We start from the raw sequence: 56714 nt of genomic DNA, 5'->3' as shown, positions 1-56714 counted from the left end.
TCCGGGCCTGCACCGCCCCCCGCTGCGTCCGGTACTTCGTGAAGGGACACGGCCGCCAGGAGTACTGCAAACCGTCCTGCAGCAACCGGGCCCGCGTGGCCCGGCACTACGAGCGGACCAGGTCGGCCGCCGGGGCTGTCGGGGCTGTCGGTGCCGACTGGAATGATGAACAGGTCGCCACAGACCCCACGAGGAGCTGACGCCTGTGCCCGAGGGCCACATCATCCACCGCCTCGCCGGCGAGAACCACCGTGCCTTCGGCGGGCGCCCCGTCCGGGTCGCGAGCCCGCAGGGCCGGTTCGCAGACGGCGCCGAGCGGCTCGACGGACGGACCCTCGACGAGGCCGAGGCCCATGGCAAACACCTCTTTCTGGGATTCGGCGAGGACTGGCTGCACATCCACCTCGGCCTCTACGGCGGCTTCACCTTCGGCGACGGCCGGGCTCCCGCGCCCATCGGCCTGGTCCGCCTGCGGATGGCCAACGACGACGGATACGCCGACCTGCGCGGCCCCAACACCTGCGAACTCCTCGGACCGGGCGAGAAGAAGGCCGTGCACGACCGCCTCGGCCCGGATCCGCTGCGCCCCGACGCGGACCCCGATGCCGCCTGGCGCCGGATCTCGCGGAGCTCCACCACCGTCGCGGCCCTGCTGATGGACCAGAAGGTGCTCGCAGGCGTGGGCAACGTCTACCGCGCCGAGGTGCTCTTCCGCCTCGGCATCAACCCCCATCGGGCCGGCCGTGACGTCACCCGCAGGGAGTGGGACGCCATATGGTCTGACCTGGTGTCGCTCATGGCGGACGGCGTCGGGGCCGGCCGCATCGACACCGTCCGCCCCGAGCACACTCCGCAGGCCATGGGCCGCCCGCCACGTGTCGACGACCACGGCGGCGAGGTGTACGTCTACCGGCGCACCGCGATGCCGTGCCTGGTCTGCAGGACCCCGGTGCGTACCGAGTCGCACGCTGCGCGGAACCTCTTCTGGTGCCCGTCCTGCCAGCAGCGGTGACTACTCCTTCACCAGCCACCACGCGGCGCCGGCACAGGCGGCGCAGAGCGGTGTGTACAGCAGCAGGTTGAGCAACCGGAACGCCGAGCCGTCGACCGTGCCGGCGCCGGTTGCCCAGATCAGCCCGGTCGCGGCACGTATCGCCGTTCCGGCCGCGACGACTGCGGTCGCCAGCCTGGGGACCGTCGGTGGGAGCGGCAGCCGGACCACTCCTCCGCGAGCCAGGAGCAGCAGAGCGGTGCCTGCCAGCGCCGCGGCGAGGGGGAGTACGACGATCGGGGTGAACGGCACCTTGGCGTTGAGCACGGCCATCGACAGGGAGTAGGCATCCCGGGCGGGCCACGTGGTGCCGGTGGCCCAGTAGAGGTGCCATCCTGCGTCGACGCCGAGGACGCCGGCCAGGGCGACGGCGACGGTGCGCCGCCGCGCGCTGCGGCTCGCGAGCGGGGTCGCCCGGGTGCTGCTGCCTGCCGCCGCGGGGGCCTCCAGCCGGGTCGTGGAGTGGCTCGTTCGATCGCTCATGGGACTCTCCTCCTGCGGTGTGCATCGGACCGACGGCTTGAAGAGTCGCCGTTTCGGCCATTCGTTCCCGTGGCCGGTGTCACACGATCGAGTGGGGAACGTTCCGGCCTTTCGGGCCCTCTCCTCCCATGACCGGAAGGAGACCGCCGTGGAAGCATCGCCCGCCTGCACCGCCCAGCTGGTGCTCGCCGCCCAGCGCGGCGACCGGCTGGCGCTCGGCCGGCTGCTGGAACTGATCACCCCTTATGTCCGAAGGCTGTGCGGCCCGATCGCGCTCGACGACGGCGCCGACGCGACCCAGGAGGCCTTGATCGCGGTGTTCCGCAAACTGCCGCAACTCCAGGAGCCTGCTGCGCTGTTCGGCTGGGTCAGAGCGATCGCCGTACGTGAGGCCGTGCGACACGTCCGCCGCCATGCGCGGTGCGAGCCCGCGGAACTGGCGGAACTGCCCGCCCCGGGCGATCCGCACCTGGCGGCTGACATCCAGGACGTCCTCGGTCGGCTCACCCCGGAGCACCGCGCCGTCCTGGTCCTGCGGGACGTGGAGGGCCTCGACGAGCGGCAGACCGCCGAACTGCTCGGTGTGGCCGCAGGCACCGTGAAGTCCCGGCTCTCCCGGGCCAGGCTCGGCTTCCGAAAGGCATGGCAGTCATGAACGCAGAACCGCGTCCGCACCACGACGGCTGGCCGGTGGCCGACTTCGACTCCGTCCGGGCCCTGCGCGTACTCGGCACCACCGTGCCGGGCGCGGCCGTGCACGAGACGCTGCTGCCCACATCACTGGAGGACGTGTGGGCGGTGGCGGCCGACCTGGCCGGCGCCATGCCCCAGTGGTTGCCCGACATCCGTACCGTCAGCGTCTCGCCCGACGGCGGTGAGGCGGTGGTCGTGGGCCATTCGCGGCTCCGGGCCCGCTTCGACATCGACCTGCGGCCCGGATGGTGCCTGATGCAGAGCCGCTACCTGCTGGGCGGCATGGCTGCAGTGGAGGAGGCGGACGGCACCCGGTTCGCCTTCCTCGGTGCATTCCGGGTTCCGGCCGCGGGCGCCCTTGGCGCTGCGCTGCGGCCACTGACCAGGCGGACGGCCAAGCGGTCGCTGCGCAGGTTCGAGGCGCTGGTCCAGGGTGGGCAGCCGTCCGAGGGTGGTGCACCATGACGCGCACGATCCTGGCCCGGCTGCCGAAGCGCGGGTGGCGCGTGCCCTCTTGCCGCTCCGCGGCCCGGCCCGGTGCGCCGCGACCACGGCCGGTCATCTTCCGACACCTGATCACGATGGCCCCCGGGTGCACGAGCGGGGCGCGGGCCGGGCCCTCGTGGGCCGTGCGCCCTGCCCGTGCACCGGGAGGCCGTCGGGCCGCCGCGGTGTCAGCCCCGGGGCAGCACGAGCGCCTGGACCTCGGGCAGGCTCCGCCAGTCGCTGGAGACGATGCTGGCGTGTGCGGCGGCGAGCTGGGTGACCCGATTGCGGGCCTGCTCTGCGGTCGGGTCGGTGGCGCTGATGGCTGGCGCGACGTTGTGGGCGTCGGTCATGACCAGCAGGTAGTGGCGGCTGTCGTACCAGGACGTGTCTATGCCACCGACGTAGGCGGACGCGTCGCCGTCGAACACCACGAACCACGGCCGGATGCTGGTCTCGCTGTACGCGGTGCGGGGGTCACCGGAGGAGGCTCCGTGCACGACGGGGAACACCTGGGCCTGACCCACCTTGCCGGCAGCGGCAAGGTCGCGCAGGTAGCGCGCGTACTCGACGTCGGTGTGCAGGGTGTCGAAGGGGTTGCCCTCCTCGACGGTGCCCGGGATGACGTCCACGAGCACGCGACCGGACAGCGCGCTGCGCGTCGGCCAGTTGCCCGCCTTGGCGGCGTCGTCGAGGGTGGTGTAGGTGCCGCCGCCGGGCTTGGTGAGAAGGTCGGCCGGGCGGAAGACGGCACTGCCGAGGTGGGCGGCTATGAGGCTGTCGAGCTGGGCGGCACCCATGCCGCGGTTGCCCGCGAACCCGCCCTTGAGCTCCAGCTTGACGACCAGCGGGCCGCTGGAGGGGTGGGCGCCCAGCCAGATGCGGATGTCGTCGAGGCAGTACTCGAGGTTCTTGTTGGTGCCGCCGCTGTAGAGCTGCGCAGCGCTGGTCGCCGCCACGCAGTTGTTGGTGTTGCCGAGCGGGTTGGAGTGGCTGACCTTCCACTCGGTGGTGACGGTGTCCGTCCAGACGTCCAGCTCGATCATGCCCGTGCCGGTGTCCAGGCCCTGGGCGAGGAAGGGGAAGGAAGCCGTCTCGTAGGTGTTGTGGATGCCGACTGCGGTGGCCGAGCCGAACGGCAGTTGGCCGCCGGTGGAGGCGCCGGACTGCTGGGCCGGGAGCAGGGAGGTGGCGGCGGCCAGCAGCGAGACGGCGAGGGTACGGCGAAGCTTCACGGTGTCTCCTCGTCAGGAGCATGAGGGCGGCGGCTCGGACGAGCCGCTTCCGGAAGCATGGAGTACCAGGACTGCTTCAAGGTGACATGACAAGAAAACTTGGCTGAAGGGCTCCGCTCAATGACCATCCGTCAGGACATGCCGGGTATATGCACGTTCAGTCCGTACGGCCGAGCACCCCGTGTTCGAGGAGCTCCGCGACCGCCGCGTCGGTGAGTCGATAGCGCACGATGCGCCCGTCCCGTTCGCCGGCCACCGTGCCTGCGGCCCGCAGGAGTCGCAGCGCCTGCGACACGGCAGGGTCGCGCATGCCGGAGGCGACGGCCAGATCGCTGACGGCCATCGGCCCGGTCTGGTGCAGGGCGAGCAGGAGGGCGAGGCGACCGGGATCGGAGAGCAGTGCGAAGCGGTCGGCCCAGGCCCGGACGTGCTCGGCGTCGCCGATCGCGGCGATGGCCTCGCAGACCTGGTGTCCGTCGATGGTGCGGTGGTGTGCGCGGTCCGCGGGGACGAGGTGCATGACGGGCATTCTCGCAGTCCGCCCTGCCGTGATCTTCGACACCTGCGCAGGTGTGCAGGCTTGCAGCTGTCGTGTCGTCACCCCTACGGTGGAGCCGCCGTGGTGCTCGGGAAGACCGGTGTCGGACCTCTGAGGTCCCAGTCCGGAGCGGCCCTCGCCACTGTGAACGGGGAGTCAATCCGTACCCCACGTGTGTCACTGGGCGCCTTGGCGCGCCCGGGAAGGCCGGGTACGGGCACCGTCGGATCCTCCCCGTGAGCCAGGAGACCGGCCACGGCATCTCACGACGACTTTCCACGAGGTGCTGGAGCGTGATCCGCAGATGACCCTGCCCGAAACCGGTACGGCCCCCAGGCCGACCGTCCCCGCTGCGCCGGCATTCCGCTGGCGGCGGGAGGACACCGTCCGTACCGCCGCCCTGATGGCGGTGATCCTGGCGATGCACGTGGTGGCGTTCGGCACGTTGTTCCTCCTCGTGGTGCCCGAGAAGTACGAGGTCGGCACGCAGGTGTTCGGTGCGGGCCTCGGCATCACCGCGTACACCCTCGGCATGCGGCACGCCTTCGACGCCGACCACATCGCCGTGATCGACAACACCACCCGCAAGCTCATGGCCGACGGTCGTCGGCCTGTCTCGGTGGGCTTCTGGTTCGCGCTGGGGCATTCGTCGATGGTCGTGCTGATGGCGGCTCTGGTCGCCGGCGGTGCTCAGCTCGCGGGCACGCTGATGGACGACGACTCCACCACGCACCAGGTGCTCGGCACCATCGGCACCACCGCGTCGGGCGCCTTCCTCTATCTCATCGCCGCGTTGAACCTCGTCGCCCTGCTCGGCATCCTGCGGGTCTTCCGCGCGATGCGGGCGGGTACGTTCGACGAGGCCGAGCTGGAGCGCCGACTCGCGTCGCGCGGCCTGATGAACCGGGTGCTCGGCCGTGCCACGCGTTCGATCACCCGGCCCGGGCAGATGTTCCCGGTCGGTCTGGTGCTCGGGCTCGGCTTCGACACCGCCACCGAGGTCGCGCTGATGGTGATGGCGGGATCCGGGGCGGCCGCCGGGCTCCCCTGGTACGCGATCGTCTGCCTGCCGTTGCTCTTCGCCGCCGGCATGAGCCTGTTCGACACGCTGGACGGCACGTTCATGAACTTCGCGTACCAGTGGGCCTTCTCCAACCCGGTGCGGAAGGTCTTCTACAACCTGACCATCACGGGCCTGTCGATCGCGGTGGCGTTCGTCATCGGCACGATCGAGCTGGTGGCGGTCCTGCACGAGAAGTTGGATCTCGGCGACCCGCTGACCGGGTGGGTCGCAGGGCTGAGCCTCGACAACGTCGGCTTCGTGATCGTCGGGCTGTTCGTGGTGGTCTGGGCCGCGGCGATCGGCTACTGGCGGTTCGCCAGGGTCGAGCAGCGCTGGGCTGCCGGGCCGACGGTCTGATCGTGGAGTGCGGGGGAGCGTGCGGTGCGCCGACCGGCTCCGGGGCTCCAGGGCTCCAGGGCTCCGGGCCTCGCGGCCCGTCCCGTTCCTTCGGGGTACCGGCCTGCTGAGGCCGGGTCAGCCGGCGGCCAGCAGCAGTGTGCCAGCCACGGCAAGGCCCGCGCCGACCACCTGCACCGGCCGCAGCCGCTCCTTCAGAACGCCACGCGCCATGAGCGCGGTGACGACGGGGTACAGCGAGGCGAGCACGGAGGCCACCGCCACGGATCCGCCGTGGGCGGCGGCCGCGTAGCTCGCGTTCGCTGCCACGTCCGCGATGCCGACGGCGGTGAGCGTGGGCAGGCTCCGTCGCAGTGCGCCGGCTTCGCCGGGTCCGGACGTTCGGGGGAGGGTCAGGAGTGCGGCGCCGCCCACCGCGACGTTGCACAGCCGCTGCACGCAGAGCGAGAGGAGCAGTCCGCCGTCGACGGTGGCCTGGGCGACGAGGGCCATGACGGCGCCGAAGCCGAAGGCCGCGCCGAGGGTGAGCAGCAGGACGCGCGCGCCGACGGCGCCGCCCTGCCGCCGAGGTCCGCCGGCGAGCGCGATACCCAGGACGGCGACGGCGATCCCGGCCAGTTGGCCCGTCCCGGGACGGTCGCCGAGCAGCAGCCCGAGACTGACGGGGACCGCCACCCCGACGGTGGCGAGGGGCGAGACCACCCCCATCGGCCCGAGTGCGAGGGCACGGTAGAACGCCAGCATCGCGAACGGGCCGATGACGCCCGCGACGGCTGCGTACCAGAGCCCGGAGGAGGCCTCGGTCCAGCCTGCGGTGACCACCACGCCGATCACCAGCAGGGCTGCCGCGAGCGCCTGGGAGGCGACGACGACCCGCAGGGCGGACATGCGCTTGGTCAGCGCGCCGCCGCCGAAGTCGGCCATCCCCCAGAGGGCGCTGGCGGAGAGGGCGAGCAGGTGGGACACCACGGTGGACTCCGGAGTACAGTCGGGCGGATTTTGTTGGCCCGCGCAGCATAGATCAGTAAAATGAACTGAACGAATCAATTTATTGGACTGGCATGCCTGATCCCGAGCTCGTCACCCAGGCCCTCGCGCGCAACCTGAAGAGGCTGCGGACCGACCGGGGCCACACGCTCGACGCCCTCGCCGCCAGGTCGGGGGTGAGCCGCGGCATGATCGTCCAGATCGAGCAGGGGCGGACCAACCCGAGCGTGGGCACGGTCGTCCGGCTGGCCGACGCGCTGGGCGTGTCCATCGCACGCCTCCTCGACTACGACGAGGTCTCGACGGTGCGGATCGTCTCCGACGACGAGGCCGTCCGGTTGTGGGCCGGGGCCAAGGGCGGCAGCGGTGTGCTGCTGAACGGCATCGAGGCGCCCGGCCCGCTGGAACTGTGGGAGTGGGTCATCATGCCGGGCGAGGCGCACGGTTCCGATCCCCACCCAGCGGGCACCGTGGAGATCGCGCGGGTCGACGAGGGTGAACTCACCCTCACTCTTGACGGCCGCGACCACCTCGTCCGCGCCGGCTCGACGGCTTCCTACGAGGCGGGCTGTGCCCACGGCTACCGCAACGCGGGCGACGTCCCGGTCCGCCTCACCCTCGTGGTCTCCGTACCGCCACCCGCACGCTGACGCGGCACCGGCGGGCGTCCGCTGACGCCACACCCGCACGCTGACGCCACACCGGCGTGCGTCCGCGCGCCCCGGTGTCCGCGCGCCCGATGTCCGTACGCCCCCGGTGCCGGCACTGCCACGGCGTCCGCACGAACGGGTGCCGACGCCGCGCGGGCCGCCGCACCGCCGACGCCGCCGCGCTCCCGGCCACCGACTTCCCTCGACGGGCGGCGACCGGCCGCCCTCCGTACGCTCGGAGCATGTCCGATGCGTATGCGGTCCGGCGTGAGCGCCTCAGGGAGCACTGCAGTGCGTCGGGGGTCGACGCGGTGCTGATCACCCGTGCAGCCAATGTCCGCTACCTCACCGGCTGCCCGCCCTGCGGTGCCAGTCTGTTGCTGACCCGGGAGCGCGCGATGCTCGCGCTGCCGGAGGGGCTGCCGCCGGACGACACCGGCGAGCACTTCCTCGGGCCCGACGTCGCGCAGTTGCTCGTGCCCTCCGAGACCGACACCGCCCTGGCGGCTGCCGAGGCGGCCGGCCGGCTGAAGGTCATGGACCTCGCGGTCGAGGAGCACGATCTCACCGTGCGCCGCTACCACGAACTCGGCGCGGTCGCCGGGGGCGTGCGGCTGGCTGATCTCGGTTCGGCGGTCGAACGCATGAGGGTCGTCAAGGACGAGCACGAGATCGCGGATCTGCGGATCGCCGCGGAGATCGCCGATCAGGCGCTCAGCGAGCTGCTGGAGTCGATCCTCGTGGGCCGGACCGAGCGTCACCTGGCGATGGAGCTGGAGCGTCGGATGATCGACCACGGCGCCGACCGTGCCGCGTTCCCCGTGTCCGTCGGCACCGGCAGCCACTCCGGCCTGGAGTCGCACCAGCCGACCGACCGCCGGGTGGAGGAGGGCGATTTCCTCACCGTCGTCCTCGGTGCCCGCTACCGCGGCTACGGCGTCTCGACCGCGCGCACGTTCGTCATCGGGGCCGCCCCGGCGTCCTGGCAGGTCGACCTGCACCGCCTGGTCTTCCGGGCGCAGCGGGCGGGCCGGGAGGCGCTCGGTCCGGGGGTGTCCGAGTCCGCGCCCGACCTGGCGGCGCGGGAGGTGCTGCAGTCGGCGGGGCACACCGAGCACCCGGTGCACCCGCTCGGACACGGAATCGGTCTGGAGATCCGGGAGGCGCCGCGCCTGGGCCCCGCCGACATGGGTAAACTGGACAGTCGCGTGCCGGTCACCGTCGGCCCGGGGGTACACCTTCCGGGGCGGGGCGGGGTCCGGATCGAGGACACGCTCGTGGTGCGCCCCCTCGAAGAGGGCGGGCCGGAGCTGCTCACCATCACCACCAAGGAGCTCCTCGCCCTGTAGCCGCCTCCGGCGGGTGCAGCATGCGGTCCTTGGTTCCTTGACAGCTATATCAGGAGTTAGTGCGCCCGTGGCTTCCACGAACGATCTCAAGAACGGCATGGTCCTCAAGCTGGACGGCGGCAAGCTGTGGTCCGTCGTCGAGTTCCAGCACGTGAAGCCCGGCAAGGGCCCGGCCTTCGTGCGCACCAAGCTCAAGGAGGTCCTGACCGGCAAGGTCGTCGACAAGACCTTCAACGCCGGCGTCAAGGTCGAGACGGCCAACGTCGACAAGCGGACCATGCAGTACTCGTACCGTGACGGCGACGCGTTCGTCTTCATGGACATGGACACCTACGACCAGATCCCGGTCAGCTCGGCGGTCGTCGGCGACTCCGCCAAGTACCTGCTGGAGGGCTTCGAGGCCCTGGTGGCGCAGAACGACGGCGCCCCGCTGTACGTCGAGCTCCCGGCTGCGGTCGAGCTGGTCATCGCCGAGACCGAGCCGGGCCTGCAGGGCGACCGCTCGACCGGCGGCACCAAGCCGGCCACCCTGGAGACCGGTGCCGAGATCCAGGTGCCGCTCTTCGTCACCACCGGCGAGAAGGTCAAGGTCGACACCCGCGACGGCAGCTACCTCGGCCGGGTCAAGTAATCGTGTCCAACGCGCGCACCAAGGCCCGCACGCGGGCCTTCCAGATCCTGTTCGAGGCCGACCACCGTGGCGTTCCCCCGCAGCGGGTGCTCGCCGAGTGGGTGGGCCGTGCTCGGGAGGCCAAGCCGGGTGACACCACCCCGCAGGTCGCCGAGTACACGATGGAGCTGGTCGAGGGCTACAGCGAGTACGCCCGACGCATCGACGAGCTGATCTCCACCTACGCCGTGGGCTGGACGATCGACCGCATGCCGATCGCGGACCGCAACGTGCTGCGGATCGGTGCCTACGAGCTGATCTGGGAGGACAGCGTCCCGGACGCGGTCGTCCTGGACGAGGCCGTGGAGATCGCCAAGGAGTACTCGACCGACGACTCCCCGGCGTTCGTCAACGGTCTGCTGGCTCGTTTCATGGAGCTCAAGCCGTCGATCCGTCGCGGCTGAGCGGCCCCCCGCATGACGCCGTGAAAGGCCGTCGGACCACTTGGTCCGGCGGCCTTCGCGCTGTCCGGCGGGGGCGTAGGCTACCGATGAGTAGTGTCTGAGGCGAAGGGCGTACCACCCATGACCACCGCGATACGCAGCGAGTTCGACCGGGGCATCGCACTGACCCCGCATCCCGACGAGCCCGGCCGGTACGAGGCCGAGCTCGGCGCCGGCTGGCAGATCGGCGGCGGGGTCAACGGCGGCCTGCTGCTCGCCGTCGCCGGGCACGCGATCTCCCTCGCGAACAGCGCGGACAGCGAGAACAGAGCGGACAGCGAGAACAGAGCGGACAGCGAGAACGGCGCGAACAGCCCGGACAGTGCGACCGGTGCGACCGGCGCGGGCGCCCACCGCCACCCGCTCTCGATCACCGGCCACTACCTCTCCGCCTCCCGCCCCGGCCCCGCCTCCGTGCTCACCGGGACGGTCCGCCGAGGCCGCACGCTCACCACGGGCACCGCCTCGCTCGTGCAGGACGGTGAGGAGCGGTTGCGCGTCCTCGCCACCTACGGCGACCTGACCACCCTGGACGGCGAGGTCGCCACCAGCGCCGAGCCGCCGGTGATGCCGGTGCCCGACGCGTGCATCGGTGTCGAGCACGCCCCGCCGCAACTCATCGAACAGGCCGCCCTGCTGGAGCGCTTCGACCTCCGCCTCGACCCGGCCACCGTGGGCTGGGCCCTCGGGCAGCCTTCGATGAACGGTCGCATCCAGGGCTGGTTCCGGCTCGCCGACGGCCGACAGCCCGATCCGCTGCTCCTCCTGCTCGTGGCCGACGCCCTGCCGCCGGTCACCTTCGACCTCGGCATGCCCGGCTGGGCGCCCACCATCGAACTGACCGTGCATCTGCGGGCGGTGCCCGCGCCGGGCTGGCTGCGCGTCAGCCAGGCCACCCGCAACCTGGCCGGCGGGTACTTCGAGGAGGACTGCGAGATCTGGGACGAGACCGGTCGCCTGGTCGCCCAGTCGCGCCAGCTCGCCCGGGCCCCGCGCCCCGCGTAGGACGGCCCTCCGTCCCGCCTCCGTCCCGCCTCCGCCTCCGCCTCCGCCCCCGTCCTCGGGGGAGGCGCCCGCCCGGCGACCCTGACGCACCGTCACGCTGCGGCACCACCGGCCCCGGTGGTGCCGTCCGCGCGTGACTGCTGACGCTCGGTTACAAGGCTGTGACACCGGGTGCGTGTGCGCCCCGGGGAGGCGGGGATGAACCCCGGCAGCGGCAGAACCGCCGCCCACCGCACCACCCGCAGGAGCTCACGATGTCCCGCAACAGCCGCTCCCCCCGCCCTTCCCGCTGCACCGCCCACACCCCGGCAGGGCGGCCGCGTAGCGAGGAGACGTTCGTGACGGGCATCCTGACCAGCTCCGAGGACTTCGAGCTGGCCCGCCCGTGGCGCCTGACCGATGCCGCGGACTGGGACAGCTACCTGCTCGACACGGCGGTCCTGCTGGCCGACGCGCGCCGCACCTACGACGCCGTGCAGGCCCGGATGTTCCACCCCGAGGACTTCGTCGACTTCTGCCTCCTGCACCGCCTCGACCCGGCCGAGCCCGCCGCCCGGGACCGCTACCTCGTCAACCCGCCGCTGCAGACCCAGCTGCTTCGCTACCAGGGGGAGGACCTCTCCGGCGATTTCGTTCCCCGCCTCGTGCGGGCCCGGGAGAGCGGCCTGACGCTGCGCCACATCGAGCTGCTGCTCGACGACGGCGACCCTGCGGAGGACGTCGCGCCGCGGGTGCGGCGCGCCCACCAGCGAGGGGCCGAACTGTTCCGGCGGATGCTGGTGGGCGCGGGGTTCGGCGCGTACCGCTTCCTGTGCGCGGTGGAGGCGCCGGGCGGCCGGCTGGAGGCGGAGGCGCGGATCCTGCACTGGGAGGACGGCGTGGTGCGCGTCAACGACGAGGATCTCGACCTGGTCTGCGCGGTGCTCTGCGCGGGCCTCTACCGCGAGCTCCCCGGTGCGGCGCTGATGCACGGGTCGCAGGGGTCGGCGGGTGCCTGCGGAGAGTACCGGCAGGTGGCCTGGGCCTGGCAGAGCGACGGCCTGGGCTACACCCCGGCGGCCGTCCGGCTGGACGACGTGGCGGCCGAGCCCGGCTTCAGCCTGGGCTCGGTGTGCTGACCGGACGGTGGTCCGGACACGCCGCGGCGGGGCCCGCAGCACCCGCTGTGCGCCCCGCCGTGACGTTTCTGCTGGGACCGGCTCAGCCGGCGTCCTCCTCGCGGACGGCGCGGCGCGCGTCCGGGTTCAGCACGCCCCAGCTGATGAGCTGCTCGGTGAGGATCGACGGCGACTGGTCGTAGATCACGGCCAGGGTGCGCAGGTCGTCCTGGCGGATCGAGAGCACCTTGCCGTTGTAGTCGCCGCGCTGGCTCTGGATGGTCGCCGCGTACCGCTGGAGCGGACCGGCCTTCTCGGACGGCACCTGGGTCAGTCTCTCCAGGTCGAGGACCAGGCGCGGCGGCGGCTCGGCCGCGCCGCCCGGGGTGCCGCCGGGCAGCAGCTCCTGCACCGGCACGCCGTAGAACTCGGCGAGCTCGGCGAGGCGCTGCACCGTCACCGCGCGGTCGCCGCGCTCGTACGAGCCGACGACGACGGCCTTCCAGCGACCCTGGGACTTCTCTTCGACGCCGTGCAGGGAGAGACCCTGCTGAGTGCGGATGGCCCGGAGCTTGGCCCCGAGCTGCTTCGCGTAGTCGCTGGACATTGATCTCCCCGGACAATATTGCTTCGCGTGCAGTGAAGAGCCACGAGAGCGCGGGTGGTGACCGCGGGCCGTTCGCCCGAACCGGTGGGTGAGGCGTCGGCCCCGTAACTCACTGTGAGGTTACGTAGAGTGAGGTAGTCGCGTCAAGCCGAATGGGGCAGTCGTGCGAATAGCGCGGGGCCGCGGCGTGCCCCGGCCGACGGCGCGCAGGCTGACCTGCGGCGACGTCAAGCGGAGCGGCTGCTTCCCGGGGGGCGGTGGGCGCACTGCTAGCATGGGTGCGGCCCCGGTGCGCCGGACGCCAATCCCAGACATCCTTTAAGACCCGTCCCGTGAGGCGGGGAAGGAGGTCCGCTTCGGCATGACCACAGACACGCATTCGACGCCGCGTCCCCCGCACCAGGTGCTGGACGCCACCGACATCGCCCGGGTCGTCACCCGGATCGCCCACGAGATCGTGGAACGCGCCAAGGGCGCGGAGGACGTCGTCCTGCTCGGCATCCACACCCGCGGTGTCCACCTGGCCCGCCGGCTGCACACCAAACTCACCCAGATCACCGGGCGCGACATCCCGCTCGGCACCCTGGACATCACCATGTACCGGGACGACCTGCGGCTGAAGCCCGCCCGCGCCCTGGAGCACACCGAGATCCCCGCCGCCGGCATCGACGGCAAGCTGGTGATCCTGGTCGACGACGTGCTGTTCTCCGGCCGCACCATCCGCGCCGCGCTCGACGCGCTCAGCGACATCGGCCGCCCGCGCGCCGTGCAGCTGGCCGTCCTCGTCGACCGGGGCCACCGGGAGCTGCCCATCCGCGCCGACTACGTGGGCAAGAACCTGCCCACCTCGCTGCGCGAGGCCGTGCAGGTGCAGCTCGCCGACGCCGACGGCCGGGACGCCGTCCTGGTCGGCGACCGCGACTACGCGGCCCGTTCGTCCCAGGCCCTCGCCGCCGACCCGCACCTCCCGGAGTGACCGCGTGAAGCGCCATCTCGTCTCCACCGCCGGCCTGAGCCGCGACGACGCCCTGCTGATCCTGGACACCGCCGAGGAGCTCGCCCAGCTCTCCGGCCGTGCCGTCAAGAAGCTCCCCACCCTGCGCGGCCGCACCGTCGTCAACCTCTTCTTCGAGGACTCGACCCGCACCAAGACCTCCTTCGAGGTCGCGGAGAAGCGGCTCTCCGCCGACGTCATCAACTTCTCGGCCAAGGGCTCCTCGGTCTCCAAGGGCGAGAGCCTCAAGGACACCGCGCTGACCCTGCAGGCCATGGGCGCCGACGCCGTCGTCATCCGCCACCACGCCTCCGGCGCGCCCGCCCGGCTCGCCGACTCCGAGTGGCTGCACGGCAGCGTCATCAACGCGGGCGACGGCACCCACGAGCACCCCACCCAGGCCCTGCTCGACGCCTTCACGATGCGCCGCCACCTCAACCCCGGCCTCGGCCGCGACCTCGCGGGCCGCCGGATCACCATCGTCGGCGACATCCTGCACAGCCGGGTGGCCCGCTCCAACGTGCACCTGCTCACCACGCTGGGGGCCGAGGTCACGTTCGTCGCACCGCCCACGCTCGTCCCGATCGGCATCGAGAACTGGCCCTGCCAGGTGTCGTACGACCTCGACACCGTGCTGCCGAAGACGGACGCGCTGATGATGCTGCGGGTGCAGCGCGAGCGGATGAACGCCGCGTTCTTCCCGACCGAGCGGGAGTACTCGCGCCGGTACGGCATGGACGGCATCCGGATGGCGCAGCTGCCCGAGCACGCGATCGTCATGCACCCCGGCCCGATGGTCCGCGGGATGGAGATCACGGCCGAGGTCGCCGACTCGCCGCGCTGCACCGTGGTCGAGCAGGTCGCCAACGGCGTCTCCGTCCGGATGGCCGTGCTCTACCTCCTCCTCGGCGGAGCCACCCTCGCCGACGCACCTCGTACCGACTCCTCGGAGGCCGCCCTGTGACCAGCTACCTGATCCGCAACGCCCAGATCCTGGGCGGCGCCGCCAAGGACATCCACATCGCCGACGGCGTCATCGCGGCGATCGGCGACCACCTGGACGTCGAGGCGGACGTCGACCTCGACGCGCACGGCCTCATCGCCCTGCCCGGCCTGGTCGACCTGCACACCCACCTGCGCGAGCCCGGCCGGGAGGACGCCGAGACCGTCCTCACCGGCACCCAGGCCGCGGCCAAGGGCGGCTACACCACCGTCCACGCGATGGCGAACACCTTCCCGGTGGCCGACACCGCGGGCGTCGTCGAGCAGGTCTGGCGGCTCGGCCAGGAGTCCGGCTACTGCGACGTGCAGCCGGTCGGTGCCGTCACCGTGGGGCTGGAGGGCAAGAAGCTCGCCGAGCTCGGCGCCATGCACGACTCCGCCGCCGGCGTCCGGGTCTTCTCCGACGACGGCAAGTGCGTCGACGACGCGGTGATCATGCGCCGCGCGCTGGAGTACGTGAAGGCCTTCGACGGCGTCGTCGCCCAGCACGCCCAGGAGCCGCGCCTCACCGAGGGCGCCCAGATGAACGAGGGCCAGGTCTCCGGCGAGCTCGGGCTCGGCGGCTGGCCGGCCGTCGCCGAGGAGTCGATCATCGCCCGCGACGTGCTGCTCGCCGCGCACGTCGGCTCCCGCCTGCACGTCTGCCACGTCTCCACGGCCGGCTCGGTCGAGATCATCCGGTGGGCCAAGGCCAAGGGCTGGAACGTCACCGCCGAGGTCACCCCGCACCACCTGCTGCTCACCGACGAGCTCGTCCGCAGCTACGACCCGGTCTACAAGGTCAACCCGCCGCTGCGCACCGCCGCCGACGTGGAGGCGCTGCGCGCCGCGCTCGCCGACGGCACCATCGACGCCGTCGCCACCGACCACGCCCCGCATCCGGCGGAGGACAAGGACTGCGAGTGGGCCGTCGCCGCGATGGGCATGGTGGGCCTGGAGACCGCGCTGTCGGTCGTGCAGCAGACGATGGTCGACACGGGCCTGCTGAACTGGGAGGGCGTCGCCGACCGCATGTCGCACCGCCCGGCGCGGATCGGCCGTCTCACCGGGCAGGGCCGGCCCGTCTCGGTCGGTGAGCCGGCGAACCTGGTGCTCTTCGATCCCGCGTACCGTGGTGCCGTGGATCCCGACACCTTCGCCACCCGCAGCCGCAACACCCCCTACCGCGGTCTCGACCTGCCCGGACGCGTCCACGCGACGTTCCTGCGCGGCCGGGCCACGGTGCTCGCCGGAGAGCTCGCCGACCGGGACGGGCTCGCGTGACGCCGCTCGCCACCGGGTACGCCGCGGGGCAGCTCGCCACCGAGAAGGCCAAGGTCACCGACTGGCCCGGGTACATCGGGTGGACGGTCGGCCTGCTGATCCTGATCGCGCTGGTGTACTGGCTGATGCGGCAGGGCTGGAACTGGCGCCGCACGCTGCAGTCCGACCTGCCGCCGCTGCCCGCCGTGCCGGACGACCCGGGCACGGCGCTCCTGGAGAGCAGCGGCCGCTACCACGGCTCCACCACCGCCGGGAACTGGCTGGACCGCGTCGTGGCCCACGGCCTCGGCACGCGCAGCCTCGCCGGGCTGACGCTCACCGAGCGGGGCCTGCTGGTCCGCCGCCCCGGCGACGCCGACCTGTGGATCCCCGCCGAGGCGCTCACCGCCGCGCGCCGCGACTCGGGGATCGCCGGCAAGGTCGTCCCCTCCGGGCTGCTGGTCGTCACCTGGGACCTCCGGGGCACCGCCCTGGACTCCGGGTTCCGGGCCGACCACCCCGACGAGCACACCGCCTGGGTCGAGGCGGTCGAGGCTCTTGTGACACGCACGAAGACGAAGAAGACGGAAGAGGCCGCCCCATGACCGCACCTGCCCCCACCACGCCTCGCACCAGGCGGGAGCGAGTGCCCGCCGTGCTCATCCTGGAGGACGGCCGGACGTTCCGCGGCCAGGCGTACGGCGCCGTCGGCGAGACGTTCGGCGAGGCGGTCTTCAACACCGGCATGTCCGGCTACCAGGAGACGCTGACCGACCCCTCGTACCACCGCCAGGTGGTCGTGATGACCGCCCCGCAGATCGGCAACACCGGCTGGAACGACGAGGACGACGAGTCCAGGCAGATCTGGGTCGCCGGGTACGTCGTCCGCGACCCCGCCCGGGTGCCGTCCAACTGGCGCTCGCGCCGCTCGCTCGACGACGAGCTCACCGCGCAGGGCGTCGTCGGCATCAGCGGCATCGACACCCGCGCGCTCACCCGCCACCTGCGCGAGCGCGGCGCGATGCGCGTCGGCATCTTCTCCGGCCCGGCGCTCGCCGACGAGCCGGCGCTGCTCGCCCGGGTGCTGGAGGCGCCGGAGATGAAGGGCGCCGACCTGTGCGCGGAGGCGGCCACCACCGAGACCTACGTCGTGCCGGCCGTCGGCGAGAAGCGCTTCACCGTCGCCGCCCTCGACCTCGGCATCAAGGCGATGACCCCGCAGCGGATGGCCGAGCGCGGGATCGAGGTGCACGTGCTGCCCGCGAACTCCACCCTGGAGGACGTCTACGCCGTGAACCCGGACGGCGTGTTCTTCTCCAACGGCCCCGGCGACCCGGCCACCGCCGACCACCAGGTGGCGGTCGCCCGCGGCGTGCTGGAGCGGAAGACCCCGTTCTTCGGCATCTGCTTCGGCAACCAGATCCTCGGCCGCGCCCTGGGCTTCGGCACCTACAAGCTCAAGTACGGCCACCGCGGCATCAACCAGCCGGTGCAGGACCGCACCACCGGCAAGGTCGAGGTGACCGCGCACAACCACGGCTTCGCCGTGAACGCGCCGCTGGACACGGTCAGCGAGACCCCGTTCGGCCGCGTCGAGGTCTCCCACGTCTGCCTCAACGACGACGTGGTCGAGGGCCTGCAGGCGCTGGACGTGCCCGCCTTCTCGGTGCAGTACCACCCGGAGGCGGCCGCCGGCCCGCACGACGCCGCGTACCTCTTCGACCGCTTTGTCGACCTGATGGCCGGTGCCCCGGCCCGCACCGCCACCGCAGGGAGCTGACCCGTGCCGAAGCGCACCGACATCAAGTCCGTCCTGGTCATCGGGTCCGGCCCGATCGTGATCGGCCAGGCGGCGGAGTTCGACTACTCGGGCACCCAGGCCTGCCGCGTGCTGAAGGCCGAGGGCCTGCGCGTGATCCTGGTCAACTCCAACCCGGCCACGATCATGACCGACCCGGAGATCGCCGACGCCACGTACGTCGAGCCGATCACCCCGGCCTTCGTCGAGAAGATCATCGCCAAGGAGCGCCCCGACGCGCTGCTGCCCACCCTCGGCGGCCAGACCGCGCTCAACACCGCGATCTCCCTGCACGCCGACGGCACGCTGGAGAAGTACGGCGTCGAGCTCATCGGCGCCGACGTCGAGGCGATCAACAAGGGCGAGGACCGCCAGCTCTTCAAGGGCGTCGTCGAGGCCGTGCACGCCAGGATCGGCCACGGCGAGTCCGCCCGCTCGGTGATCTGCCACTCGATGGACGACGTCATCAAGGGCGTCGACACCCTCGGCGGCTACCCGGTCGTCGTGCGCCCGTCCTTCACCATGGGCGGCGCCGGCTCCGGCTTCGCGCACGACGAGGAGGACCTGCGCCGCATCGCCGGCCAGGGCCTGGCCCTCTCGCCGACCACCGAGGTGCTCCTGGAGGAGTCCATCCTCGGCTGGAAGGAGTACGAGCTGGAGCTGATGCGCGACAAGCACGACAACGTCGTGGTCGTCTGCTCCATCGAGAACTTCGACCCGATGGGCGTGCACACCGGCGACTCGATCACCGTCGCCCCGGCGATGACGCTGACCGACCGCGAGTACCAGATCCTGCGCGACATCGGCATCGCCGTCATCCGCGAGGTCGGCGTCGACACCGGCGGCTGCAACATCCAGTTCGCCGTCAACCCCGACGACGGCCGGATCATCGTCATCGAGATGAACCCGCGCGTCTCCCGCTCCTCGGCGCTCGCGTCGAAGGCCACCGGCTTCCCGATCGCCAAGATCGCCGCCAAGCTGGCCGTGGGCTACACGCTGGACGAGATCCCCAACGACATCACCGAGCAGACCCCGGCGTCCTTCGAGCCGACGCTCGACTACGTCGTCGTGAAGGTGCCGCGGTTCGCGTTCGAGAAGTTCCCGTCCGCCGACGCCACGCTCACCACGACCATGAAGTCGGTCGGCGAGGCCATGGCGATGGGCCGCAACTTCCCCGAGGCGCTCAACAAGGCGCTGCGCTCGCTGGAGAAGAAGGGCAGCCAGTTCACCTGGGCCGGCCCGGTCGGCGACAAGGCCGCGCTGCTGGCGAAGGCCGTCGTGCCGACCGACGGCCGGATCAACACCGTCATGGAGGCCATCCGCGCGGGCGCCACCCCCGAGGAGGTGTTCGACGCCACCAGGATCGACCCGTGGTTCGTCGACCAGCTCTTCCTGCTCGACGAGATCGCCGCCGAGCTGGCCGGGGCCGAGAAGCTCACCCCCGAGCTGCTCCGCCACGCCAAGCGGCACGGCTTCTCCGACCAGCAGGTCGGCGAGATCCGCGGCCTCAAGGCGGACGTCGTCCGCGAGGTCCGGCACGCACTCGGCATCCGTCCGGTCTTCAAGACCGTCGACACCTGCGCCGCCGAGTTCGCCGCCAGGACCCCGTACTTCTACTCGTCCTACGACGAGGAAAGCGAGGTCGCGCCGCGGACCAAGCCCGCCGTGATCATCCTCGGCTCGGGCCCGAACCGCATCGGCCAGGGCATCGAGTTCGACTACTCCTGCGTGCACGCCTCCTTCGCGCTCGCCGACGCCGGGTACGAGACCGTCATGGTCAACTGCAACCCGGAGACCGTCTCCACCGACTACGACACCTCCGACCGGCTCTACTTCGAGCCGCTCACCCTGGAGGACGTCCTGGAGATCGTGCACGCCGAGCGGCAGGCGGGCCCGCTCGCCGGCGTCATCGTGCAGCTCGGCGGCCAGACCCCGCTCGGCCTCGCGCAGGCGCTCAAGGACAACGGCGTGCCGATCGTCGGCACCCAGCCCGAGGCGATCGACCTCGCCGAGGAGCGCGGCGCCTTCGGCCGCGTCCTGCGCGACGCCGGTCTGCCCGCGCCCAAGCACGGTACCGCCTTCTCCTTCGACGAGGCCAAGGCCATCGCCGACGAGATCGGCTACCCCGTGCTCGCCCGCCCGTCCTACGTGCTCGGCGGCCGCGGCATGGAGATCGTCTACGACGAGCCCTCGCTCGCCTCCTACCTGGAGCGGCACGCCGGCCTGATCTCCGAGCACCCCGTGCTCATCGACCGCTTCCTCGACGACGCGGTGGAGATCGACGTCGACGCGCTGTACGACGGCACCGAGCTCTACCTCGGCGGAGTCATGGAGCACATCGAGGAGGCCGGCATCCACTCCGGCGACTCGGCCTGCGCCCTGCCGCCGATCACCCTCGGCAACTCCGACGTCAAGCGGCTGCGCGCCTCCACCGAGGCGATCGCCAAGGGCGTCGGCGTGCGCGGCCTGATCAACATCCAGTTCGCGATGGCCGGCGACATCCTCTACGTGCTGGAGGCCAACCCGCGCGCCTCCCGCACGGTGCCGTTCACCTCCAAGGCGACGGCCGTGCCGCTGGCCAAGGCCGCCGCCCGGATCTCGCTCGGCACGACCATCGCCGAGCTGCGCCGCGAGGGCATGCTCCCGGCGGAGGGCGACGGCGGCACCCTGCCCGCCGACGCGCCGATCTCCGTCAAGGAGGCCGTCATGCCGTGGTCGCGCTTCCGCGACGTGCACGGCCGCGGCGTCGACACCGTGCTGGGCCCGGAGATGCGTTCCACCGGCGAGGTCATGGGCATCGACAGGGTCTTCGGCACGGCGTACGCCAAGTCGCAGGCCGGTGCCTACGGCGCCCTGCCCACCAAGGGCAAGGTCTTCGTCTCGGTCGCCAACCGCGACAAGCGCAACCTGGTCTTCCCGGCCCGCGCGCTCGCCGAGCTCGGCTTCGAGCTGCTCGCCACCGCAGGCACCGCCGAGGTGCTGCAGCGCGGCGGCATCCCCGCCACCGTCGTGCGCAAGCACAGCGAGGGCGAGGGCCCGAACGGCGAGCAGACGATCGTCCAGCTGATCCACGAGGGCGCCGTCGACCTGATCATCAACACCCCGTACGGCACCGGCGGCCGCCTCGACGGCTACGAGATCCGCACCGCCGCGGTCTCGCGCGGGGTGCCGTGCCTGACCACCGTCCAGGCGATGGGTGCGGCCGTGCAGGGCATCGACGCGCTGCTGCGCGGCGAGGTCGGCGTGCGGTCGCTGCAGGAGCACGCGGCCCAGATCAACGCCGGCCGCAAGTAGTCCGATCCCGTGGGGGGCACCGTACGACGGGTGCCCCCCACGGCCATGCTCAGGAAAGGGCGCACCCCGCCGTGTACAAGCTCCTGTTCGACCTGGTCTTCAAGAAGATGGACCCGGAGAAGGCCCACCACCTGGGCTTCTTCTGGATCCGGCTGGCCGCCTCCGTGCCCGGTCTGCGCCGGCTCGTGCGGCGTGTCCTCGCCCCGCGCGACCCGGCGCTGCGGACGACCGCGCTCGGGCTCGACCTGCCGGGGCCGTTCGGGCTCGGCGCGGGCTTCGACAAGAACGGCATCGGCATCGACGGCCTGGCGATGATCGGCTTCGACTTCGTCGAGATCGGCACGATCACCGGTGAGCCGCAGCCGGGCAACCCGCAGCCGCGGCTGTTCCGGCTCGTCGAGGACCGCGCCCTGATCAACCGGATGGGCTTCAACAACCAGGGCTCCGCCCGGGTCGCGGCCCGTCTCGCCGGCCGGGTGCGCACCGGCTCCACCCCGGTCGTCGGCATCAACATCGGCAAGACCAAGGTCGTGGAGGAGGCCGACGCCACCGAGGACTACCTCAAGTCGACCCGCCGGCTCGCCCCGCACGCCGACTACCTCGTCGTCAACGTCTCCTCGCCGAACACCCCCGGCCTGCGCAACCTCCAGGCGGTGCAGATCCTCGGCCCGCTGCTGTGGGACGTCCGCAAGGCCGCCGACGAGGTCACCTCGCACCACGTGCCGCTGCTGGTGAAGATCGCACCCGACCTCGCCGACGAGGACATCGACGAGATCGCCGACATGGCCCTCACCCTGGGCCTGGACGGCATCATCGCCACCAACACCACCATCGGCCGCGAGGGCCTGGCCACCGACGCCGCCCGGGTCGAGGAGATCGGCATGGGCGGCCTCTCCGGCGCCCCGCTCAAGGCCCGTTCGCTGGCGGTCCTGCAGCGGCTGCGCGCCCGGACCGAGGGACGGCTGACGATCGTGTCGGTCGGCGGCATCGAGACCGCCGAGGACGCCTGGCAGCGCATCGTGCACGGCGCCGACCTGGTGCAGGGCTACAGCGCCTTCATCTACGAGGGCCCGTTCTGGATGCGCCGGGTACACAAGGGCCTGGCGGCCCGGCTGCGGGCCGGCGGCCACAGGAGCATCGCCGACGCCGTGGGCTCCGCCGCGCGCTGACCCCGCCGGCCGTCCGGGCACCGCCGTGACCCGGACCCCGACCGGCCCGTTGCACACCGGGCGGCCGCGCCCACGGGACGCGGCCACGGACACCCCAGAGAGGCGGACGAGAGATGGCCCATCCGGTCAGGTCCCGGGCGGAGGTGCTCTCCACCACCCCCGAGGGCGCCCGTCACCGGCTCGTGCTGCGGGCCGCCGAGGCCGCACCCCGGGTGCGTCCGGGCCACCTCGCGTCCCTCGCGGCCGACGGCGGTGACGGCGTGCTGCGGGAGTGCGTGCCGATCGTGCGGGCGGACGCCGCCGCCGGCACGGTCGAACTCGTCGTCGACCGGGCGCCGACCGGCGGCGCGGTCGACCTGATCGCGCCGCTGGGCACGCCCTTCCCGGTGCCCGAGGAGGCCGTCGTCGCCCTGCTGGTCGGCCACGCCGGGCACGCCGCGCCGCTGCCGGCGCTCGCCGAGGAGATCCGTGCCCGCGGCGGGCAGGTCGGCTTCCTCCTCGGCGCGCCGACCGCCGCCGCGCTGCACGGCGTCGAGCAGGCCCGTGCGCTCACCCAGGACGTGCTGGTGGTCACCGAGGACGGGTCGGCCGGGCTACCCGGGCCGCTCGCCGACCCGGTGCCGCAGGCCGTCCGGGCGATCGGCGCCACGGTGGTCCACGCCGCCGGTCCGCCCGCCGTGCTGGCGGCGGTCGCAGGGGCCGCGGCCGAGGCGGGCGCGCGCTGCTGGACGATGGCGGACACCCCGATGCCCTGCGGCACGGGGCTGTGCGCGGCCTGCGTCCTGCCCGTGGACGGCGCCGACGGCGTCACCCGCTTCGCCCGGGCCTGCACCGAGGGCCCGGTGTTCGACGGTGCCCGGGTCCGCTGGGCCGACCTCGGCGGCGTCCCGGACGGGCTGGTGGGCGGCTGATGGACCCCCGGGACGTCGACCTCACCGCGCCGTTCGGCCCGGTGCTGCTGCCCAACCCGCTGGTGACGGCGGCCGGCTGCGGCGGCACGGGCCGCGAACTCGCCCGGTTCGTCCCGCTGGACGCGCTCGGCGCCGTCACCACCCGCACGGTCATGCCCGAGCCGCGGGCCGGCCATCCGGCCCCGCGCGCCGCCGCGGTGCCCGCGGGCGTGCTGACCGCCCTCGGCCTGCCCGGGCCCGGCATCGACGCCTTCGTCGAGCACGAGCTGCCCTGGCTCGCCGAGCGCGGCGCCCGGGTCGTGGTGTCCGTCGCCGGGCAGCGGATCGAGGAGTTCGCCGCGCTCGCCGCCCGGCTCGGCGGCCTGCCCGGCGTCGTCGGCCTGGAGCTCAACATCGGCGGGCCCAGCCACGCCGACCTGGGCCTGGTCTTCGCCGCCAACCCGGCGATCTCCTACGACCTGGTGCGCGCGGTGCGCCGGGCCGCCCCCGCCGACCTGCCGGTCTACGCGAAGCTCGCACCGGACGTGCTGTCGATCACCGACATCGCCGCGGCCTGCGTCCAGGCCGGCGCGGACGGCCTCTCCATGATCAACACGCTGCCCGGCCTGGAGATCGACCCGGTGACCCTGCGCCCCGCGCTCGCCGCCGGGCCCGGCGGCCTCTCCGGACCCGCCGTCCGCCCGGTGGCGCTCCGCTGCGTGCACCAGGTGCGCGCGGCGATGCTCGCCGGACGGGTGCCCGAGGTGCCCGTCCTCGGCATGGGCGGCATCCGCACCGGCCGCGACGCCCTCGCCTTCGCGGCTGCCGGCGCGAGCGGCTTCGCGGTCGGCTCCGCACTCCTGCGCGACCCCACGGCACCGCTGCGCATCCTCGACGAGCTGCGCACCGAGCTCGCCGTCCGCGGCCTCGCCGCCTTCACCGACGCGGTGGGCCTGGCCCACCGCACCGATCCACCGAGAGGACCCCGATGACCACCCTCGCCCCGTTCGGCGCCCGCCTGCGCGCATCCCTCGACAGCCGCGGGCAGCTCTGCGTCGGCATCGACCCGCACGCCTCGCTGCTGGCCGCGTGGGGCCTCGGCGACGACGTCGCCGGCCTGGAGTCGTTCTCCCGCACGGTCGTCGAGGCGCTCGCCGACCGGGTCGCCGTGCTCAAGCCGCAGGCCGCCTTCTTCGAGCGCTTCGGCTCCCGCGGCATCGCCGTGCTGGAGGCCTGCGTGGCGGAGGCCCGCGCCGCCGGCGCCCTCGTCGTGATGGACGCCAAGCGCGGCGACATCGGTTCGACCATGGCCGCGTACGCGGAGACCTTCCTCTCGCCGGGGAGCCCGCTCTTCTCGGACGCGCTCACCGTCAGCCCGTACCTCGGCTTCGGCTCGCTGCAGCCCGCCGTCGACCTGGCCCGTGCGAACGGCTGCGGCCTCTTCGCCCTGGCGCTCACCTCCAACCCGGAGGGGGCGGAGGTGCAGCGGGCGGTGGCCGCCGACGGCGCGACCGTGGCGCAGGGCGTGCTGAGCCGGCTCGCGGCGGAGAACGCGGGCGAGGAGCCGCTCGGTTCGTTCGGTGCGGTCGTCGGTGCGACACTCGCCGAGGCGGGGGTCGATCTCGCGATCAACGGCCCGCTGCTCGCCCCCGGGGTGGGTGCCCAGGGCGCCACCGCCGCCGACCTGCCGAGGGTCTTCGGCGCCTCGGTGCGCAACGTGCTGCCGAGCGTGAGCCGTGACGTGCTGAAGCACGGGCCGTCCGTGCGGGCGCTGCGGGACGCGGCCCAGGTCTTCGTCGACGATGTGAGCGCCGTCACAAAGGGGTGACCGACGGCCGCGGACAGCGGCGGGTTTGCCCGGAAAAGTCCTGTGTCCGCCCCGGCTGACCAGGACTTTTCGTGTTCTTTTCCTGACGTGGCGGCCTAAGTTGGGTAGTGTCCGGCGGTAGGTCACCGGAAGGCGGCGGAAAATCCGCCGCCGTGCAGGTCAGAGCCTGCTCTCCGGGGGCCGGGCACCACCAGTCATAGCTCATCCCTTCCATCCACACCTGAGGTGAACGGCGTGGCTCTTCCGCCCCTTACCCCCGAACAGCGCGCCGCTGCGCTCGCCAAGGCCGCCGAGGCTCGGCGGAAGCGCGCCGACGTGAAGAACAAGCTCAAGCACTCCGGTGCCTCGCTGCACGACGTGATCAAGGCCGGCAAGGCCGACGACGAGGTCATCGGCAAGATGAAGGTTTCTGCACTGCTGGAGAGCCTCCCCGGCGTCGGCAAGGTGCGGGCGAAGCAGATCATGGAGCGCCTCGGCATCTCCGAGAGCCGCCGCGTGCGCGGCCTCGGTACGAACCAGATCGCCTCGCTGGAGCGGGAGTTCGGCTCCGCCGCCTCCTGAACCGGGGTGCTGGTCCCCGGAACGTCCGCGATCCGGGATAATCGGTGCATGAGTGAGCGTCCGCGGCTGACCGTGCTCTCCGGCCCTTCGGGGGTCGGCAAGAGCACGGTCGTCGCTCATATGAGGAAGATGCACCCCGAGGTCTGGCTCTCGGTGTCGGCCACCACCCGGCACCCGAGGCCCGGCGAGCGCGACGGGGTCCAGTACCACTTCGTCGACCACGACCAGTTCGACAAGCTGGTCGCCAACGGCGAGCTGCTGGAGTGGGCGGTGTTCGCGGGGAACCGCTACGGCACCCCCCGGCAGGCCGTCCAGGACAAGCTCGACCGCGGCGAGCCGGTCCTGCTGGAGATCGACCTGCAGGGCGCCCGGCAGGTGCGGGAGTCGATGCCCGAGGCCCAGCTCGTGTTCCTGGCTCCGCCGAGCTGGGACGAGCTGGTCCGCCGGCTCACCGGCCGGGGCACCGAACCGCAGCACGTGATCGATCAGCGGCTCGATGCGGCCAAGGTCGAGCTGGCCGCCGAGAAGGAGTTCGACACGACCCTTGTCAACACCTCCGTCGAGCAGGTAGCAGCCGAACTGCTAGCCTTGCTCGGTGTAGTCTGACCCGATCGACCTGGTCGTACGGTCGGAAAATCCACTTTCGGAAGGTTTTCGCGTGTCCTCTTCGATGACAGCGCCCGAGGGCATCATCAACCCGCCGATCGACGAGCTGCTCGAGGCGACCGACTCCAAGTACAGCCTGGTGATCTACGCGGCCAAGCGCGCCCGCCAGATCAACGCGTACTACTCGCAGCTCGGTGAGGGCCTGCTGGAGTACGTCGGCCCGCTGGTCGACACCCACGTGCACGAGAAGCCGCTGTCGATCGCGCTGCGCGAGATCAACGCCGGCATGCTCACCGCGGAGCCGATCGAGGCCGCCTGAGCACCACGCTCGACAGTCGTACGGAAGGGCCCGCCGGAGACGTTCCGGCGGGCCCTTCCGCTGTGCGCGGGGTCATGCTGCACGGGCCGTCGGGGGCGCCGTAGGGTGAGGCGAGCGTGAGGCCGGGCCCACCCGGCCGGCGGCCGTAGAAGGAGACACCCTCACCATGAACGCACCGCGCGTCGTCCTCGGCGTCAGCGGCGGCATCGCCGCGTACAAGGCCTGCGAGCTGCTGCGACGGTTCACCGAGTCGGGCCACCAGGTCACCGTGGTGCCGACCGCCGCGGCCCTGCACTTCGTCGGCGAGGCGACCTGGGCGGCGCTCTCCGGCCGACCCGCGGCCACGGAGACCTGGGAGAGCGTCCACGAGGTGCCGCACGTGCGGATCGGCCAGCAGGCCGACCTCGTGGTGGTCGCCCCCGCCACCGCCGACCTCCTCGCCAAGGCCGCCCACGGGCTGGCCGACGACCTGCTCACCAACACCCTGCTCACCGCCCGGTGCCCGGTCGTGCTCGCCCCCGCGATGCACACCGAGATGTGGGAGCACCCGGCGACCCGGGAGAACGTCGCCACGCTGCGCCGCCGCGGCACGGTCGTGGTCGAGCCCGCGGTGGGCCGTCTCACCGGCGCGGACACCGGCAAGGGCCGACTGCCCGACCCCGGGGCGATCTTCGAGGCCTGCCGCCGGGTGCTCGCCCGTGGCACGGCGGCGCAGGACCTCGCCGGCCGGCACGTGGTGGTCTCGGCCGGCGGCACCCGCGAGCCGCTCGACCCGGTGCGCTTCCTCGGCAACCGCTCGTCCGGCAAGCAGGGCTACGCGCTGGCGGCCACCGCCGCCGCGCGCGGCGCCCGGGTCACCCTGCTGGCCGCCAACGTCGAGCTGCCCGACCCGGCCGGGGTCGACGTGGTGCGCGTCTCGACCGCGCTGGAACTGCGCGAGGCGGCGCGCAGGGCCGTCGCCGACGCGGACGCCGTGGTCATGGCGGCGGCCGTGGCGGACTTCCGCCCGGCGGAGTACGCCACCGGGAAGATCAAGAAGGTCGACGGCGTCGACCCGGCGCCGGTCGTGCTCGTCCGCAACCCGGACATCCTGGCCGAGCTGTCCGCGCGGCGGGCCCGTCCCGGGCAGGTGGTCGTCGGCTTCGCCGCCGAGACGGACGACGTGCTCGCGAACGGCCGCGCCAAGCTGGCCCGCAAGGGCTGCGACCTGCTCGTGGTGAACGAGGTCGGCGACGGCAAGGCGTTCGGCCGTGACACCAATGCCGCAACGGTGCTCGCCGCCGACGGCGGCGAGACCGTGGTGCCGGACGGGCCCAAGGAGGCCCTGGCGGACGCGGTGTGGGACGCCGTGGCGCCGCGTCTCGCAGTGCTGCCGCAATAGGACAGTCACACGACTGCCGTACCGGGGGAGTGCCGGGTGGCGGTGCCTGGCCGTTACACTCCAGGAATCAGAGTCTTTCCGGATGCCCTGACCACCAGGGCATTCAGTCAGCAGCCGCTGCAACCCCAGGGAGCGCTGTGTCTCGCCGCCTGTTCACCTCGGAGTCCGTTACCGAGGGACACCCCGACAAGATCGCTGACCAGATCAGCGACACCATCCTGGACGCCCTCCTCAAGGAGGACCCCACCTCGCGCGTCGCCGTGGAGACGCTGATCACCACCGGCCTGGTCCACATCGCCGGTGAGGTCACCACGAAGGCCTACGTGCCGATCGCGCAGCTCGTCCGGGACAAGATCCTCGAGATCGGCTACGACAGCTCGAAGAAGGGCTTCGACGGCGCCTCCTGCGGCGTGTCGGTGTCCATCGGCTCGCAGTCCCCGGACATCGCCCAGGGCGTGGACACCGCGCACGAGCACCGGGTCGAGGGCGAGGACGACGAGCTCGACAAGCAGGGTGCGGGCGACCAGGGCCTGATGTTCGGTTACGCGTGCGACGACACGCCGGAGCTGATGCCGCTGCCGATCACCCTCGCGCACCGCCTCTCGCGCCGCCTGTCCGAGGTCCGCAAGAACGGCACGATCCCGTACCTGCGCCCCGACGGCAAGACCCAGGTCACCATCGAGTACGACGGCGACAAGGCCGTCCGCCTCGACACCGTGGTCGTCTCCTCGCAGCACGCGAGCGACATCGACCTGGAGTCGCTGCTCACCCCGGACATCCGCGAGTTCGTCGTGGAGCCCGAGCTCCGCGCGCTCGCCGACGAGGGCATCAAGCTCGTCACCGACGGCTACCGGCTGCTCGTCAACCCGACCGGCCGCTTCGAGATCGGCGGCCCGATGGGCGACGCCGGCCTGACCGGACGCAAGATCATCATCGACACCTACGGCGGCTACGCCCGCCACGGCGGCGGTGCCTTCTCCGGCAAGGACCCGTCCAAGGTCGACCGCTCCGCCGCGTACGCCATGCGGTGGGTGGCGAAGAACATCGTCGCCGCGGGTCTTGCGACCCGCGCCGAGGTGCAGGTCGCGTACGCGATCGGCAAGGCCGAGCCGGTGGGCCTGTTCGTCGAGACCTTCGGCACCGAGACCGTCCCGGTCCTGAAGATCCAGGAAGCCGTCACCCAGGTCTTCGACCTGCGCCCGGCCGCCATCATCCGCGACCTGGACCTGCTGCGCCCGATCTACGGCCAGACCGCCGCGTACGGCCACTTCGGCCGTGAGCTGCCGGACTTCACCTGGGAGCGCACGGACCGCGTCGAGGCGCTGAAGAAGGCCGTCAGCGCCTGACCGGCTCCGTCACCGGCACCGCCCAGGCGGCGGCCACCCCCACCGGGGGCGGCCGCCGCCTGCGGCGTTCTGTCGGCGCCGTCTGATAACAAGGGTGACGATGAGCAGCGCAGACGGGGCCGGCGAGCAGCTGGCCCTCATCCGGGAGACCGTCCGCCGGTCGAGGCCGAAGGCCGCCCAGGGCGTGAAACCGGCCGACGAGCTGCCGGTCGCCCGGGTGCTGGTCGACAAGGGCGTGCTCAGCCTCGACCAGTACTTCGACTACGCGGTGCCCGCCGCCATGGCCGACGACGCGCAGCCGGGCGTCCGCGTCCGGGTGCGGTTCGGCGCCCGGGTCGGCCCGTCCGGGCGGCGGCAGGGCGGCGCCCTGCACGACGGGTACATCGTCGACCGGCTCGCCGCGTCCGACTACCCCGGGCCGCTCGCCCCGCTCGCACGGGTGCTCTCACCGGAGCGCGTGCTCACCCCCGCGCTCCTCAAACTCTGCCGCGCCGTCGCCGACCGGTACGCGGGCACCCTCGCCGACGTCCTGCAGCTCGCGGTGCCGCCGCGGCACGCCCGCGCGGAGGCCGACCCCTCCCCGGCGCCGCTGCCCCTGCCGGCCGCCCCCGGGCCCGGCACCTGGACCCGTTACCCGCAGGGGCCCGCCTTCCTGGCCTCGCTCGCCGCCGGCCACGCCCCCCGGGCGGTCTGGACGGCCCTGCCCGGCCCCGACTGGCCGCACGAGATCGCCCGGGCGGTGGCCGCCACGCTCGCCGGCGGCCGCGGCGCGCTCGTCGTCCTGCCGGACGGCCGCGCCGTCGCCCGGGTCGACGCCGCCCTCACCGAGCTGCTCGGGCCCGGCCTGCACACCGTGCTCGCCGCGGAGGCCGGACCGGAGGAGCGGTACCGGCACTGGCTGGCCGTGAGCCGGGGCTCGGTACGGGCCGTGGTCGGCACCCGCGCCACCGTCTTCGCGCCCGTCCGCCCGCTCGGCCTGCTCGTCGTCTGGTCGGACGGCGACGGCAGCCACCGCGACCCCAACGCGCCCCACCCGCACGTTCGCGAGGTCGCGCTGCTGCGGGCCGCCGAGGAGGGCGCCGGCGTGCTGCTCGGCGGCCTGTCGACGACCGTCGAGGCCGCGCAGCTGCTCCGCACCGGATGGGCCAGGCCGCTCGCCGCCGAACGCGCCACCGTCCGCGACCTCGCCCCGCGGGTGCGCACCGTCACCGACCTCGACCAGGCCCGGGACGCCGCCGCGCAGGCCGCCCGGCTGCCGTCCGTCGCCTGGGCGACCGCCCGCGACGCCCTCACCCGCGGCCCCGTCCTCGTGCAGGTGCCCCGGCGCGGCTACCTGCCGCGGCTCGCCTGCGGCCGCTGCCGCACACCCGCCCGCTGCCGGCGGTGCGCGGGCCCCCTGGAGGCCGGCTCCGCCGCCACTCCGCCCGTCTGCACGTGGTGCGGCACCGCCGAGCCGGAGTGGCACTGCGTCGAGTGCGGGTCGTTCCGGTTGCGGGCCCAGATCGTCGGAGCCCGCCGCACCGCGGAGGAGCTCGGCAAGGCCTTCCCGCGGGTACCGGTGCGCACCTCCGGTCGTGACGCGGTGCTCGCCACCGTGCCGCCGGGGCCGGCACTCGTGATCGCCACCCCCGGCGCCGAACCGCTCGCCGAGGACGGCTACGCCGCCGCCCTGCTCCTGGACGGCTGGGCCCTGCTCACCCGCCCCGACCTGCGGGCCGGCGAGGAGACACTGCGCCGCTGGCTCACCGCCGCGGCCCTCGTACGCCCGGCCGGGGCGGGCGGCACGGTGGTGGTCGTCGCCGAGCCGTCCGCGCGGCCCGTCCAGGCGCTGGTGCGCTGGGACCCGGCGGGCCACGCCGCCACCGAGCTCGACGAGCGCGCCCAGCTGCACTTCCCGCCGGTGTCCCGGATGGCCTCCGTGACCGGGCCGCCGCAGGCCGTCGCCGACCTGCTGGGGCTCGTCCGGCTGCCGGAGGGAGCCGACGTGCTCGGCCCGGTGCCGGTACCCGCGGCCCGCGGCGAGGAGGTGGAGCGGGCCCTCCTGCGGGTCGCACCCGGGCAGGGGGCCGCCCTCGCCTCGGCGCTGAAGGCCGCGCAGATCGCCCGCATCGCGCTGCGCACCGGCGCGCCCGTCCGGATCAGGATCGACCCGCCCGACATCGGCTGACCGGCCGCGGGGCGGGAGCGGTGCCGCTCAGCGGATGAGCCGGGCCGTCCCCTGCGGGCTGCCCAGGCCGCCCTGCCGCGCCTGCGGCACCGTCCGGGCCAGTGCGGCGGCGGAGGGCGAGGACTCCGGCCGTTCCTGGTGCTCCTCGGAGGCCTGCTCGTCCCGCGGGCCGCCCGTGGCCGGCACCGACACCGTGGGGAGGAGCTCGCCCGCGGGCCGGCGCATGCCGTACCGGCGGTGCACCGCCTGCTTGGTCACCCCCAGCGCGGACCCCACCGAATCCCAGGAGAAGCCGAGCGCGCGGTCGAACTCGACCGCCGCCGCGACCAGCGTCTCCACGCTCTCCCGCAGCTCCTGCGCGAGGCGCACGGTGGGCGCGGGCGCCCGCCCGTACACGACGAAGCCGGCGGAGGTGCTGGGCCGGCGGGGCCGGTAGACGTTGCCCAGCTGGGCGGTCAGCGTGCGGAGGGCGTCCACCTGGCGCCTGACCCGCTCGATGTCCCGGACCAGCAGGTGCAGGCTCGCCCGTGCCCGGGCATCGTGATTGATCTGCTCGGCCATGGCCTGGGTGCCACCTCTCCGTTCGGTCGGCTCGGACCGCGACGCGTGCGTCCGGTCAATTCCACTTGACCAACGCCCGACCCCTGGCCCGGGTAACGCGCCCGGTGGGGACGGGTTGTGCGGGAAACCGCGATCGGCGCCGGCCGGACGGGACCATCCGGCACCCGGACCGGGCCGCCGCCGCCGATTGCATAGACTCTCCGGGTACGTTTCCGACCGCCGCCGACCCCAGGGAGCCCGCAGCCATGGCGATCCAGCCGATCAGGATCTTCGGCGACCCGGTGCTCCGCTCCACCGCGCGTCCCGTCACGACCTTCGACAAGGAGCTCCGGCGGCTCGTGAAGGACCTCACCGACACCATGCTCGACGCCCCCGGCGCCGGCCTGGCCGCCCCCCAGCTGGGCGTCTCGCTGCGGGTCTTCACGTACAACGTGGACGGCGTCGTCGGCCACCTCGTCAACCCCGACCTCGCGCTCACCGACGAGGAGCAGGAGGGCCCCGAGGGCTGCCTCTCGCTGCCCGGCCTGCAGTACGACACCAGGCGCGCCTACGGCGTCGTCGCCAAGGGCTTCGACATGCACGGCGAACCGGTCGAGATCGAGGGCACCCAGCTGCTCGCCCGCTGCATCCAGCACGAGACCGACCACCTCGACGGCATCATCTTCATCGACCGCCTCGACCGCGAGGCGCGCAAGGCCGCGCTCAAGGCCATCCGCGAAGCCGAGTGGGGCGACGGGCCGGCACCGACCGTCCGGGTCTCCCCGCACTCGACCTTCGGCTCCGCGCGCTGACCCCGTCCCCTTCCCGAAAGGCACCCATGCGCCTCGTCTTCGCCGGCACCCCCGAGGTCGCCGTCCCCGCGCTCGACGCCCTGCTGGCCTCCGACCGGCACGAGGTCGTCGCGGTGGTGACCCGCCCCGACGCCGTCGCGGGCCGCGGCCGCCGGCTGGTCGCCAGCCCGGTCGCGCAGCGCGCCGAGGAGGCCGGCATCGAGGTGCTGAAGCCCGCGAAGCCGAGCGACCCCGACTTCCTCGCCCGCCTCACCGAACTCGCCCCGGACTGCTGCCCGGTCGTCGCGTACGGCGCGCTGCTGCGCCCGGGCGCCCTGGAGGTGCCGAAGCACGGCTGGGTCAACCTGCACTTCTCGCTGCTGCCCGCCTGGCGCGGTGCGGCGCCCGTGCAGCACGCCGTGATGGCCGGCGACGAGGTCACCGGCGCCTCGACCTTCCTCATCGAGGAAGGCCTCGACTCCGGCCCGGTCTTCGGCGTCGTCACCGAGGAGATCCGCCCCGCCGACACCAGCGGCGACCTGCTCACCCGGCTCTCGCACTCCGGCGCCCGGCTGCTCGCCGCGACCATGGACGGCATCGCCGACGGGGCGCTGCACGCCGTGCCGCAGCCCGCCGACGGCATCACCCTCGCCCCCAAGATCAACGTCGAGGACGCCCGCATCGACTGGCACCACCCCGCGCTGCGCGTCGACCGCCTCGTCCGCGGCTGCGCCCCCGCGCCCGGCGCGTGGACGGTCTTCCGCGGGGAGCGCCTCAAGCTCGCCGGCCCGGTGAAGCTGCTGCCCGGCGAGACGGCCCTCGCCCCCGGCGAGCTCGCCGTCGCCAAGAACAGCGTCCGCATCGGCACCGGCAGCCACGACGTCGAACTCGGCGAGGTCCAGCCGCAGGGCAAGAAGCCGATGCGCGCGGCAGACTGGGCCCGAGGCGTCCGGATCGAGTCCGGCGAGCGGCTCGGCGACCAGGGCGTGTCCGACCATTCCCGACAGGCGCCCGACGCCGCGCGCTGATCCGCCGCGAATCGTCAGACACGCCCTGGGGCGTGCCCGCTCCGGCCGATCCCGCCGCACCACGGCGTCCGGCCACCCACCACCGCCCTTCCCGTACGGATAACTCCGCAGCACCTTCGAGGCACCTGTGACCACCCCCAGCGCCCAGCGCGCCCCCCGCCCGCACCGCCGTCCCAAGAAGGACCCCGCACGGATCGTCGCGTTCCGCGCGCTGCGCGCCGTCGACGAGCGCGACGCCTACGCCAACCTGATCATGCCCTCGCTGCTCCGCGAGGCCGAGCAGAAGGGCATGGAACGCCGCGACGCCGCCCTCGCCACCGAGCTCGTCTACGGCACGCTGCGCCTCCGGGGCACCTACGACGCGATCATCGCCGCCTGCGTCGACCGTCCGCTGCGCGAGGTCGACCCGCCCGTGCTGGACGTCCTCTCCCTCGGTGCCCACCAGCTCCTCGCCACCCGCATCCCCACGCACGCCGCGGTCTCGGCCACCGTGGAGCTGGCCCGCGCGGTGCTCGGCGACGGCCGCGCGAAGTTCGTCAACGCCGTCCTGCGCCGCATCAGCGCCCAGGACCTCGACGCCTGGATCGCCCAGGTCGCCCCGCCCTACGACGAGGACGCCGAGGACCACCTCGCCGTCGTGCACTCCCACCCGCGCTGGGTCGTCTCCTCGCTGTGGGACTCCCTCGGCCGCTGGCAGCCGGACGCCGCCCGCCGCGCCGACGTCGAGGACCTCCTGCGCGCCGACAACGAGCGGCCCGAGGTCACCCTCGTCGCCCGCCCCGGCCGCGTCACGGTCGACGAGCTCCGCGAGGCCCTGCCCGAGGCCGGGGACGGCCGCTGGTCGCCGTACGCGCTGCGGCTCGCCGAGGGCGGGGACCCGGCCGGCGTCGCCGCCGTCCGCGAGAACCGCGCCGGCGTGCAGGACGAGGGCAGCCAGCTCGTGGCCCTCGCACTGGCCGCAGCCCCCCTCGACGGCCCCGACCGCGTCTGGCTCGACGGCTGCGCGGGCCCCGGCGGCAAGGCCGCCCTGCTCGCCGCCCTCGCCGCCGACCGCGGCGCCGCGCTGGTCGCCTCCGAGAAGCAGCCGCACCGCGCCCGGCTGGTCGCCCGCACCCTGGCCGGCAACCCCGGCCCGTACACGGTGATCGCCGCCGACGGGACCCGGCCGGCCTGGCGGCCCGGCAGCTTCGACCGGGTGCTCGTCGACGTGCCGTGCTCCGGCCTCGGCGCGCTGCGCCGCCGCCCCGAGGCCCGCTGGCGCCGCCGCCCCGAGGACATCGCCGGCTTCGGCCCGCTCCAGCGCGACCTGCTGCGCGGCGCGATCCAGGCCACCCGGGTGGGCGGCGTCATCGGGTACGCCACGTGCTCGCCCCACCTGGCCGAGACCCGCGCCGTCGTCGACGACGTGCTGCGCGGCGAGCCGGGCGTCGAGTGGATCGACGCCCGCCCGCTGCTGCCGGGCGTGCCCGCGCTGGGCGACGGCCCCGACGTGCAGCTCTTCCCGCACCTGCACGGCACCGACGCGATGTACCTCGCGCTTCTGCGCCGTACCACCTGACGGGTCCGAGCAGGCCGGCCTGTGGACGAACGGAGCCCGGCGGGGGTTTGTCCACAGGCCGAAGGAAATACTGGACAGCGGAGCCGGTCTGACGGAGGGTGGGCCGCATGGAGTTCACCCACCTCGGCCGCACCGGCCTCACCGTCTCCCGTCTCTGCCTCGGCACGATGAACTTCGGCCCGCACACCGAGGAGGCCGACGCGCACGAGATCATGGACACGGCCCATGAGCTCGGCATCAACTTCGTCGACACCGCCAACGTCTACGGCTGGGGTGAGAACCGCGGCCGTACCGAGGAGATCATCGGCAACTGGTTCGCCCGGGGCGGAGGCCGCCGCGAGAAGACCGTGATCGCCACCAAGCTGTACGGCGACATGGGGGACTGGCCCAACGAGAGCAAGCTCTCGGCGCTCAACATCCGCCGCGCCGTCGACGCCAGCCTCAAGCGGCTGCAGACCGACTACATCGACCTCTACCAGATGCACCACGTCGACCGGGCCACTCCGTGGGAGGAGATCTGGCAGGCGATGGAGGTGCTGACCGCGCAGGGCAAGATCATCTATGTCGGCTCCAGCAACTTCGCCGGCTGGCACATCGCCCAGGCCCAGGAGACCGCCAGGGCCCGCAACTTCCTCGGCCTCACCAGCGAGCAGTCGCTCTACAACCTGCTGGAGCGCAGCGTCGAGCTGGAGGTCGCCCCGGCGGCCCAGCACTACGGCCTCGGCCTGATCCCGTGGTCCCCGCTGCACGGCGGCCTCCTCGGCGGCGTGCTGCGCAAGGAGCGCGAGGGCGTGCGGCGCACCGAGGGCCGCGCCGCGGAGACGCTCGCGAAGCACCGCGAGCAGATCGGGGACTTCGAGGACCTCGCCGCCGAACTCGGCCACGAGCCGGGCGACGTGGCCCTCGCCTGGCTGCTCACCCGCCCCGCGGTCACCGCGCCGATCGTCGGGCCGCGCACGCTGGAGCAACTGCACGCCGCCGTCCGGTCGCTCGACGTGGTGCTGGACCGGAAGACGCTCGACCGGCTGGACGAGATCTTCCCCGGCCACCGCACCGCACCGGAGGACTACGCCTGGTAGGAGACGCCGGTCCTGCCCGGGCGCACGGCCCGGACAGGGCCGCCGGAGGGGCCGTCCGCCGCGCGGACGGGCCGACGCGGGTGGCCGCCGGGGCCGTGGGCGGCCGCCCCGGCCGGCGCAGCCGCCGGCCCCGCCCGCCGGAAAGGCACTTGAGCTGGAGTGCACTCCAACTCCTAGAGTGCGCAGACGGCCTGACTCCGCGGGCCGTGCACCCGAAGGAGTACGACCATGCGCTACCGCGTCCTCGGCGGCACCGGCATCGAGGTGAGCGTCCACTGCCTGGGCACGATGATGTTCGGCGCCGTGGGGAACCCCGACCACGACGCCTGCGCCCGCATCGTGCACACGGCGCTCGACGCTGGCGTCAACTTCGTGGACACCGCGGACATGTACTCCGCGGGGGAGTCCGAGGAGATCGTCGGCAAGGCCCTGGAGGGCCGGCGCGACGACGTCGTGCTCGCCACCAAGGTGCACTTCCCGATGGGGGACGGCCCCAACCGCGGCGGCAACTCCCGGCGCTGGATCGTCCAGGAGGTCGAGGCGAGCCTCCGGCGGCTGCGGACCGACCGGATCGACCTCTACCAGGTGCACCGGCCCGACCCCCGCACCGACATCGAGGAGACGCTCGGCGTGCTGGGCGACCTCGTGCGGGAGGGCAAGATCCGCGCCTTCGGCTGCTCGACCTTCCCGGCGGAGGAGATCGTCGAGGCGCAGCACGTCGCGGAGCGCCGGGGCCTGCAGCGGTTCCGCACCGAGCAGCCGCCGTACTCGCTGCTGGCGCGCGGCGTCGAGGCCTCGGTGCTGCCGGTCGCCCGGCGGTACGGCATGGGGGTGCTCACGTGGAGCCCGCTGGCGTCCGGCTTCCTCACCGGCCGGTACCGGAAGGGCCGGCCGATCGACCTGTCGAGCGGCCGGGCGGCGCTGACCCCGGCCCGCTTCGACCCGGAGATCCCCGGCAACGCGGCGAAGCTCGACGCGGTGGAGGAGTTCGTCCGGCTCGCCGACGACCTGGGGTGCACGCTGCCGGAGCTCGCGGTGGCGTTCCCGGCGGCGCATCCCGCGGTCACCTCGGTGATCATCGGGCCGCGGACGTCCGACCAGCTGGAGTCGCTGCTGAAGGGCGCCTCGCTGGTGCTGGACGATGCGGCGCTCGACCGGATCGACGCCGTCGTGCCGCCCGGGACGGACCTCTACCGGGCGGACGGTGTCTGGCGGCCGCAGGCGCTCACCGACCCGGCGCTGCGCCGCCGCCCGGTCGGTGAGCGGGCCGCCGGATAGGCGTCGGGGGAAGCGGGCCCGTCCGGTGGCGGCGGGCTCCTTTTCGCCCGCCTTATTGACGAAGAGTCTAATACCTTCTACGGTCTCGCCAGAGAGCCCCCACCCCAGAGCGACCGAGGAGCCACCCTCATGGCGACGACCGCGCGCAAGGCCACCACCGCCGTCCTCGAAGAACGCGACCGGCAGCGACGGCGCACGGCCGAACGCCTGCTGGCGTCCTCCGCCAAGCTCTCCTTCGACCCCCTCACCGAGGTCGACTGGGACGCCGAACCCGTGCCCGGCGCCTACTACATCGCCCCGCACCGCACCTCGCTGTACGGCACCGCGCTCTGGCGGGGCCTCACCGAGGAGCAGCGCATCGAGCTGAGCAAGCACGAGGTGGCGAGCGTCGCCAGCGTCGGCATCTGGTTCGAGGAGATCCTCATGCAGATGCTGCTGCGGCACGCCTTCGACCGTGACCCGACCACCGCCCACGTGCAGTACGCGCTCACCGAGATCGCCGACGAGTGCCGGCACTCCGTGATGTTCGCCCGCATGATCGCCAAGATGGGCGCGCCCGCGTACGGCGCCGGACGGGTGGCGCACAACCTCGGCCGGGTGTTCAAGGCCGTCTCCACGCACAGCCAGACCTTCGGCGGCACGATGTACGTCGAGGAGATCCTCGACTCCTTCCAGCGCGAGATGATGAACGACGAGTCGCTGCAGCCGCTCGTCCGCCAGGTGTCCCGGATCCACGTGATCGAGGAGGCCCGGCACATCACGTACGCCCGCGAGGAGCTGCAGCGCAAGGACCTCGGCTTCGTGCGGCGGCGCGCCGAGCAGCTGCTGATGGGCGTGGTCGTCTACTTCGCGACCACCCGGCTGATCCACCCGGGGGTCTACGCCTCCGTCGGCATCGACCCGGCCGAGGGCGCCCGCGCCGCCCGGGCGAACCCGCAGTGGCGGGCGGCGAAGGTCGAGATGGCCGCCAAGGTCGTCGGCGTCCTCGACCGGGCCGGGCTCGTCGGCCGGACCAACCGGTGGCTGCTGCGGGCGGCCGGCGTCGTGTGAGCGGGGGCCGCAGCGCGCGCCGCGCCGGCATGCGTCAGAATGATCATGTGCAGCCGATCAGCCATCCGGTTCCCTATTACGCGCAGTGGGAATCCCCCGAACTCGTCGCCGACATCATCGCCGGCACCGTCGAGGCGGAGGACGACCCGCGCTGGGAGCAGTCCGGCGCCCCCGACCCCGCCGAGTACGCCTTCTGGTCCTGGCGTGCCTGCGGCATGGCCTGCCTGCGGATGGCGCTCGACCACTGGTGGGGCGTCGCCCCGCCGATCGTCCGCCTCGCGCGGGAGAGCACCGACGCCGGCGGCTACGTCCGACACCCCGACGGGCGGCTGGACGGCCTGATCCACGCCCCCTTCGCCGCCTACGTCCGGAGCCGCTGGGGCCTGTACGCCGACGCCAGGTCACCCCTGCCGGCCGAGGAACTGCCCGGCCACCTCGCCGCCGGACGGCTCGCGATGATCTCCGTCCACCCGTCGATCCGCACCCTCGAACCCGCCCCGCCGCGCGCCGGCGGGCACCTCGTGCTCGCCGTCGGCGCGGACGACGAGGGCCTCCTCGTGCACAACCCGTCGGGTTTCGCGGGGGAGTCCCAGCAGCACGCCCGGGTGCCCTGGGCCGACCTCGGGCGCTTCTACGCCGGGCGCGGCATCCTGCTCGGCCCGCCGCAGCTCGAACGCGGCGAGTAGCGCCCGGGCCGGCCCCGGACGCGCCGAGTGGCGCCCCGCCCGATCCGCTCCCGGCCGACCGCGCCGGGCCGTGCCGCGCCGGGAAGCGCGAGGTCGCGCGGGGCAGCGCCCGGAGGCCGTCCGGATCCCGAACAGCGCGGCAGGTGCCGTCGCACGGGCTGTTAGCGTGGCCGTCGAGTGATCGCCCGCACCCGCCCGGAGGCCGCCGTGACCCCGACCGAGCCCCTGCCGGACGAGGCGCTGCTGCGCACCGTCGGCGTCGACGTCGTCCGCGACGGCCGCTACCTTCTGCGCGACATCTCGCTCGCCGTCGAGCCCGGCCAGCACTGGGCCCTGCTCGGGGCGAACGGCGCCGGCAAGTCCACCCTGCTCGCGCTGCTCGGCGCCGTCTCCCACCCCACCCACGGCGAGGTGCACGTGCTCGGCCGGCAGCTCGGTCGGGTCGACATCCGCGGGCTGCGCGCCCACCTCGGGCACGTCAACCCGCGGCACCCGCTGCGCTCGCCGCTCGGCGTGCGCGACGTCGTGCTCACCGGCCTCACCAACAGCATCGAACCCGACCTGTGGCACAAGCCGGACGCGGACGCGATCGCACACGCCGACCACCTCCTCGACCTGATGGGTATGGCCGACCGGGCCGACGCCGTCTGGCCCAAGCTCTCCCAGGGCGAGCGCGGCCGCACGCTCATCGCCCGCGCCCTCATGCCACGCCCCCGGCTGCTCCTGCTCGACGAGCCCGCCACGGGGCTCGACCTGACCGCCCGCGAGATCCTGCTCGCCGCGCTGGACCAGCTCCGCGCGCAGCACCCGCAGCTCGCCAGCGTGCTCGTCACCCATCACCTGGAGGAGCTCCCGGAGACCACCACCCACGCCCTGCTGCTGCGCGACGGCGAGACCGTCGCGGCCGGCCCGGTCGACGAGGTGCTGACCACCGAGCTCGTCAGCGCCTGCTTCGGGCACCCGGTCAGCATCGCCCGCCACGACGGCCGCTGGACGGCGCGCGCGGCCCGGACGGCGCCGACCGCGCTCTGAGACGCCCCCGCACCCCCGCACCGCCGCACCGCCGCGCCGTCGGCGGTCGCCCGCCCGGCCGCGCGCATGGCCATCGAGGCCGGAGCCGCCGGTCACCCGCCGGTCACCCGCCGTTCGGCAGGCCGATCGGGTTGTACTGCGGGAGTTCGGCGCGGCACGCCGTCGACAGCGGCCGCAGGGCGGCGGCGAGTTCGTCGAGCTCCTCGCGGTGGAAGCCGTCCCACACCCGGGCCGCCGCCAGGTCGGTGGCCGCCTCCAGCGCGCGGTGCCGCGAGCGGCCCTCGGCGGTGACGGCTCCGTCGCCGGCCAGCCAGCCGCGCCCGGTGAGGCGCCCGGCGGCGTCCTCCCACTCGGCGTCCGTCCAGCCGCGGTACGGCTGCAGCACCTCGCGGCGGGTGTCGAGCGCACAGCGCAGCACGAGGGCCTCGCAACCGTCGAGTCCCTCGGCGACCAGCGCCGCCACGTGGCCGTCGCCGCGGTGCTCGCGCAGCACGGTGGTGGCCTGCCAGAGCCGCGCCAGCCGGCCCTCCGGCCGCGGCAGTGCCGCGTTGGCGGCGGCCAGCACACGGCCGCAGCAGTCGAGGCCGTCCACGGCACGCTCCAGCAGTTCCACCGAGCGGTCGATCAGGTGCGGTTTGACGGTCTCCAGCACCCGGGACAGCGCGGCGGTCGCGCCCTCGACCCGGGCCGTCAGCGCGGCCTCCGGGGTGGCGCGCGACCAGACGTCCGGCAGGGCCCGTTCGACCATGGAGGGCGCGAAGTTGAAGAACGCGGCGACCACCGGTGCCGCGTCCACCGGGCCGAGCGGCGCCGAGCGCCCGCCGAAGTAGCCGCGCCAGTAGCCGCGCAGGCCGACCGCCTCGTACGCGGCACGACCCTCGGGCGAGAAGTAGGTGAGGGCGTGCACCGGCTCGAAGAGCCACCAGAGGGCACGGGCGGGATGGGCGAGTTCAGCCACGGGGGGACAGCCTCTCCGGAACCTTGGGCTCCCGATGCGGACCGGGCGCCCACGGCGGTGCGGCGCCCCTGCTGTGATGCGGGTCACCCGCGGAGGGCGGCGTCCACCCCCCGTCGCCGCTTCACGCGATGATGGGGGAAGGTGGCCGCAGACGACCGCCCGCACCGAGCTGTGAAGGTACCCGGATATGGCGCAGATCAACCCCAGCATCCTCTCCGCCGACTTCGCCCGACTGGCGGCCGAGGCCGAGGCCGTCCGCGGCGCGGACTGGCTGCACGTCGATGTGATGGACAACCACTTCGTGCCCAACCTGACGCTGGGCGTGCCGGTCGTCGAGTCGCTCGCCCGTGCCACCGACACGCCGCTCGACTGCCATCTGATGATCGAACAGCCCGACCGCTGGGCCCCGCAGTACGTCGAGGCCGGCGCCGGCTCCGTCACCTTCCACGTGGAGGCCGCCGCCGCGCCCGTCCGGCTCGCCCGCGAGATCCGCGCCAAGGGTGCCCGGGCCGCGATGGCGCTGCGCCCGGCCACCCCGATCGAGCCGTACGAGGACCTGCTCCCCGAGCTCGACATGGTGCTCATCATGACCGTGGAGCCCGGCTTCGGCGGCCAGGCGTTCCTGGACATCATGCTGCCCAAGATCCGCCGCACCCGGGAGCTCATCTCCAAGCACGGGCTCGACCTGTGGCTGCAGGTCGACGGCGGCGTGTCCGCGTCCACCGTCGAGCGCTGCGCCGAGGCCGGCGCCGACGTGTTCGTGGCGGGGTCCGCCGTCTACTCCGCGGACGACCCGGCCGAGGCCGTCCGTGCCCTGCGTGCGCAGGCGGAGGCGGCCACCGCGGGCGCGGCCTGGGCCTGCCGGCACTGAGCCCCGCCCGCCAGGGGCGGTCCGCGCGGCGGATCTGACGGACCGTAGAGTGTCTCCCCAAGATCGAACGGGGGGAGTGGTCTTGGAGCAGAGCGGCGAGCGGCGGGAGCGGTCGGCGGGGGCCGGCCGGCGGGCGTTCCTGCGGGCCCTGGCGGTCGCCGGGGTCGGTGCGGCGGCCGTCGGCACGGCCGTGGTCGAGGACGTCCTGCCGGGCGGTCCGCGGCTGCGCCGCGCCGTCGGCATGACCGGCCCGGACGGCACCGTGCCGGACGCGGAGCCCGGGACGGTCCGGAGCTACCGGCTGCCCTCCACCGCCCGCAGCAGTCCGGTGCAGCTCAGCATCATGACGCCGCCGCGCGCCGCCCGCCCGTCGGAGCTGCCGGTCTGCCTGGTGCTGCACGGCCGCGGCGGGTCCGCGCAGGCCGTGCTCGACCTGGGCCTTCCGGAGTTCCTCGCGGACGCGACCGCCCGTGGCGTGCCGCCGTACCACCTGGTGGCGGTGGACGGCGGCGATGCCACGTACTGGCACCGCCGCAGCGCCGGGGACGACCCGATGGCGATGCTGCTGGACGAGCTGCCGGGCTGGCTCGCCGCCCGGGGCCTCGCCGTGCCCACCGGCGTGCTCGGCATATCGATGGGCGGTTCCGGGGCGCTGCAGTACGCCCGGGCCCGCAACGGCGGGCTCGGCGCCGTCGCCCTGCTCAGCCCGGCGCTGTTCCGCACCTGGAGCGACGCCCGGGCGGTCGACGGTTACGAGGACGAGGCGGACTGGCTCGAACGCGAGCCGCTGCTGCACCTCGACCGGCCGCTGACCCGGCGGCTGTCGGTGTGGTGCGGCACGGAGGACCCGTTCTGCCCGGCCGTCCGGCGGCTCGCCGACCGCGCGGCCGAGATGCACCTGCCGCGGGGCGCGCACACCGACGGCTTCTGGCGGCGGGTGCTGCCGGACGCCACTGCGTTCCTCGGGCACGCGCTGGCCGCGCCCGTCTGACACCCGGCCGACCCCCGGACGCCGGTGGTGGTGTCCGGGAGCCCCGCGGTGTCCGGGGGCCGGGGCCGCCGCGCGCGGCTCACTCCGCGGCGTAGCCCGGTACGAGCTTCGCGGCCTCGGCGGCGACGGCGTCCAGGCCGGCGCGGGTGCTCTCCCCGCCGGCGAGGATCCGGTCGAGTCCTTCGTCGAGCGGGGTGTAGAGCAGGGTGTACTCCGGGAGGGCGGGCCTCGGCCGGCCGGCGGCCAGCACCTTGCGGAAGCCGGCTATGCCGAGGTTGGTGGTGACGTCGGGGCTGTAGGCGTCGGAGCGGGTCGGCAGGGTGGAGTTCTTGATGGCGGTGTAGATCTGCGCGTTGGCGGAGGTCATGAAGGCCATGAACTTCTGGGCGGCGGCGCGGTGCGCGGCGTCCGATCCCGCGTAGGACACGAGGTTGTGGCCGCCCAGCGGTGCGCCGGGGTGCCCGGAGCTGCCCGCCGGGACGGTGGCGATCCCGAGGTTGGTGTTGTCGAGGAAGGCCTTGCCCGCGAAGACGTTCGCGTTCTCCCAGGGGCCCTGGATGATGGAGGCGACCCTGCCCTCGACGAAGTCCTGCATGATGTCGGCGTAGGCGTCCTTGCCGGTGTCCAGCGGCGCGACGCCCGGTGCGGCGAGGAGTTCCCTGATGGTGTCGATGCCCTTGACCGCTGCCGGGGAGTTGACGGTGATCCGCTTCTCGGCGGTGTCGACCATGTCGGTGTCCTCGCCGTAGAGGAACGGCATGGCGTAGTAGTCCTGCGGGTTGAAGGCGAAGCCGTGGGCGCCCGTCCGCTGCTTGATCCGGGCGGCGTCGGTCTTCAGCTCGCTCCAGGTGGCGGGGGCCTTGGAGATGCCGGCCTTCGCGAACAGCTCCTTGTTGTACATCAGGGCGAGCGTGTCGGTGACCTGCGGGAGGGCGTACAGCTTGCCGTCGTAGGTGGCCTGCTGGATGAGTTCGGGCTGGAACGCGGCGACGTCGGCGGCGGCGGGGGTGCCGTCCAGTGGTGCGAGGTAGCCGGCCGCGGCGAAGCCCGGGGTCCAGCCGACGTCGGCGCGCAGGACGTCGGGGGCGCCCTCGTGCGCCGCCGCGGCGGCGCGGAACTTCTCCCGGGCCTCGGCGAACGGCACGTTGACGTACGTCACCGTGATGCCGGGGTTGGCCTTCTGGAAGTTGGAGGCCAGGACCTTGAAGGTGGACGACTCGTTCGCCGCGTCCGAGGTGTCCCACCAGGTGATGGTGACGGGCCCGGCGGAGTCCGCGTCGCCGGAGCCGGCCGGGCCTTCGGAGCCGCAGGCGGTCATGGAGACGGTGATCGCGGCGGCCAGCGCGAGGGCCGCGGTGCCACGGCGCATGGTGACTCCTTGAAGCTGGTGGGGGTGAGCGGACCGCCGCCGCCCGGGCAGGGGCGGGTGCAGCGCGGCGTGCGCCGGAGGCGGAGGGAGGCCGGCCGGGCAGGCCGGCCCGGGGGGATCCGCGGGGACGGCGGTGGAAGGCCGGCGTGGGTGGTGCCGACAGCTGAGGACGATGCCGTGGGAGCGGGGAGGCCGTCAAGGTTTCCGGGCGACTAACTGAAAATTTCTGCAAGATTTCTCAGCAGGGCTCGAAGATCCGCGCCGAAAGCCCCTGGCCTGGGAAGGCTTCGGATGCCATCGGCGGGTGGGGTGCGCGTCCTGAGGCCTGGGAAATGGGGATTTCTCGCGCATCGGACCCGTACTGCTTCGCTGACGGATCTTGCGGTAAGTTGCATCGCCTTGGACCTCCACGGCCTCCGGCCGGGTACGGGCCCGCCCTGCCGCGGCATGCGGAAGGCCGTCGCCCCGGGACGGGTCCCGGGGCGACGGCCTTCGTGCGACGGCGTTCGGTGCTGCGGTGCTGCGGCGTTCGGTGCGCGTGTCAGACGATGCTGCAGGTCGCGCCGTTGAGGGTGAAGGTGGACGGCACGCCGTTGGTGCCGGGCGTCGAGGAGGCGTTGAAGCCGAAGTTCACGCTGCCTCCGATCGGGATGGTCTGGGTCCAGGCCTCGTGGGTGACGTGCACGGCCTGTCCGGTCTGGGTGCCCTTGGCGTTCCAGAGGGAGTTGATGTGCTGCGCGGCGGGGAAGGCGAAGTCGAGGCTCCAGCCGGAGACCGCGGCGGTGCCGAGGTTGCGGATGGTGACGTCGCCGTTGAACGAGGTGCCCCAGTCGCTGAGGCGGTAGGCGACCGAGCACGCCCCTGCGGGGGTGGCGCCGGTGGTCACCGCGACGGTGCCCGAGCGGGTGGAGCGGTTGCCCGCGGCGTCGCGCGCGTACACCGCGAAGTCGTAACGGGTGGAAGCGGTCAGCCCGGTGAGGGTGGCGGTCGTGCCGGCGACGGTGGCGACGGCGCTCTCGCCGGTGGAGGTGACGCGGACGACGTCGTACGCGGTGACGGCCGTGTTGTCGGTGGCGGCGGCCCAGCCGAGCGTGGCGCCCGAGGAGGTGACCGCGGTGGCGGTCGGGGTGCCGGGCACCGTCGGGGCCTGCGTGTCGGCGGTCGTGCCGCCGAACACCGTCGCCTCGCGCGAGGTGGCGCGGATGCCGTTGGCGCCGTCGATCAGGCGCTTGCCCCAGGCGCTGGGACGGGTCGCGTCGAAGCCCGTCACGAGGTCGAGGTATTCGACGCCGCCGCCGTTGCCGCTCCACGACCAGCCCATGTAGCCGATGCCCAACTGCTGGGCGGTGGCCATGATGGTGTCCTCGTCCGGGTTGCCGTCGGAGTGCATGTCGCCGAACTCGCCGACCACGATCGGGAGTTTCGCCTGGACGAAGCGCCCGAGGTAGTCGCTGACCTCGGCCGCGGTGTCGAAGACGCCGTACATGTGGATGGAGAAGACGGTGTTGCGCTGCGGGTCGCTCGCGAAGACGGCGGCCGCGTTGTCGCGCATGGTGAACGCCCAGTCCTGGCCCCAGTTGGGGGCGTCGGTCATCAGCGTGTGCTGGAACCCGGCGGTGCGCAGCCGCTGGATCGCCGCGGTGGTGTCGGCCGTCCAGGCGGCGTAACCGGTGTTGCCGTACGGCTCGTTGCCGATGTTCAGGACGACGTACTTCTCCTGGCCGGTGAGGGCGCTCTGCACGCTGATCCAGTAGTCGACCGCGCGGGAGAGCGAGACCGCGGCGCTCTGCTCGCCGTAGCCGGTGGTGTCGTGCGCCTCCAGTACGCAGACGAGGCGGTTGGCCTTGCACTGGCTCACGACGTTCGCCACGTCGGCGGTGTCGTTCTTCGTCCACTGGTCGCCGGTGGCGAGCACCACGCGGACCGTGTTCGAGCCGGTGGCCTTGATGTCCTTCAGGGCCTGCGTGGTACGGGTGGGGTACCAGGCGTGCGCGTGGTTGATGCCGCGCATCACGAAGTCCTGCTCGCCGGCCTCCAGGAGGCGGCCGTTGCTGACGTGGAAGCCCGTCGTGGCGGCCTGGGCGGGCGGGGTGGCGGCGAACATCGAGGCGACGACCGCCGCGAGGCCCACTGCGGCGGTGGCGAGTCTGCTTCTCATCCCTTGCTCCAAACGTGGTGCGCGCACGGCGGATCGGCCGTCGGCGACGGGTCCGGTGCGGCTGCCGGGCAGTGCGTGCGGTCCCCGGGGGCGCGACCGTCCGCGGCCGGCCGCCGGACGGCGGGGCGTGCGGTGCGGTGCGACAGGGGCCCGCGGCCCGGGGAGGGGAGCGGCGCGGCCCGGGCAGGGTGGAGCGTCCGGCGGCGGGTCGGACGGCGGCGCCCTCAGGGGTGATCGGGCGGCGCGCGTCCGGCGTGCTCCGTCGGCGGCGGCATCAGGTTAGGGGCGTGCGGATCCGGAGCACAACCGTCAGGACGGAACCGGTTAAGTCTTGTTTCCCGCAGCGTGCTTGTGCGGAGCAGAGCTGACCGGCAGTCATCCGGGAGCGCCCTTCCCGGTGAATCCGCAGGCCGGCAGGCATCCCGGGCGGCGGCACCCGGGGGTGGGAGAGGTGTCCGACGCGCTCATGGCGATACCGAACGGGCCCGTCAGCTTGACCGGTTGAGTACGGACCGCCCGGCTGTTCCGACCGCGGCCCGGGTGGCCGCCGCAGGCCCGGCCGGCCGGGCGTCCCGGCGCGCGTTGTGGGGGTGCCCCCGGCACCGCTACGGTGTGCGCCATGGGGTTGGGATCTTGGTGGCGCGGCGGGTCCGCAGCCGACCGCAGGCAGCAGCGGAATGACGGCGCGCCGCTCTCCGAGCAGGCCGTACTGGCCATCGTGGCACAACAGTTGACGGAGCTCGGCGGAGAACGCTGGACCGTCGAGGGTGCGCTTGCCAAGGGGCCGGGCAGTGCCGCGGTGGCGCTCGCCGCGCCGCACGGCGACGGGCCCGCCCACCTGGACCTTTCCTTCCTGCTGGAGGCCGGGCGTCCGGAGGAGACGGCCGTCACCGACTGCGTGGCCGGTTTCGGCGCGGACTCCGAGGCGGCCGTGCGCCGCGCGGTGGAGATCTGGGCCTCCACCACCGGCGTCACCATGCTCGAACTCCTCGCCCACAACGGCCGGTTCGCCGGGCACATCCACCCGGCCGACGCCGACGCGCTGCCGGGCTGGCACGCCATCCACGGCGGCATCGTCGCGTGGGGTGCCGGCGACCGCCACAACGCCGTCCAGGACTGGACCGTCGCCCACCCGTTGCTGCCCCAGCTCGCCCCGGCGTTCGCCGACGGCTTCGGCAGGGACGCGCTGATCGGCGTCAAGGTCTTCCTCGGCGGCCGCGTCGGCGAGGAGACCGCCGAGGTGCGGGTCGACGGCGTGGTGCACGAGCGGGCGTCGAAGCTGCTGCTCGGCCTGGACTGGCCGCGCGTCACCGAAGGCACCGCCTACGCGCGGACGTTCGTGCTGCTCGTGCACCCGGAGCGCTGAGCGCGGGTACCGGAGACGGGCCCGGGGGTCAGCGCACCACGGTGTACGCGTGGGCGCCGCCCGGTCCCGGGTAGCCGGGCAGCCAGCGGGCCAGTACCAGCCCGGACGGGTGGAACATCGGCGTCGGCAGGGCGTCGACGGCGAAGCGCTCCCAGCCGGCGCAGCTGTGCGGTTCGGTGACGTACGCGGGGGCGTCGCACGGCGGGGCGAGCACCGCGGCGGTCAGCCGGGGCCGGCCGAGTTCGTGGTCGAGCAGCACGGCCAGCACCCGCATCTCCGCGGCGGGGAGCACGATGCCGGTCTCCTCGGCGAGTTCGCGGGCGGCGGCCTCCTCGAAGGACTCGCCGGGCGCGTCGGCCTTGCCGCCGGGCAGGCTCCAGGTGGGGCTCTCCCCGGCGGTGGTCCGGCGGCCGAGCAGCACCCGGCCGTCGGCGGTGGGCACGATGACGCCCGCGCCGATGACGGGTGAGCCGGCCGTCGGGGCGGTCACCAGGCGGCCTTGGCGTAGTCCTTGAGGAAGCAGCCGTACAGGTCCTCGCCGAGCTCGCCGCGGACGATCGGGTCGTAGACCCGGGCCGCGCCGTCGACGAGGTCGAGGGGGGCGTGGAAGCCCTCCTCGTGGAGGCGCATCTTGTCGGGGTGCGGCCGCTCGTCGGTGATCCAGCCGGTGTCGACGGCGGTCATGAGGATGCCGTCGGTCTCGAACATCTCGTCCGCGCTGGTGCGGGTGAGCATGTTGAGCGCGGCCTTCGCCATGTTGGTGTGGGGGTGGCCGGCGCCCTTGTACCCGCGGCTGAAGACGCCCTCCATCGCGGAGACGTTGACCACGTACTTGCGTCGGGCGGCGGAGGCGGCCATCGCGGGGCGGAGCCGGCTGATGAGGATGAACGGCGCCGTGGAGTTGCAGAGCTGCACCTCCAGCAGCTCCATCGGGCCGACCTCGCTCACGGTCTGCACCCAGCTGTTGGTGGGGGCGAGGTCGGGCACCAGGCCGCCGGCGTCGATGGCGGTGCCCGCCTCGATGCGCGCCGGGGTGGCGGAGCCGGTGACGAGGGCGAGGGAGGTGACCTCGGCGGCCGCGATGCGCTCGCTGCCGGCCCCGGCCTGGCCGGGCAGGGCGGGCACGTCGACGCTGCCGCTGCCGAAGCGACCGATCACGACGGCCGGTGGCAGCGTGCCCGCGGGCAGCGGCGCCGACTCGGCCGCGACGAGCTCGCGGTACGCCTCGGGGGAGCGGCGCACGGTCTGCGCGGCGTTGTTGATGAGGATGTCGAGCGGGCCGTCGGCGGCGACCTCGTCGGCGAGGGCGACCACCTGGGCGGGGTCGCGCAGGTCGATGCCGACGATCTTGAGCCGGTGGATCCACCGGTCGCTGTCGGGCATCGCCGTGAAGCGGCGGATGGCGTCGTTGGGGAAGCGCGTGGTGATGGTGGTGTGGGCGCCGTCCCGCAGCAGGCAGAGCGCGATGTACATGCCGATCTTCGCGCGGCCGCCGGTGAGCAGGGCGCGCTTGCCGGTGAGGTCGGCGCGGGCGGCGCGGCGGTCGCGGTTGAGGGCCGCGCAGGACCGGCAGAGCTGGTGGTAGAACGCGTCGACCTCGACGTACCGCTGCTTGCAGGTGTAGCAGGAGCGCGGGCGCTCCAGGATGCCGGCGATTTCGGTGGTGGTCTCGGTCGAGAGGCCGAAGACGCCCGCCGTCTCGTCGTCGATCCGTCCGGGCGCGCCGGTGGCGGTGCGGGAGGTGACCTCGCGGTCGTTCGCCGTCTTGCGGGCGCGGGTCTCCTGGCGGCGGCGCTGCTTCAGCGTGCGGAAGAGGCCGCCGACGGCCAGCCGCACGGTGATCGCGTCCGGGTGGTCGACGTGCAGCGTGTCGAGCTCGGCGAGCACGTCGAGGCAGAGCGCGAGGCGCTCGGGGTCGAGGCCCGGTCCGTAGTCCGTCTGCTGCTCGTCCGTGATCTCGGTCTTGGTGTCCGGGCCCGCCGTCATGCCTGTTGCTGCTTCTCTCTTCGCGCCGCCTGTGTCCGCCGAATGGTACGGGAGCGGCGTGGAGCGACGCGAAGGTAAGTGCTCAGGTGGTCTTTCGGTCATTACCTGATGGGCGGATGGCGTGAGGGCCCGTAACTCGTGACATGCAAGGGCGCGCAGGGTGTCCGGGGCGGACCATGCCGACCCGGAGCGCCGTCCCCGCCGCCGCGACCGACCCCGACGCCCTCAGTGCGGCGGAGCGCCGACCGGCAGCCGGGTCAGCGTGATGCCGAAGTGCACGCGGTACGCCGCGAGCGCCTCCGCCTCCGACAGCTGCCGCTCGGTGCGGGCGCCGTCCGGCCCGGTGCGGATCAGCCGGGTGCCGCTCAGCGTGATCCGGCCGTCCGCGGTGAGCCGTGAGCAGGTGGACGACCGGGTGAAGTGCGACTGCGGCGAGGTCGTCTGCCACCAGCACGTCGGCACGAAGTCGGTGAGCGCGTACGGCCGCGGGTCCAGTCGGTACTGCGGCTCGCCGTCCATCAGCACGTCCAGGACCTCCGGGGTGCCGGGGACGGCCGGGCGGCCCTCCACCGGGGTGACGCGGAACACCCCGCCCGGGTCGTGCTGGTCGCCGCGGGCCGCCAGCCGCAGCGGGTGGTGGCCGAACCGGCCGAAGCCGACGTCGACGAGCCACGGCTCGTCCAGCTCCACCCGCAGGGCCATGTGGTCGAACGGCGGGCCCGGACGGCCGTCCGCGCCGAACGTCCGCGCGGCCAGCAGGTCGACCCGGTAGCCGAGCGCCCGCAGCAGGCCGGCGAACGCGCCGTTGAGCTCGTAGCAGAAGCCGCCGCGCCGCCGGCCGACGATCTTCGCCAGCAGCGCCTCCTCCTCCAGCACCACCGGCTCGCCCAGCCCGACGGCCAGGTTCTCGAACGGCACCGCCGCCAGGTGCGCCGACTGCAGGGCGCGCAGCCCCGCCGCGTCGGGCCGCTCCGGGCGCTCCGCGCCGATCCTCCCGAGGTACGCCGCCGCCTGCTGCTCGTCCACCGCTGCTCCCGTTCCGTGCCCGTCCGCCGCCGCGCTCCGGACGGGCCGTCAGTCGACCCGTCCTGAGCTGGGGTGATGCCCTGTCCGAAGAGAACCTCGAAAAAATGTTTGGGATTCCTGTTATTCCCACCCGTCCCACAGATCTCCCATGTGTCGGCAGCAGCACACACCACCGAAGGCCGACGAGGGAGACAGCATGTCGTCACACCGGAAGGCGTCGCACCGTCGGCGCAGCCGTCGTGGACTGATGTTCACCGCCACAGCAGTGACCGCGGGACTCATCGTCGGAGCCGTCACCATCGGCTCCGTGATGGAGGGGGAGAAGCCGGTCCGCACATCCGCGGACACCGCGCTCGTCCAGGAGGTCGAGCTCAGCCCGGCCGCCGGTCCGCTCCACAAGGACGATCCCGCGCCGGTCACCTCCATACCGAAGGACGACCCCGCGCGCGGCCTCGTCTACGGCGGCCTGGTGCCCGCCGCGGGCGGCGACCGGTGCGTCGGCGTGTACAAGGTCGACGACAACGGCCTGTGCACGCACGGCCCGGACGCGCCGCCGAAGGGCGTCGACGTGCACAAGGACACCGCGCCGGTCGTCGCCGCGGCGGCCCGGCCCGCCGACCCCGCCGCCTCCGCGGCCGTCGCCCCGCCGTCCGCGACCGACCTGCTGAGCGACGCACCTGCCGTCCTCGACGCCGGCAACGGCTCCGCCCTCGGCGGCGGTTCGGTGCCCGCGGCAGGCCCGTCGGCCGGCGCGGGGGCCGCGGCCGCCGGGCCGAAGGTCGTCTGCGAGGGCGACGGGTCGACCGGCAACCGCGTCCAGGTGCTCTACGTGCACGCGCCCGGCAAGGACCGCTTCGGCGAGTACCTGCCGTCCTTCAAGAAGTGGGCGGCGGACACCGACGTCATCTACAACGCGAGCGCCCAGGAGACCGGCGGTGTCCGGCACATCCGCTTCGTCACCGAGGCCGACTGCACCGCCTCGGTGCTCGACGTGGAGCTCTCCGCTGTCTCGCTCCAGGAGTTCGGCGCGAGCAACAAGGCCCTCGCCGCGCAGGGCTTCAACCGCAAGGACCGCAAGTACATGATCTTCGCCGACGCGAACGTGTACTGCGGCATCGGCACGTTCAACGGTGACGAGCGCCCCGGGCAGGACAACCTCAGCAACTTCGGCCCGTCCTACGGACGTACCGACAACGGCTGCTGGAGCGGCTCCACCGCCGCCCACGAGCTCGGCCACAACCTCGGCGCCGTCAACAACAGCGCCCCGCACACCAGCAAGGGCGCGCACTGCGTCGACGAGTGGGACATCATGTGCTACTCCGACTCGCCGTACTACCCCAAGATGGAGGTCCGGTGCGCGAGCCGGGCCGAGGACGAGCGGCTCGACTGCAACCACGACGACTACTTCAACACGGCTCCTTCGCCGGGTAGTTACCTGAGCACGCACTGGAACGTCGCCGACAACCGGTTCCTCTTCTCCGGTGGCGGCACGACGCCCGACCCGACGCCGACCCCCACCCCGAGCCCCACCCGGCCGAACCCGACCGCGTCGCCCAGCCCGAAGCCGCCGACGCCGACGCCCACCCCCACGCCGAGCCCCACCTCCAGCGGCAGCACCACCGGGCCCAGGGTGACCGCGGGGCAGATCACCCCGAACTCCGCGGTGCTGAGCTGGCCGGCCGTGTCCGGCGCGACCGGCTACGACCTCCGGCTGGGCGGCCGCTCCCTGGCGACCGTCACCTCCACCGTCGTGCGGCTCGTCAACCTGAAGGCCGACACCGAGTACCGGGTCGCGGTCGCCGCCCGTGACGCGTCCGGGCGGACGGGCACGCCCGGCCGCACCACCGCCTTCCGCACCGCCAGGGCCGCCGGCCCCTCGCCGACCACGCCCGGCACCAAGTACCTGATGCTCAACACCCTCACCGGCCAGGCGGCCGACATGTGGGGCGGCTCCACCGCCGACGGCGCCGTGCTGATCGGCTACCAGCGCCACGGCTACTCCAACCAGCAGTGGACCTTCGAGGACGCCGGCGACGGCTACCTGACCATCCGTTCCGTGCGCTCCGGCAAGTGCCTGCAGACCGGCGGCCGAGCCGTCGCCGGCCAGTACGTGATGCAGCAGCCGTGCTCGGGCGCCGACACCCAGCGGTGGCGGACCGGCGCGGCGGGCAGCGCGTACACGCTCACCGCGAAGGGCTCCTCGCTCGTGCTCGGCACCGGATCGCGCTGGTACTACGGCGGCCGCCTGCTCGAACTCCAGCAGCCCAACGGCCAGTCGTACCAGAACTGGACGATCCAGCCCGCCTCCTGACGAGGCCGCCATGCCCCGGTGGGGCGGGAACCGACCCTCCCGCCCCACCGGGCTTTTCCGCCCCCGGGCTCGGACCCCGGCAGGCCGACGAGGAGCACCACCCATGCGCACCAGCACCGGGGTCCGTCCCCGCCGTCGTACCCGTCGTACCCGTCGCTCCGGCGCCGCCGCCCTGCTGGCCGGCCTGGCCGTGCTCGGCGCGGCCGGCCCGGCGGGCGCCCACGGCGACACCATCGCGTTCGCGGTGTCCACCCTGGCCGACGGGCACCTCACCGCCGTCGCCACCTGGGAGAACGACCACGACCCGGTCACCGACAAGGTCGCCGGCACCCTCAGCGCCCTGGCCGCGGACGGCCGTTCGGTCGGTCCCTGGCCGCTCGTCGCCGTCGCCGACCGGCCCGGCACCTACACCACGGCGCTCCAACTCCCGCCCGGACACTGGAAGGTGACCGTCGAGTCGGGCTTCCCGGCGCTCGGCCGGAGCGAGGCCGAGCTGGACGTCACGGCCGTGCCGGGTACGGCCCCGAGCGGAAGCGCCGGGCCGCGGACGTCCGTCGGACCGTCGACCGCGGAGCCGTCGGCCACCGTGGCCTCGGCGGTGCCGTCCGCCGCGGCGCCGTCCACGGCCGCGGCCGGTCCGGCCGGGCAGGGCTCCGCGCTGCCGGTGGTCCTGGGAGTGGTGGCGGTCGTGCTGGCCGCGGCCGCGGGCGCCGTCCTCGTCGTCCGCCGCCGCCGCGCGGCCCGCTGAGGCGCGGGCCTGCCGGCCGCTGCCGGGGGCCGGTGCCGTCCGGTCGGGGTCAGACCCGGTCGAGGGGCACGTGCGGCCCGTCCGGGAGCTCGGCCTCGACCGGGTCGCCCGGCCGGACGGTGCCGCCGTGCACGACGACGCCCATGATCCCGGCCCGGCGCACCACGGTGCCGTCCTCGCCGCGGCCGACGACCTGCTTGAGCAGACCGTCCCGGAAGGCGTCGATCTGCAGGCAGGGGTTGCGCAGGCCGGTGACCTCCACGACCGCCTCCGCCCCCAGGCGCAGCAGGGTGCCGACCGGGAGGCCGAGCAGGTCGATGCCGCGGGTGGTGATGTTCTCGCCGAGCTCGCCCGGTGCCACGGCGAACCCGGCGCGGCCGACCTCCGCGAACAGCTCCTCGTGCATCAGGTGCACCTGGCGGAGGTTCGGGGCGGTCGGATCCTGCGCCACCCGCGAGCGGTGCTTCACGGTCACCCCGGCGTGGACGTCGCCCTCGACCCCGAGGCCGGCGAGGAGGGTGACGCGCTCCCGGTTCGGCTTGGTGAAGGAGTACGTGCCGTTGCTGCTGACCGCCGTGACCGTCGCGCCCATCCCGGGTCTCCTCGTGCTGTGCCGGTGTGCCGTTCCGACCCTATGCCCGGCCGTGGGCGCCCCGGCGGCGGGGTCGGACCGCACCCGAACGGCCTGCCGCGGGCGTCCCGGACGGTCCCGGACGGGTGCGAGGGTGACGGCGGGCGGGGCGGGCGACAGTCCGCCGCCGAAGGATGTCGTGAGCACGCCACCCGAACGGGTTGTGCTGCGCCCGCCACCGTGGGCCACCATGAACCCATGGACATCGACACGGTCGTCCGCACCCGGAAGGCCCTGCACGCCGTCGCCGAGACGGTGCTCGCCGGGCCGCAGCACCGGGCCCGCGGCACCATCCGCCTGCGCGCCTACCCCGGCGGCTTCGCCACCAGCGCGGAGCCCTTCCTCCAGGTCATCGGCGACGAACTGATGGCCCCGGGGCAGCGGCTCCTGCTGCGCGGCACCACCTGCGCGGCCCTCGCCGCCGCGGTCGGCGTCGAGCCCGGCCCGCCCGCCGGCCTCTACACGGACGGATCCGGCGCCGCCCCCGGCGACCCGGTCGACGCCGACCCGCAGGCCGCCCAGTGGATCGCCCACTGCCTCGGCGTCGGCGACACCGCACTGCGCCGCCTCACCCCGGACGCCGACCCCGTGCTCTGGCCGGAGCACTTCGACATCGGCATCACCCTGGACGGCGTCAACTACGGCGTCTCCGCGGGCGACGCGTACCAGCCGGAGCCGTACGCGTACGTCGGCCCGCACACCCCGCGCAGCGGTCCGTTCTGGGACGCGCCGTTCGGCGCCGCCCGCACCGTGCGCGAACTCGGCGGCGCGGACGCCGTCACCCGCTACTTCGCCGAGGGGCGCCGGCTCGCAGCGGTGTGACCGCCGGGGCCCGGCCGTGCGGCCCGGACCCGGCGGTGGCGGCGGTCAGTCCGCGGCGCCGTTGCGCCCGCCGGCCCGGCCCGTCCAGGTCGGCTCGACCACCGCCCAGTCGTCCTGCCACTCGTCCTCGGCCCGGCACTCCAGCCGGCTGCGCCGCAACCCGTACGCCACCGCGCAGACCAGGGCCGCCGTGGCCCAGCCGCCCAGGACGAGGAACCCCGTCGTCGCCACGATGTCCGCGGTGGAGCGAGGCCCGTCCGCGGCCCGGCCCGCGCCGTCCACCCACACCCGCACCCGGTCGCCGGCCGACGCCGTGCTCGGCACCGGGGCCTCGTCCGTCACGGTGTGCCCGGCCGGGTACGTCCACGTGGCCTGCGCCCGGTAGCCGCCCGCGGGGCTGCCCGCCGACGTCAGGTCCGCCTGGACGGGCTCGCTGCGCACCACCGCCGCCACGTGGTGCAGCCGCGTCGCCGTCCGACCGGCCTCGGCCGCCGCGGAGCTGTACAGCAGCACCGCGGCCAGGCCCGCACCGGCCGTGCAGAGCACCATCGCGAGCCAGGCCGCCACCAGGGCGCGGCTCCGGCAGCGGTCCACGCGCCGCCTCAGCGGGCCGGCGTCCAGGCCTGCCGCGAGTCGTAGGTGCACCAGCATTCGCCGCCGACGGGATGACCCGCGACGGTCGGGGGAGTCGCTGCGCATGGTACGCCTCCTGCCGCCGGCCGTGACCTCCAGAATCCCCCCAACCGTCGGCCCCGGCACCTCCTCGCGCCCGCCGCCGCCTCCGGCCGGGCCCACCGGCGGGTTCCGACGGGGTCGGGGCGCCCGCCGTCCCGGGGCCGGAACCCGGTGGGAACCGGGACGCGGTGCGCACGCGTCCGGTGATCCGTCACCCTTTCGTCGATCATGGGGAGCGGGCCGCGTGGTGGCTGTGCTGTGTGTGCTGGTGGTCGCCGTGCCGCTCGGCTGCTGGGCGGTGCTGGCCCGGACGGCCGTGGTGGGTGCGGTGGTGGGGCTGCTGCTGGCCGGTGGCGCGGGCGTGCTGCTCGCGGCCGGGGCGGGCCTGCTGGAGCTCCGCGGGCTGTTCGAGCTCTTCCTCTGGTACCCGCTCGGCGCCGCCCTGCTGG

At 73.6% G+C, this 56714-nt stretch carries 56 protein-coding genes and 1 riboswitch (2 of these 57 running past the window's edge); of the genes, 42 read left to right on the top strand and 14 right to left on the bottom strand.

Annotated features, from left to right (window positions below):
• Positions 1 to 200, top strand: partial view of a CGNR zinc finger domain-containing protein gene (locus OG335_RS08280; protein ID WP_405010381.1) — the final stretch only. Its footprint begins 451 nt before the window's first position; 200 of the gene's 651 nt are visible here — the last part of the coding sequence; its start codon lies off the left edge, out of view; its stop codon occupies positions 198 to 200.
• A gap of 5 nt (positions 201 to 205) precedes the next feature.
• Positions 206 to 1012: an Fpg/Nei family DNA glycosylase gene (locus OG335_RS08275; protein ID WP_405010380.1), complete on the top strand. Its 807-nt coding sequence runs from the start codon at positions 206 to 208 to the stop codon at positions 1010 to 1012.
• On the opposite strand, the gene OG335_RS08270 is transcribed toward OG335_RS08275, so the two are convergent.
• Positions 1013 to 1534, bottom strand: coding sequence for a DUF3995 domain-containing protein (locus OG335_RS08270; protein WP_405010379.1), 522 nt, complete (start codon positions 1532 to 1534; stop codon positions 1013 to 1015).
• Positions 1535 to 1682: 148 nt separating this feature from the next.
• On the opposite strand from OG335_RS08270, the gene OG335_RS08265 reads away from it, so the two are divergent.
• Both OG335_RS08265 and OG335_RS08260 read left to right on the top strand, forming a co-directional pair.
• On the top strand, positions 1683 to 2189 hold the full coding sequence (locus OG335_RS08265) for an RNA polymerase sigma factor (protein ID WP_405010378.1): 507 nt from the start codon (positions 1683 to 1685) through the stop codon (positions 2187 to 2189).
• Positions 2186 to 2692: a hypothetical protein gene (locus OG335_RS08260; RefSeq protein ID WP_405010377.1), complete on the top strand. Its 507-nt coding sequence runs from the start codon at positions 2186 to 2188 to the stop codon at positions 2690 to 2692. The genes OG335_RS08265 and OG335_RS08260 overlap by 4 nt, the downstream gene beginning before the upstream one ends.
• Positions 2693 to 2901: 209 nt before the next feature.
• Here OG335_RS08260 and OG335_RS08255 read toward each other — a convergent pair whose 3' ends face one another.
• Positions 2902 to 3948 carry a phosphatidylinositol-specific phospholipase C domain-containing protein gene (locus OG335_RS08255; RefSeq protein ID WP_405010376.1) on the bottom strand — a complete coding sequence of 349 codons (1047 nt, stop codon included), beginning with the start codon at positions 3946 to 3948 and terminating at the stop codon, positions 2902 to 2904.
• A 157-nt stretch (positions 3949 to 4105) separates the two neighbouring features.
• Entirely contained in the window at positions 4106 to 4468 is a 363-nt protein-coding gene (locus OG335_RS08250) for an ArsR/SmtB family transcription factor (protein ID WP_405010375.1), read from the bottom strand.
• Between the two features lie 83 nt (positions 4469 to 4551).
• Positions 4552 to 4759, top strand: a riboswitch (cobalamin riboswitch).
• 31 nt (positions 4760 to 4790) lie between these two features.
• On the opposite strand from OG335_RS08250, the gene OG335_RS08245 reads away from it, so the two are divergent.
• On the top strand, positions 4791 to 5906 hold the full coding sequence (locus tag OG335_RS08245; RefSeq protein WP_405010374.1) for a HoxN/HupN/NixA family nickel/cobalt transporter: 1116 nt from the start codon (positions 4791 to 4793) through the stop codon (positions 5904 to 5906).
• A 117-nt stretch (positions 5907 to 6023) separates the two neighbouring features.
• On the opposite strand, the gene OG335_RS08240 is transcribed toward OG335_RS08245, so the two are convergent.
• Complete coding sequence (locus tag OG335_RS08240) at positions 6024 to 6872, bottom strand: EamA family transporter (RefSeq protein WP_405015335.1); 849 nt, start codon at positions 6870 to 6872, stop codon at positions 6024 to 6026.
• 95 nt (positions 6873 to 6967) lie between these two features.
• On the opposite strand from OG335_RS08240, the gene OG335_RS08235 reads away from it, so the two are divergent.
• The 6 genes from OG335_RS08235 (at position 6968) to OG335_RS08210 (ending at position 12128) form a co-directional block, all read left to right on the top strand.
• Entirely contained in the window at positions 6968 to 7543 is a 576-nt protein-coding gene (locus OG335_RS08235; RefSeq protein WP_405010373.1) for an XRE family transcriptional regulator, read from the top strand.
• Positions 7544 to 7785: 242 nt separating this feature from the next.
• Positions 7786 to 8892, top strand: a complete 1107-nt coding sequence (locus OG335_RS08230) for a M24 family metallopeptidase (protein WP_405010372.1) — start codon at positions 7786 to 7788, stop codon at positions 8890 to 8892.
• Between the two features lie 67 nt (positions 8893 to 8959).
• On the top strand, positions 8960 to 9523 hold the full coding sequence (gene efp / locus OG335_RS08225; protein ID WP_405010371.1) for an elongation factor P: 564 nt from the start codon (positions 8960 to 8962) through the stop codon (positions 9521 to 9523).
• A 2-nt stretch (positions 9524 to 9525) separates the two neighbouring features.
• The gene (nusB, locus tag OG335_RS08220) at positions 9526 to 9966 is read left to right on the top strand and encodes a transcription antitermination factor NusB (protein ID WP_405010370.1); all 441 of its coding nucleotides are present in this window, start codon (positions 9526 to 9528) and stop codon (positions 9964 to 9966) included.
• A 120-nt stretch (positions 9967 to 10086) separates the two neighbouring features.
• Complete coding sequence (locus OG335_RS08215; protein ID WP_405010369.1) at positions 10087 to 11010, top strand: thioesterase family protein; 924 nt, start codon at positions 10087 to 10089, stop codon at positions 11008 to 11010.
• Positions 11011 to 11348: 338 nt separating this feature from the next.
• Complete coding sequence (locus OG335_RS08210; protein ID WP_405010368.1) at positions 11349 to 12128, top strand: hypothetical protein; 780 nt, start codon at positions 11349 to 11351, stop codon at positions 12126 to 12128.
• A gap of 82 nt (positions 12129 to 12210) precedes the next feature.
• Here the strand turns inward: OG335_RS08210 and OG335_RS08205 are convergent, their stop codons facing one another.
• On the bottom strand, positions 12211 to 12714 hold the full coding sequence (locus OG335_RS08205; protein WP_014134541.1) for a transcriptional regulator: 504 nt from the start codon (positions 12712 to 12714) through the stop codon (positions 12211 to 12213).
• A gap of 361 nt (positions 12715 to 13075) precedes the next feature.
• Here OG335_RS08205 and pyrR point away from each other — a divergent pair, with 361 nt between their 5' ends.
• From pyrR to OG335_RS08125, 16 genes are all read left to right on the top strand, one after another.
• Positions 13076 to 13690, top strand: coding sequence for a bifunctional pyr operon transcriptional regulator/uracil phosphoribosyltransferase PyrR (gene pyrR / locus OG335_RS08200; protein WP_405010367.1), 615 nt, complete (start codon positions 13076 to 13078; stop codon positions 13688 to 13690).
• A gap of 4 nt (positions 13691 to 13694) precedes the next feature.
• Complete coding sequence (locus OG335_RS08195) at positions 13695 to 14672, top strand: aspartate carbamoyltransferase catalytic subunit (RefSeq protein ID WP_405010366.1); 978 nt, start codon at positions 13695 to 13697, stop codon at positions 14670 to 14672.
• Positions 14669 to 15973, top strand: coding sequence for a dihydroorotase (locus tag OG335_RS08190; protein WP_405010365.1), 1305 nt, complete (start codon positions 14669 to 14671; stop codon positions 15971 to 15973). The genes OG335_RS08195 and OG335_RS08190 overlap by 4 nt, the downstream gene beginning before the upstream one ends.
• On the top strand, positions 15970 to 16557 hold the full coding sequence (locus tag OG335_RS08185; RefSeq protein ID WP_405010364.1) for a hypothetical protein: 588 nt from the start codon (positions 15970 to 15972) through the stop codon (positions 16555 to 16557). Before OG335_RS08190 ends, OG335_RS08185 begins: the two co-directional genes overlap by 4 nt.
• Positions 16554 to 17732 (top strand): glutamine-hydrolyzing carbamoyl-phosphate synthase small subunit, encoded by a 1179-nt coding sequence (gene carA, locus OG335_RS08180; RefSeq protein WP_405010363.1) that lies wholly within the window; start codon positions 16554 to 16556, stop codon positions 17730 to 17732. Before OG335_RS08185 ends, carA begins: the two co-directional genes overlap by 4 nt.
• Positions 17733 to 17735: 3 nt before the next feature.
• On the top strand, positions 17736 to 21044 hold the full coding sequence (gene carB / locus OG335_RS08175) for a carbamoyl-phosphate synthase large subunit (protein WP_405010362.1): 3309 nt from the start codon (positions 17736 to 17738) through the stop codon (positions 21042 to 21044).
• A 71-nt stretch (positions 21045 to 21115) separates the two neighbouring features.
• Positions 21116 to 22213 (top strand): quinone-dependent dihydroorotate dehydrogenase, encoded by a 1098-nt coding sequence (locus OG335_RS08170; protein ID WP_405010361.1) that lies wholly within the window; start codon positions 21116 to 21118, stop codon positions 22211 to 22213.
• 113 nt (positions 22214 to 22326) lie between these two features.
• Positions 22327 to 23124 carry a dihydroorotate dehydrogenase electron transfer subunit gene (locus OG335_RS08165; RefSeq protein WP_405010360.1) on the top strand — a complete coding sequence of 266 codons (798 nt, stop codon included), beginning with the start codon at positions 22327 to 22329 and terminating at the stop codon, positions 23122 to 23124.
• Positions 23124 to 24095 (top strand): dihydroorotate dehydrogenase, encoded by a 972-nt coding sequence (locus OG335_RS08160; RefSeq protein ID WP_405010359.1) that lies wholly within the window; start codon positions 23124 to 23126, stop codon positions 24093 to 24095. Before OG335_RS08165 ends, OG335_RS08160 begins: the two co-directional genes overlap by 1 nt.
• Positions 24092 to 24931, top strand: a complete 840-nt coding sequence (gene pyrF, locus OG335_RS08155) for an orotidine-5'-phosphate decarboxylase (protein ID WP_405010358.1) — start codon at positions 24092 to 24094, stop codon at positions 24929 to 24931. The genes OG335_RS08160 and pyrF overlap by 4 nt, the downstream gene beginning before the upstream one ends.
• A gap of 234 nt (positions 24932 to 25165) precedes the next feature.
• On the top strand, positions 25166 to 25492 hold the full coding sequence (gene mihF, locus OG335_RS08150; RefSeq protein WP_100887384.1) for an integration host factor, actinobacterial type: 327 nt from the start codon (positions 25166 to 25168) through the stop codon (positions 25490 to 25492).
• 48 nt (positions 25493 to 25540) lie between these two features.
• A complete protein-coding gene (gene gmk / locus OG335_RS08145) occupies positions 25541 to 26098 on the top strand; it encodes a guanylate kinase (protein WP_405010357.1) in 558 nt (185 codons plus the stop codon).
• Positions 26099 to 26150: 52 nt separating this feature from the next.
• Positions 26151 to 26417 carry a DNA-directed RNA polymerase subunit omega gene (gene rpoZ / locus OG335_RS08140; protein ID WP_405010356.1) on the top strand — a complete coding sequence of 89 codons (267 nt, stop codon included), beginning with the start codon at positions 26151 to 26153 and terminating at the stop codon, positions 26415 to 26417.
• A 166-nt stretch (positions 26418 to 26583) separates the two neighbouring features.
• Positions 26584 to 27798 (top strand): bifunctional phosphopantothenoylcysteine decarboxylase/phosphopantothenate--cysteine ligase CoaBC, encoded by a 1215-nt coding sequence (gene coaBC, locus OG335_RS08135; protein ID WP_405010355.1) that lies wholly within the window; start codon positions 26584 to 26586, stop codon positions 27796 to 27798.
• Positions 27799 to 27935: 137 nt separating this feature from the next.
• Entirely contained in the window at positions 27936 to 29144 is a 1209-nt protein-coding gene (gene metK, locus OG335_RS08130) for a methionine adenosyltransferase (protein WP_405010354.1), read from the top strand.
• Positions 29145 to 29244: 100 nt separating this feature from the next.
• Positions 29245 to 31311 (top strand): primosomal protein N', encoded by a 2067-nt coding sequence (locus OG335_RS08125; RefSeq protein WP_405010353.1) that lies wholly within the window; start codon positions 29245 to 29247, stop codon positions 31309 to 31311.
• Positions 31312 to 31338: 27 nt separating this feature from the next.
• Here the strand turns inward: OG335_RS08125 and OG335_RS08120 are convergent, their stop codons facing one another.
• Positions 31339 to 31872: a hypothetical protein gene (locus tag OG335_RS08120; protein WP_405010352.1), complete on the bottom strand. Its 534-nt coding sequence runs from the start codon at positions 31870 to 31872 to the stop codon at positions 31339 to 31341.
• Between the two features lie 245 nt (positions 31873 to 32117).
• Here OG335_RS08120 and def point away from each other — a divergent pair, with 245 nt between their 5' ends.
• The 8 genes from def (at position 32118) to OG335_RS08080 (ending at position 40353) form a co-directional block, all read left to right on the top strand.
• Positions 32118 to 32663 carry a peptide deformylase gene (gene def / locus OG335_RS08115; protein ID WP_405010351.1) on the top strand — a complete coding sequence of 182 codons (546 nt, stop codon included), beginning with the start codon at positions 32118 to 32120 and terminating at the stop codon, positions 32661 to 32663.
• Positions 32664 to 32689: 26 nt separating this feature from the next.
• The gene (gene fmt / locus OG335_RS08110; RefSeq protein WP_405010350.1) at positions 32690 to 33670 is read left to right on the top strand and encodes a methionyl-tRNA formyltransferase; all 981 of its coding nucleotides are present in this window, start codon (positions 32690 to 32692) and stop codon (positions 33668 to 33670) included.
• 127 nt (positions 33671 to 33797) lie between these two features.
• On the top strand, positions 33798 to 35228 hold the full coding sequence (locus OG335_RS08105; protein WP_405010349.1) for an RsmB/NOP family class I SAM-dependent RNA methyltransferase: 1431 nt from the start codon (positions 33798 to 33800) through the stop codon (positions 35226 to 35228).
• Between the two features lie 107 nt (positions 35229 to 35335).
• The gene (locus OG335_RS08100; RefSeq protein WP_405010348.1) at positions 35336 to 36307 is read left to right on the top strand and encodes an aldo/keto reductase; all 972 of its coding nucleotides are present in this window, start codon (positions 35336 to 35338) and stop codon (positions 36305 to 36307) included.
• A 228-nt stretch (positions 36308 to 36535) separates the two neighbouring features.
• Positions 36536 to 37585, top strand: a complete 1050-nt coding sequence (locus OG335_RS08095) for an aldo/keto reductase (RefSeq protein WP_405010347.1) — start codon at positions 36536 to 36538, stop codon at positions 37583 to 37585.
• Between the two features lie 129 nt (positions 37586 to 37714).
• Positions 37715 to 38635 carry a diiron oxygenase gene (locus tag OG335_RS08090; protein WP_405010346.1) on the top strand — a complete coding sequence of 307 codons (921 nt, stop codon included), beginning with the start codon at positions 37715 to 37717 and terminating at the stop codon, positions 38633 to 38635.
• Positions 38636 to 38664: 29 nt separating this feature from the next.
• Positions 38665 to 39321, top strand: coding sequence for a C39 family peptidase (locus tag OG335_RS08085; RefSeq protein ID WP_405010345.1), 657 nt, complete (start codon positions 38665 to 38667; stop codon positions 39319 to 39321).
• Positions 39322 to 39528: 207 nt separating this feature from the next.
• Positions 39529 to 40353 carry an ABC transporter ATP-binding protein gene (locus OG335_RS08080; RefSeq protein ID WP_405010344.1) on the top strand — a complete coding sequence of 275 codons (825 nt, stop codon included), beginning with the start codon at positions 39529 to 39531 and terminating at the stop codon, positions 40351 to 40353.
• Positions 40354 to 40456: 103 nt separating this feature from the next.
• Here the strand turns inward: OG335_RS08080 and OG335_RS08075 are convergent, their stop codons facing one another.
• Positions 40457 to 41311: an SCO6745 family protein gene (locus tag OG335_RS08075; RefSeq protein WP_405010343.1), complete on the bottom strand. Its 855-nt coding sequence runs from the start codon at positions 41309 to 41311 to the stop codon at positions 40457 to 40459.
• 187 nt (positions 41312 to 41498) lie between these two features.
• On the opposite strand from OG335_RS08075, the gene rpe reads away from it, so the two are divergent.
• Positions 41499 to 42182 carry a ribulose-phosphate 3-epimerase gene (rpe, locus tag OG335_RS08070; RefSeq protein ID WP_405010342.1) on the top strand — a complete coding sequence of 228 codons (684 nt, stop codon included), beginning with the start codon at positions 41499 to 41501 and terminating at the stop codon, positions 42180 to 42182.
• An 82-nt stretch (positions 42183 to 42264) separates the two neighbouring features.
• Positions 42265 to 43173, top strand: coding sequence for an alpha/beta hydrolase (locus OG335_RS08065; protein WP_405010341.1), 909 nt, complete (start codon positions 42265 to 42267; stop codon positions 43171 to 43173).
• Positions 43174 to 43252: 79 nt separating this feature from the next.
• Here OG335_RS08065 and OG335_RS08060 read toward each other — a convergent pair whose 3' ends face one another.
• Together OG335_RS08060 and OG335_RS08055 are read right to left on the bottom strand one after the other, a co-directional pair.
• Positions 43253 to 44542, bottom strand: a complete 1290-nt coding sequence (locus tag OG335_RS08060; protein ID WP_405010340.1) for an extracellular solute-binding protein — start codon at positions 44540 to 44542, stop codon at positions 43253 to 43255.
• Between the two features lie 541 nt (positions 44543 to 45083).
• Positions 45084 to 46700, bottom strand: a complete 1617-nt coding sequence (locus tag OG335_RS08055; RefSeq protein WP_405010339.1) for a cellulase family glycosylhydrolase — start codon at positions 46698 to 46700, stop codon at positions 45084 to 45086.
• A gap of 619 nt (positions 46701 to 47319) precedes the next feature.
• Here OG335_RS08055 and OG335_RS08050 point away from each other — a divergent pair.
• Positions 47320 to 48066, top strand: coding sequence for a DUF6348 family protein (locus tag OG335_RS08050; protein ID WP_405010338.1), 747 nt, complete (start codon positions 47320 to 47322; stop codon positions 48064 to 48066).
• Between the two features lie 28 nt (positions 48067 to 48094).
• On the opposite strand, the gene OG335_RS08045 is transcribed toward OG335_RS08050, so the two are convergent.
• The 3 genes from OG335_RS08045 to OG335_RS08035 form a co-directional block, all read right to left on the bottom strand.
• Positions 48095 to 48556, bottom strand: coding sequence for an NUDIX domain-containing protein (locus OG335_RS08045; protein ID WP_405010337.1), 462 nt, complete (start codon positions 48554 to 48556; stop codon positions 48095 to 48097).
• A complete protein-coding gene (locus OG335_RS08040) occupies positions 48553 to 50052 on the bottom strand; it encodes an SDR family NAD(P)-dependent oxidoreductase (protein ID WP_405010336.1) in 1500 nt (499 codons plus the stop codon). Before OG335_RS08040 ends, OG335_RS08045 begins: the two co-directional genes overlap by 4 nt.
• Positions 50053 to 50277: 225 nt before the next feature.
• Positions 50278 to 51078: an arylamine N-acetyltransferase gene (locus tag OG335_RS08035; protein WP_405010335.1), complete on the bottom strand. Its 801-nt coding sequence runs from the start codon at positions 51076 to 51078 to the stop codon at positions 50278 to 50280.
• Between the two features lie 196 nt (positions 51079 to 51274).
• Between OG335_RS08035 and OG335_RS08030 the strand changes: the two genes are divergently transcribed.
• Both OG335_RS08030 and OG335_RS08025 read left to right on the top strand, forming a co-directional pair.
• Entirely contained in the window at positions 51275 to 53389 is a 2115-nt protein-coding gene (locus OG335_RS08030; protein ID WP_405010334.1) for an RICIN domain-containing protein, read from the top strand.
• 103 nt (positions 53390 to 53492) lie between these two features.
• Positions 53493 to 54137 (top strand): hypothetical protein, encoded by a 645-nt coding sequence (locus OG335_RS08025; RefSeq protein ID WP_405010333.1) that lies wholly within the window; start codon positions 53493 to 53495, stop codon positions 54135 to 54137.
• A gap of 49 nt (positions 54138 to 54186) precedes the next feature.
• On the opposite strand, the gene OG335_RS08020 is transcribed toward OG335_RS08025, so the two are convergent.
• Positions 54187 to 54729 carry an MOSC domain-containing protein gene (locus OG335_RS08020; RefSeq protein ID WP_405010332.1) on the bottom strand — a complete coding sequence of 181 codons (543 nt, stop codon included), beginning with the start codon at positions 54727 to 54729 and terminating at the stop codon, positions 54187 to 54189.
• A 237-nt stretch (positions 54730 to 54966) separates the two neighbouring features.
• Here OG335_RS08020 and OG335_RS08015 point away from each other — a divergent pair, with 237 nt between their 5' ends.
• Positions 54967 to 55590: a hypothetical protein gene (locus tag OG335_RS08015; protein WP_405010331.1), complete on the top strand. Its 624-nt coding sequence runs from the start codon at positions 54967 to 54969 to the stop codon at positions 55588 to 55590.
• Between the two features lie 45 nt (positions 55591 to 55635).
• Here OG335_RS08015 and OG335_RS08010 read toward each other — a convergent pair whose 3' ends face one another.
• Complete coding sequence (locus tag OG335_RS08010; protein ID WP_405010330.1) at positions 55636 to 56184, bottom strand: hypothetical protein; 549 nt, start codon at positions 56182 to 56184, stop codon at positions 55636 to 55638.
• A gap of 325 nt (positions 56185 to 56509) precedes the next feature.
• Here OG335_RS08010 and OG335_RS08005 point away from each other — a divergent pair, with 325 nt between their 5' ends.
• Positions 56510 to 56714 carry the 5' end (the start) of a hypothetical protein gene (locus OG335_RS08005; protein ID WP_405010329.1) on the top strand. It continues 419 nt past the right edge of the window, so 205 of the gene's 624 nt are visible here — the first part of the coding sequence; the start codon lies at positions 56510 to 56512; the stop codon falls past the right edge of the window.

Origin of the sequence: Kitasatospora sp. NBC_01539, assembly GCF_045040525.1 — a bacterium.
Classification (GTDB): domain Bacteria; phylum Actinomycetota; class Actinomycetes; order Streptomycetales; family Streptomycetaceae; genus Kitasatospora.
This window is presented reverse-complemented; position numbering and strand designations above follow the sequence as displayed.

Coding starts and splice junctions, on each gene's coding strand:
- OG335_RS08085 (WP_405010345.1), top strand. CDS start 38,665: ATGCGTCAGAATGATCATGTGCAGCCGATCAGCCATCCGGTTCCCTAT.
- OG335_RS08060 (WP_405010340.1), bottom strand. CDS start 44,542: ATGCGCCGTGGCACCGCGGCCCTCGCGCTGGCCGCCGCGATCACCGTC.
- OG335_RS08215 (WP_405010369.1), top strand. CDS start 10,087: ATGACCACCGCGATACGCAGCGAGTTCGACCGGGGCATCGCACTGACC.
- OG335_RS08095 (WP_405010347.1), top strand. CDS start 36,536: ATGCGCTACCGCGTCCTCGGCGGCACCGGCATCGAGGTGAGCGTCCAC.
- OG335_RS08260 (WP_405010377.1), top strand. CDS start 2,186: ATGAACGCAGAACCGCGTCCGCACCACGACGGCTGGCCGGTGGCCGAC.
- coaBC (WP_405010355.1), top strand. CDS start 26,584: ATGAACGCACCGCGCGTCGTCCTCGGCGTCAGCGGCGGCATCGCCGCG.
- carA (WP_405010363.1), top strand. CDS start 16,554: ATGACCGCACCTGCCCCCACCACGCCTCGCACCAGGCGGGAGCGAGTG.
- OG335_RS08250 (WP_405010375.1), bottom strand. CDS start 4,468: ATGCACCTCGTCCCCGCGGACCGCGCACACCACCGCACCATCGACGGA.
- OG335_RS08050 (WP_405010338.1), top strand. CDS start 47,320: ATGGGGTTGGGATCTTGGTGGCGCGGCGGGTCCGCAGCCGACCGCAGG.
- def (WP_405010351.1), top strand. CDS start 32,118: ATGGCGATCCAGCCGATCAGGATCTTCGGCGACCCGGTGCTCCGCTCC.
- pyrF (WP_405010358.1), top strand. CDS start 24,092: ATGACCACCCTCGCCCCGTTCGGCGCCCGCCTGCGCGCATCCCTCGAC.
- OG335_RS08160 (WP_405010359.1), top strand. CDS start 23,124: ATGGACCCCCGGGACGTCGACCTCACCGCGCCGTTCGGCCCGGTGCTG.
- OG335_RS08100 (WP_405010348.1), top strand. CDS start 35,336: ATGGAGTTCACCCACCTCGGCCGCACCGGCCTCACCGTCTCCCGTCTC.
- fmt (WP_405010350.1), top strand. CDS start 32,690: ATGCGCCTCGTCTTCGCCGGCACCCCCGAGGTCGCCGTCCCCGCGCTC.
- gmk (WP_405010357.1), top strand. CDS start 25,541: ATGAGTGAGCGTCCGCGGCTGACCGTGCTCTCCGGCCCTTCGGGGGTC.
- OG335_RS08020 (WP_405010332.1), bottom strand. CDS start 54,729: ATGGGCGCGACGGTCACGGCGGTCAGCAGCAACGGCACGTACTCCTTC.
- OG335_RS08125 (WP_405010353.1), top strand. CDS start 29,245: ATGAGCAGCGCAGACGGGGCCGGCGAGCAGCTGGCCCTCATCCGGGAG.
- OG335_RS08120 (WP_405010352.1), bottom strand. CDS start 31,872: ATGGCCGAGCAGATCAATCACGATGCCCGGGCACGGGCGAGCCTGCAC.
- OG335_RS08030 (WP_405010334.1), top strand. CDS start 51,275: ATGTCGTCACACCGGAAGGCGTCGCACCGTCGGCGCAGCCGTCGTGGA.
- OG335_RS08040 (WP_405010336.1), bottom strand. CDS start 50,052: ATGACGGCGGGCCCGGACACCAAGACCGAGATCACGGACGAGCAGCAG.
- OG335_RS08025 (WP_405010333.1), top strand. CDS start 53,493: ATGCGCACCAGCACCGGGGTCCGTCCCCGCCGTCGTACCCGTCGTACC.
- OG335_RS08235 (WP_405010373.1), top strand. CDS start 6,968: ATGCCTGATCCCGAGCTCGTCACCCAGGCCCTCGCGCGCAACCTGAAG.
- OG335_RS08270 (WP_405010379.1), bottom strand. CDS start 1,534: ATGAGCGATCGAACGAGCCACTCCACGACCCGGCTGGAGGCCCCCGCG.
- OG335_RS08205 (WP_014134541.1), bottom strand. CDS start 12,714: ATGTCCAGCGACTACGCGAAGCAGCTCGGGGCCAAGCTCCGGGCCATC.
- OG335_RS08015 (WP_405010331.1), top strand. CDS start 54,967: ATGGACATCGACACGGTCGTCCGCACCCGGAAGGCCCTGCACGCCGTC.
- OG335_RS08055 (WP_405010339.1), bottom strand. CDS start 46,700: ATGAGAAGCAGACTCGCCACCGCCGCAGTGGGCCTCGCGGCGGTCGTC.
- OG335_RS08090 (WP_405010346.1), top strand. CDS start 37,715: ATGGCGACGACCGCGCGCAAGGCCACCACCGCCGTCCTCGAAGAACGC.
- pyrR (WP_405010367.1), top strand. CDS start 13,076: ATGACCACAGACACGCATTCGACGCCGCGTCCCCCGCACCAGGTGCTG.
- OG335_RS08245 (WP_405010374.1), top strand. CDS start 4,791: ATGACCCTGCCCGAAACCGGTACGGCCCCCAGGCCGACCGTCCCCGCT.
- OG335_RS08230 (WP_405010372.1), top strand. CDS start 7,786: ATGTCCGATGCGTATGCGGTCCGGCGTGAGCGCCTCAGGGAGCACTGC.
- rpe (WP_405010342.1), top strand. CDS start 41,499: ATGGCGCAGATCAACCCCAGCATCCTCTCCGCCGACTTCGCCCGACTG.
- OG335_RS08165 (WP_405010360.1), top strand. CDS start 22,327: ATGGCCCATCCGGTCAGGTCCCGGGCGGAGGTGCTCTCCACCACCCCC.